At 68.5% G+C, this 52173-nt stretch carries 80 protein-coding genes and 4 pseudogenes (1 of these 84 only partly in view); 79 read left to right on the top strand and 5 right to left on the bottom strand.

All coding sequences use genetic code 11. From position 1 onward, the window contains the following. The 6 genes from IEY55_RS25945 to IEY55_RS25920 form a co-directional block, all read left to right on the top strand. A protein-coding gene (locus IEY55_RS25945; RefSeq protein ID WP_189061176.1) for a hypothetical protein crosses the window boundary here: on the top strand, positions 1 to 192 show its 3' portion. Its footprint begins 51 nt before the window's first position; only the last 192 of its 243 coding nucleotides appear in the window; its start codon lies off the left edge, out of view; it ends in the stop codon at positions 190 to 192. Beyond that, positions 185 to 364: a hypothetical protein gene (locus IEY55_RS25940; RefSeq protein ID WP_189061184.1), complete on the top strand. Its 180-nt coding sequence runs from the start codon at positions 185 to 187 to the stop codon at positions 362 to 364. The genes IEY55_RS25945 and IEY55_RS25940 overlap by 8 nt, the downstream gene beginning before the upstream one ends. 105 nt (positions 365 to 469) lie before the next feature. Further along, positions 470 to 841 carry a DUF2493 domain-containing protein gene (locus IEY55_RS25935; protein ID WP_189061175.1) on the top strand — a complete coding sequence of 124 codons (372 nt, stop codon included), beginning with the start codon at positions 470 to 472 and terminating at the stop codon, positions 839 to 841. Next, positions 838 to 1320 carry a hypothetical protein gene (locus IEY55_RS25930; protein ID WP_189061174.1) on the top strand — a complete coding sequence of 161 codons (483 nt, stop codon included), beginning with the start codon at positions 838 to 840 and terminating at the stop codon, positions 1318 to 1320. The genes IEY55_RS25935 and IEY55_RS25930 overlap by 4 nt, the downstream gene beginning before the upstream one ends. Next, positions 1317 to 1535: a hypothetical protein gene (locus IEY55_RS25925; protein ID WP_189061173.1), complete on the top strand. Its 219-nt coding sequence runs from the start codon at positions 1317 to 1319 to the stop codon at positions 1533 to 1535. Before IEY55_RS25930 ends, IEY55_RS25925 begins: the two co-directional genes overlap by 4 nt. 1 nt (position 1536) lies before the next feature. Continuing rightward, positions 1537 to 1725 (top strand): hypothetical protein, encoded by a 189-nt coding sequence (locus IEY55_RS25920; protein WP_189061172.1) that lies wholly within the window; start codon positions 1537 to 1539, stop codon positions 1723 to 1725. Positions 1726 to 2468: 743 nt separating this feature from the next. Here IEY55_RS25920 and IEY55_RS25915 read toward each other — a convergent pair. The 3 genes from IEY55_RS25915 to IEY55_RS25905 form a co-directional block, all read right to left on the bottom strand. Further along, the gene (locus IEY55_RS25915) at positions 2469 to 2789 is read right to left on the bottom strand and encodes an Imm1 family immunity protein (protein WP_189061171.1); all 321 of its coding nucleotides are present in this window, start codon (positions 2787 to 2789) and stop codon (positions 2469 to 2471) included. Positions 2790 to 3079: 290 nt separating this feature from the next. Then, on the bottom strand, positions 3080 to 3463 hold the full coding sequence (locus IEY55_RS25910; RefSeq protein ID WP_268239361.1) for a type II toxin-antitoxin system death-on-curing family toxin: 384 nt from the start codon (positions 3461 to 3463) through the stop codon (positions 3080 to 3082). Further along, entirely contained in the window at positions 3460 to 3669 is a 210-nt protein-coding gene (locus IEY55_RS25905) for a plasmid mobilization protein (RefSeq protein ID WP_189061170.1), read from the bottom strand. Before IEY55_RS25905 ends, IEY55_RS25910 begins: the two co-directional genes overlap by 4 nt. Before the next feature lie 149 nt (positions 3670 to 3818). On the opposite strand from IEY55_RS25905, the gene IEY55_RS25900 reads away from it, so the two are divergent. The 60 genes from IEY55_RS25900 (at position 3819) to IEY55_RS25605 (ending at position 41427) form a co-directional block, all read left to right on the top strand. Beyond that, the gene (locus IEY55_RS25900) at positions 3819 to 4352 is read left to right on the top strand and encodes a GntR family transcriptional regulator (RefSeq protein ID WP_189061169.1); all 534 of its coding nucleotides are present in this window, start codon (positions 3819 to 3821) and stop codon (positions 4350 to 4352) included. A 26-nt stretch (positions 4353 to 4378) separates the two neighbouring features. Further along, positions 4379 to 5095: a GntR family transcriptional regulator gene (locus tag IEY55_RS25895; RefSeq protein WP_189061168.1), complete on the top strand. Its 717-nt coding sequence runs from the start codon at positions 4379 to 4381 to the stop codon at positions 5093 to 5095. A gap of 133 nt (positions 5096 to 5228) precedes the next feature. Beyond that, positions 5229 to 5516, top strand: coding sequence for a helix-turn-helix domain-containing protein (locus IEY55_RS25890; RefSeq protein ID WP_189061167.1), 288 nt, complete (start codon positions 5229 to 5231; stop codon positions 5514 to 5516). A gap of 86 nt (positions 5517 to 5602) precedes the next feature. Next, positions 5603 to 5941 carry a hypothetical protein gene (locus IEY55_RS25885; RefSeq protein ID WP_189061166.1) on the top strand — a complete coding sequence of 113 codons (339 nt, stop codon included), beginning with the start codon at positions 5603 to 5605 and terminating at the stop codon, positions 5939 to 5941. Beyond that, positions 5938 to 6123, top strand: a complete 186-nt coding sequence (locus IEY55_RS25880) for a hypothetical protein (RefSeq protein ID WP_189061165.1) — start codon at positions 5938 to 5940, stop codon at positions 6121 to 6123. The genes IEY55_RS25885 and IEY55_RS25880 overlap by 4 nt, the downstream gene beginning before the upstream one ends. After that, positions 6116 to 6313: a hypothetical protein gene (locus IEY55_RS25875; RefSeq protein WP_189061164.1), complete on the top strand. Its 198-nt coding sequence runs from the start codon at positions 6116 to 6118 to the stop codon at positions 6311 to 6313. The genes IEY55_RS25880 and IEY55_RS25875 overlap by 8 nt, the downstream gene beginning before the upstream one ends. After that, positions 6306 to 6542, top strand: a complete 237-nt coding sequence (locus IEY55_RS25870; RefSeq protein ID WP_189061163.1) for a hypothetical protein — start codon at positions 6306 to 6308, stop codon at positions 6540 to 6542. The genes IEY55_RS25875 and IEY55_RS25870 overlap by 8 nt, the downstream gene beginning before the upstream one ends. A 15-nt stretch (positions 6543 to 6557) precedes the next feature. Further along, positions 6558 to 6788, top strand: coding sequence for a hypothetical protein (locus tag IEY55_RS25865; RefSeq protein WP_189061162.1), 231 nt, complete (start codon positions 6558 to 6560; stop codon positions 6786 to 6788). Beyond that, on the top strand, positions 6782 to 6994 hold the full coding sequence (locus tag IEY55_RS25860; RefSeq protein WP_189061161.1) for a hypothetical protein: 213 nt from the start codon (positions 6782 to 6784) through the stop codon (positions 6992 to 6994). The genes IEY55_RS25865 and IEY55_RS25860 overlap by 7 nt, the downstream gene beginning before the upstream one ends. 71 nt (positions 6995 to 7065) lie before the next feature. Next, positions 7066 to 7338: a hypothetical protein gene (locus IEY55_RS25855; RefSeq protein WP_189061160.1), complete on the top strand. Its 273-nt coding sequence runs from the start codon at positions 7066 to 7068 to the stop codon at positions 7336 to 7338. A gap of 355 nt (positions 7339 to 7693) precedes the next feature. Further along, the gene (locus IEY55_RS25850) at positions 7694 to 7897 is read left to right on the top strand and encodes a hypothetical protein (RefSeq protein ID WP_189061159.1); all 204 of its coding nucleotides are present in this window, start codon (positions 7694 to 7696) and stop codon (positions 7895 to 7897) included. Continuing rightward, entirely contained in the window at positions 7894 to 8061 is a 168-nt protein-coding gene (locus IEY55_RS25845; RefSeq protein WP_189061158.1) for a hypothetical protein, read from the top strand. The genes IEY55_RS25850 and IEY55_RS25845 overlap by 4 nt, the downstream gene beginning before the upstream one ends. A gap of 27 nt (positions 8062 to 8088) precedes the next feature. Beyond that, positions 8089 to 8262 carry a hypothetical protein gene (locus IEY55_RS25840; protein ID WP_189061157.1) on the top strand — a complete coding sequence of 58 codons (174 nt, stop codon included), beginning with the start codon at positions 8089 to 8091 and terminating at the stop codon, positions 8260 to 8262. A 253-nt stretch (positions 8263 to 8515) separates the two neighbouring features. Beyond that, positions 8516 to 8764 (top strand): hypothetical protein, encoded by a 249-nt coding sequence (locus IEY55_RS25835; protein WP_189061156.1) that lies wholly within the window; start codon positions 8516 to 8518, stop codon positions 8762 to 8764. 85 nt (positions 8765 to 8849) lie between these two features. Then, positions 8850 to 9029 carry a hypothetical protein gene (locus tag IEY55_RS25830; protein WP_189061155.1) on the top strand — a complete coding sequence of 60 codons (180 nt, stop codon included), beginning with the start codon at positions 8850 to 8852 and terminating at the stop codon, positions 9027 to 9029. A 2-nt stretch (positions 9030 to 9031) separates the two neighbouring features. Continuing rightward, positions 9032 to 9274, top strand: a complete 243-nt coding sequence (locus tag IEY55_RS25825) for a hypothetical protein (protein WP_189061154.1) — start codon at positions 9032 to 9034, stop codon at positions 9272 to 9274. After that, entirely contained in the window at positions 9271 to 9582 is a 312-nt protein-coding gene (locus IEY55_RS25820; protein WP_189061153.1) for a hypothetical protein, read from the top strand. The genes IEY55_RS25825 and IEY55_RS25820 overlap by 4 nt, the downstream gene beginning before the upstream one ends. Then, positions 9579 to 10049, top strand: coding sequence for a WhiB family transcriptional regulator (locus IEY55_RS25815; protein WP_308424787.1), 471 nt, complete (start codon positions 9579 to 9581; stop codon positions 10047 to 10049). The genes IEY55_RS25820 and IEY55_RS25815 overlap by 4 nt, the downstream gene beginning before the upstream one ends. After that, positions 10046 to 10588: a hypothetical protein gene (locus IEY55_RS25810; RefSeq protein WP_189061152.1), complete on the top strand. Its 543-nt coding sequence runs from the start codon at positions 10046 to 10048 to the stop codon at positions 10586 to 10588. Before IEY55_RS25815 ends, IEY55_RS25810 begins: the two co-directional genes overlap by 4 nt. Then, positions 10585 to 11061 (top strand): hypothetical protein, encoded by a 477-nt coding sequence (locus tag IEY55_RS25805; protein ID WP_189061151.1) that lies wholly within the window; start codon positions 10585 to 10587, stop codon positions 11059 to 11061. Before IEY55_RS25810 ends, IEY55_RS25805 begins: the two co-directional genes overlap by 4 nt. Continuing rightward, positions 11058 to 11312, top strand: a complete 255-nt coding sequence (locus tag IEY55_RS25800) for a hypothetical protein (RefSeq protein ID WP_189061150.1) — start codon at positions 11058 to 11060, stop codon at positions 11310 to 11312. The genes IEY55_RS25805 and IEY55_RS25800 overlap by 4 nt, the downstream gene beginning before the upstream one ends. Then, positions 11309 to 12514: a hypothetical protein gene (locus tag IEY55_RS25795; RefSeq protein ID WP_189061149.1), complete on the top strand. Its 1206-nt coding sequence runs from the start codon at positions 11309 to 11311 to the stop codon at positions 12512 to 12514. Before IEY55_RS25800 ends, IEY55_RS25795 begins: the two co-directional genes overlap by 4 nt. Beyond that, positions 12511 to 14655 (top strand): FtsK/SpoIIIE domain-containing protein, encoded by a 2145-nt coding sequence (locus tag IEY55_RS25790; protein WP_189061148.1) that lies wholly within the window; start codon positions 12511 to 12513, stop codon positions 14653 to 14655. The genes IEY55_RS25795 and IEY55_RS25790 overlap by 4 nt, the downstream gene beginning before the upstream one ends. Positions 14656 to 14823: 168 nt before the next feature. Further along, the gene (locus IEY55_RS25785) at positions 14824 to 15570 is read left to right on the top strand and encodes a metal-dependent hydrolase (RefSeq protein ID WP_189061147.1); all 747 of its coding nucleotides are present in this window, start codon (positions 14824 to 14826) and stop codon (positions 15568 to 15570) included. Positions 15571 to 15701: 131 nt separating this feature from the next. Then, entirely contained in the window at positions 15702 to 15896 is a 195-nt protein-coding gene (locus IEY55_RS25780) for a hypothetical protein (protein WP_189061146.1), read from the top strand. Then, the gene (locus IEY55_RS25775) at positions 15893 to 16075 is read left to right on the top strand and encodes a hypothetical protein (protein ID WP_189061145.1); all 183 of its coding nucleotides are present in this window, start codon (positions 15893 to 15895) and stop codon (positions 16073 to 16075) included. Before IEY55_RS25780 ends, IEY55_RS25775 begins: the two co-directional genes overlap by 4 nt. Positions 16076 to 16205: 130 nt before the next feature. Next, entirely contained in the window at positions 16206 to 16859 is a 654-nt protein-coding gene (locus IEY55_RS25770; RefSeq protein WP_189061144.1) for a hypothetical protein, read from the top strand. 331 nt (positions 16860 to 17190) lie between these two features. Then, positions 17191 to 17916 carry a DNA-methyltransferase gene (locus tag IEY55_RS25765; protein ID WP_189061143.1) on the top strand — a complete coding sequence of 242 codons (726 nt, stop codon included), beginning with the start codon at positions 17191 to 17193 and terminating at the stop codon, positions 17914 to 17916. A gap of 334 nt (positions 17917 to 18250) precedes the next feature. Continuing rightward, positions 18251 to 18589 (top strand): hypothetical protein, encoded by a 339-nt coding sequence (locus IEY55_RS25760; protein WP_189061142.1) that lies wholly within the window; start codon positions 18251 to 18253, stop codon positions 18587 to 18589. Positions 18590 to 18598: 9 nt separating this feature from the next. Continuing rightward, on the top strand, positions 18599 to 18814 hold the full coding sequence (locus IEY55_RS25755) for a hypothetical protein (protein WP_189061141.1): 216 nt from the start codon (positions 18599 to 18601) through the stop codon (positions 18812 to 18814). Between the two features lie 6 nt (positions 18815 to 18820). Continuing rightward, the gene (locus IEY55_RS25750; protein WP_189061140.1) at positions 18821 to 19126 is read left to right on the top strand and encodes an HNH endonuclease; all 306 of its coding nucleotides are present in this window, start codon (positions 18821 to 18823) and stop codon (positions 19124 to 19126) included. A gap of 14 nt (positions 19127 to 19140) precedes the next feature. Beyond that, complete coding sequence (locus tag IEY55_RS25745) at positions 19141 to 19443, top strand: hypothetical protein (protein WP_189061139.1); 303 nt, start codon at positions 19141 to 19143, stop codon at positions 19441 to 19443. A 95-nt stretch (positions 19444 to 19538) separates the two neighbouring features. Beyond that, the gene (locus IEY55_RS25740) at positions 19539 to 19838 is read left to right on the top strand and encodes a hypothetical protein (RefSeq protein WP_189061138.1); all 300 of its coding nucleotides are present in this window, start codon (positions 19539 to 19541) and stop codon (positions 19836 to 19838) included. 369 nt (positions 19839 to 20207) lie between these two features. Next, a complete protein-coding gene (locus tag IEY55_RS25735; RefSeq protein ID WP_189061137.1) occupies positions 20208 to 20573 on the top strand; it encodes a PE domain-containing protein in 366 nt (121 codons plus the stop codon). Positions 20574 to 20581: 8 nt separating this feature from the next. Further along, a complete protein-coding gene (locus tag IEY55_RS25730; RefSeq protein WP_189061136.1) occupies positions 20582 to 21187 on the top strand; it encodes a DUF3558 domain-containing protein in 606 nt (201 codons plus the stop codon). Positions 21188 to 21607: 420 nt separating this feature from the next. Further along, entirely contained in the window at positions 21608 to 22036 is a 429-nt protein-coding gene (locus tag IEY55_RS25725) for a bifunctional DNA primase/polymerase (RefSeq protein WP_229686755.1), read from the top strand. Between the two features lie 46 nt (positions 22037 to 22082). Next, entirely contained in the window at positions 22083 to 22643 is a 561-nt protein-coding gene (locus IEY55_RS25720) for a hypothetical protein (protein ID WP_189061134.1), read from the top strand. Between the two features lie 3 nt (positions 22644 to 22646). Further along, a complete protein-coding gene (locus IEY55_RS25715; RefSeq protein WP_189061133.1) occupies positions 22647 to 24302 on the top strand; it encodes a terminase TerL endonuclease subunit in 1656 nt (551 codons plus the stop codon). A 20-nt stretch (positions 24303 to 24322) separates the two neighbouring features. Beyond that, on the top strand, positions 24323 to 25702 hold the full coding sequence (locus IEY55_RS25710; protein ID WP_189061132.1) for a phage portal protein: 1380 nt from the start codon (positions 24323 to 24325) through the stop codon (positions 25700 to 25702). After that, the gene (locus IEY55_RS25705; RefSeq protein WP_189061131.1) at positions 25699 to 26508 is read left to right on the top strand and encodes a hypothetical protein; all 810 of its coding nucleotides are present in this window, start codon (positions 25699 to 25701) and stop codon (positions 26506 to 26508) included. The genes IEY55_RS25710 and IEY55_RS25705 overlap by 4 nt, the downstream gene beginning before the upstream one ends. Positions 26509 to 26560: 52 nt before the next feature. Next, positions 26561 to 27142, top strand: a complete 582-nt coding sequence (locus tag IEY55_RS25700) for a hypothetical protein (protein WP_189061130.1) — start codon at positions 26561 to 26563, stop codon at positions 27140 to 27142. 46 nt (positions 27143 to 27188) lie between these two features. Beyond that, complete coding sequence (locus IEY55_RS25695; RefSeq protein WP_189061129.1) at positions 27189 to 28145, top strand: phage major capsid protein; 957 nt, start codon at positions 27189 to 27191, stop codon at positions 28143 to 28145. A gap of 19 nt (positions 28146 to 28164) precedes the next feature. Continuing rightward, on the top strand, positions 28165 to 28566 hold the full coding sequence (locus IEY55_RS25690; protein WP_189061128.1) for a hypothetical protein: 402 nt from the start codon (positions 28165 to 28167) through the stop codon (positions 28564 to 28566). 14 nt (positions 28567 to 28580) lie between these two features. Further along, complete coding sequence (locus tag IEY55_RS25685) at positions 28581 to 28748, top strand: hypothetical protein (protein WP_189061127.1); 168 nt, start codon at positions 28581 to 28583, stop codon at positions 28746 to 28748. A 30-nt stretch (positions 28749 to 28778) separates the two neighbouring features. After that, positions 28779 to 29225, top strand: a complete 447-nt coding sequence (locus IEY55_RS25680) for a Gp19/Gp15/Gp42 family protein (RefSeq protein WP_189061126.1) — start codon at positions 28779 to 28781, stop codon at positions 29223 to 29225. Then, the gene (locus IEY55_RS25675; RefSeq protein ID WP_189061125.1) at positions 29189 to 29554 is read left to right on the top strand and encodes a hypothetical protein; all 366 of its coding nucleotides are present in this window, start codon (positions 29189 to 29191) and stop codon (positions 29552 to 29554) included. The genes IEY55_RS25680 and IEY55_RS25675 overlap by 37 nt, the downstream gene beginning before the upstream one ends. After that, positions 29551 to 29853, top strand: coding sequence for an HK97 gp10 family phage protein (locus tag IEY55_RS25670; RefSeq protein WP_189061124.1), 303 nt, complete (start codon positions 29551 to 29553; stop codon positions 29851 to 29853). Before IEY55_RS25675 ends, IEY55_RS25670 begins: the two co-directional genes overlap by 4 nt. After that, positions 29850 to 30221, top strand: coding sequence for a tail completion protein gp17 (gp17, locus tag IEY55_RS25665; RefSeq protein ID WP_189061123.1), 372 nt, complete (start codon positions 29850 to 29852; stop codon positions 30219 to 30221). The genes IEY55_RS25670 and gp17 overlap by 4 nt, the downstream gene beginning before the upstream one ends. 63 nt (positions 30222 to 30284) lie before the next feature. Beyond that, the gene (locus IEY55_RS25660) at positions 30285 to 30959 is read left to right on the top strand and encodes a phage tail tube protein (RefSeq protein ID WP_189061122.1); all 675 of its coding nucleotides are present in this window, start codon (positions 30285 to 30287) and stop codon (positions 30957 to 30959) included. Between the two features lie 75 nt (positions 30960 to 31034). Continuing rightward, entirely contained in the window at positions 31035 to 31226 is a 192-nt protein-coding gene (locus IEY55_RS25655) for a hypothetical protein (RefSeq protein WP_189061121.1), read from the top strand. Positions 31227 to 31250: 24 nt separating this feature from the next. Beyond that, entirely contained in the window at positions 31251 to 31562 is a 312-nt protein-coding gene (locus IEY55_RS25650; RefSeq protein ID WP_189061120.1) for a hypothetical protein, read from the top strand. Positions 31563 to 31768: 206 nt separating this feature from the next. Continuing rightward, entirely contained in the window at positions 31769 to 31993 is a 225-nt protein-coding gene (locus tag IEY55_RS25645; protein ID WP_189061119.1) for a hypothetical protein, read from the top strand. A gap of 2 nt (positions 31994 to 31995) precedes the next feature. Then, the gene (locus IEY55_RS25640; RefSeq protein WP_189061118.1) at positions 31996 to 35568 is read left to right on the top strand and encodes a transglycosylase SLT domain-containing protein; all 3573 of its coding nucleotides are present in this window, start codon (positions 31996 to 31998) and stop codon (positions 35566 to 35568) included. 14 nt (positions 35569 to 35582) lie between these two features. Then, positions 35583 to 36320 carry a hypothetical protein gene (locus tag IEY55_RS25635; RefSeq protein WP_189061117.1) on the top strand — a complete coding sequence of 246 codons (738 nt, stop codon included), beginning with the start codon at positions 35583 to 35585 and terminating at the stop codon, positions 36318 to 36320. Between the two features lie 6 nt (positions 36321 to 36326). Next, on the top strand, positions 36327 to 38348 hold the full coding sequence (locus IEY55_RS25630) for a carbohydrate binding domain-containing protein (RefSeq protein WP_189061116.1): 2022 nt from the start codon (positions 36327 to 36329) through the stop codon (positions 38346 to 38348). 8 nt (positions 38349 to 38356) lie between these two features. Continuing rightward, a complete protein-coding gene (locus IEY55_RS25625; protein WP_189061115.1) occupies positions 38357 to 39463 on the top strand; it encodes a DUF5047 domain-containing protein in 1107 nt (368 codons plus the stop codon). A gap of 12 nt (positions 39464 to 39475) precedes the next feature. Then, on the top strand, positions 39476 to 39700 hold the full coding sequence (locus IEY55_RS25620; RefSeq protein ID WP_189061114.1) for a hypothetical protein: 225 nt from the start codon (positions 39476 to 39478) through the stop codon (positions 39698 to 39700). A 37-nt stretch (positions 39701 to 39737) separates the two neighbouring features. Then, a complete protein-coding gene (locus IEY55_RS25615; RefSeq protein WP_189061113.1) occupies positions 39738 to 40034 on the top strand; it encodes a hypothetical protein in 297 nt (98 codons plus the stop codon). Between the two features lie 61 nt (positions 40035 to 40095). After that, complete coding sequence (locus tag IEY55_RS25610; protein ID WP_189061112.1) at positions 40096 to 40497, top strand: hypothetical protein; 402 nt, start codon at positions 40096 to 40098, stop codon at positions 40495 to 40497. 3 nt (positions 40498 to 40500) lie between these two features. Beyond that, a complete protein-coding gene (locus tag IEY55_RS25605; protein WP_189061111.1) occupies positions 40501 to 41427 on the top strand; it encodes a glycoside hydrolase family 25 protein in 927 nt (308 codons plus the stop codon). 67 nt (positions 41428 to 41494) lie between these two features. On the opposite strand, the gene IEY55_RS25600 is transcribed toward IEY55_RS25605, so the two are convergent. Next, a complete protein-coding gene (locus IEY55_RS25600) occupies positions 41495 to 42868 on the bottom strand; it encodes a pentapeptide repeat-containing protein (protein ID WP_189061110.1) in 1374 nt (457 codons plus the stop codon). Positions 42869 to 43007: 139 nt separating this feature from the next. Between IEY55_RS25600 and IEY55_RS25595 the strand changes: the two genes are divergently transcribed. Both IEY55_RS25595 and IEY55_RS25590 read left to right on the top strand, forming a co-directional pair. Then, the gene (locus IEY55_RS25595) at positions 43008 to 43226 is read left to right on the top strand and encodes a hypothetical protein (RefSeq protein WP_189061109.1); all 219 of its coding nucleotides are present in this window, start codon (positions 43008 to 43010) and stop codon (positions 43224 to 43226) included. Positions 43227 to 43390: 164 nt separating this feature from the next. Then, on the top strand, positions 43391 to 43654 hold the full coding sequence (locus IEY55_RS25590) for a hypothetical protein (protein WP_189061108.1): 264 nt from the start codon (positions 43391 to 43393) through the stop codon (positions 43652 to 43654). Between the two features lie 24 nt (positions 43655 to 43678). Here the strand turns inward: IEY55_RS25590 and IEY55_RS25585 are convergent, their stop codons facing one another. Beyond that, entirely contained in the window at positions 43679 to 44170 is a 492-nt protein-coding gene (locus tag IEY55_RS25585) for a hypothetical protein (protein ID WP_189061107.1), read from the bottom strand. Positions 44171 to 44447: 277 nt separating this feature from the next. Here IEY55_RS25585 and IEY55_RS25580 point away from each other — a divergent pair, with 277 nt between their 5' ends. From IEY55_RS25580 to IEY55_RS25540, 11 genes and pseudogenes are all read left to right on the top strand, one after another. Then, complete coding sequence (locus IEY55_RS25580; RefSeq protein ID WP_189061106.1) at positions 44448 to 44807, top strand: histidine triad nucleotide-binding protein; 360 nt, start codon at positions 44448 to 44450, stop codon at positions 44805 to 44807. Between the two features lie 118 nt (positions 44808 to 44925). Further along, a pseudogene (locus IEY55_RS32280) lies at positions 44926 to 45684 on the top strand (PhoH family protein); the annotation flags it as partial. Beyond that, a pseudogene (locus IEY55_RS32830) lies at positions 45673 to 46506 on the top strand (LAGLIDADG family homing endonuclease); the annotation flags it as partial. The pseudogenes IEY55_RS32280 and IEY55_RS32830, both read left to right, overlap by 12 nt. Positions 46507 to 46764: 258 nt before the next feature. Then, positions 46765 to 47103: pseudogene (locus tag IEY55_RS32270) on the top strand (PhoH family protein); the annotation flags it as partial. Between the two features lie 87 nt (positions 47104 to 47190). Further along, a pseudogene (ybeY, locus tag IEY55_RS25570) lies at positions 47191 to 47745 on the top strand (rRNA maturation RNase YbeY); the annotation flags it as partial. Between the two features lie 117 nt (positions 47746 to 47862). Then, on the top strand, positions 47863 to 49170 hold the full coding sequence (locus IEY55_RS25565) for a hemolysin family protein (RefSeq protein ID WP_189061103.1): 1308 nt from the start codon (positions 47863 to 47865) through the stop codon (positions 49168 to 49170). A gap of 16 nt (positions 49171 to 49186) precedes the next feature. Next, complete coding sequence (locus IEY55_RS25560) at positions 49187 to 49531, top strand: cytidine deaminase-like protein (RefSeq protein ID WP_189061102.1); 345 nt, start codon at positions 49187 to 49189, stop codon at positions 49529 to 49531. A 67-nt stretch (positions 49532 to 49598) separates the two neighbouring features. Beyond that, complete coding sequence (locus IEY55_RS25555; RefSeq protein ID WP_189061101.1) at positions 49599 to 49946, top strand: (2Fe-2S) ferredoxin domain-containing protein; 348 nt, start codon at positions 49599 to 49601, stop codon at positions 49944 to 49946. Positions 49947 to 49971: 25 nt separating this feature from the next. Next, positions 49972 to 50880, top strand: a complete 909-nt coding sequence (gene era / locus IEY55_RS25550) for a GTPase Era (protein WP_189061100.1) — start codon at positions 49972 to 49974, stop codon at positions 50878 to 50880. A gap of 102 nt (positions 50881 to 50982) precedes the next feature. Beyond that, positions 50983 to 51576, top strand: a complete 594-nt coding sequence (locus tag IEY55_RS25545; protein WP_189061099.1) for an RDD family protein — start codon at positions 50983 to 50985, stop codon at positions 51574 to 51576. 252 nt (positions 51577 to 51828) lie between these two features. Next, positions 51829 to 52122 carry a hypothetical protein gene (locus IEY55_RS25540; protein WP_189061098.1) on the top strand — a complete coding sequence of 98 codons (294 nt, stop codon included), beginning with the start codon at positions 51829 to 51831 and terminating at the stop codon, positions 52120 to 52122. Positions 52123 to 52173 lie beyond the last annotated feature (51 nt).

Raw genomic sequence — 52173 nt, 5'->3', positions numbered from 1 at the left:
ACGATGGATGGTCGTCGACTCCACGGGGACTGCCAGCTCCAGCCGGGAAGCCCGATCGCACGTGCGATCGACGTTGCATCCCAGTACTACGGCCAGCAACCCACCGCGGACGAGCGCGACGAGATCGTTTCGGGTCTTGCTGCGCTCGTCGAAGCCGGGATTATCACCATCAAGGAGGCTGGTTGTGGCTGATTCGGCAATCGAGCCGAACGCGTGCCGCTGGTGCCACGCGCCCCAGCGGGAGCACTACCAGCGATGGAAGCGACCCGTGGGCTGGCACCGATTCGCCCACCCCACCGATGCGCAGCGATTGACGCGGATGCGCGCACGACGAACGAAGAAGGAGGAGGCCAAGCGTGGCTGACCTCGTGGAGTCGATGACCCTCCTGTCATGGACGCTTCTCACCGTCGTCGCGCTCTGCACCGCAGCCGTGGTGTGGCTGACCGTCGACACCTACCGGAGGAACCGATGACCCGCTCCCGCATCCTCGTCACCGGTTCTCGGGACTGGATGGACCAACCTTTCATCGAATACATACTTGCCACCTGGCGTCGGCACTATCCCGACGCAGTGCTGGTGCACGGTGACTGCCGAGGCGCCGACCGCATGGCCGGCGAGATCTGGTCGCACTGGGGACTGCCGGTGGAGGCACACCCCGCTGACTGGGGCACGCACGGGCACGCCGCCGGGCCACGACGCAACCAGCGCATGGTCACGCTCGGCGCGGACATCTGCCTCGCATTCCTTACTCCATCCAGCCGGGGAACCCGCCACTGCGCCCAACTGGCGGAGGCCGCCGGCATCCCCGTCTATCGATACGTCCCCGAGGAGTCACCATGACCGCCGCGACCGCATCGGCCCGCGGTCGATCCAACCGGCGCCGCGGCCACGACGCCGAACGCGCTGTTGCCCGCTGGCTCCGCACCAACGGCTGGCCACACGCCGAGCGGGCCGTGCGCAACGGATTCCGAACTGCGCACCGTTCCGGAGCCGATCCCCTCGACCTCACCGGCACCCCCCATCTCGTCTGGTCTGTCAAGGACGACAAGTCCGAGCGAATCTGCGCGTGGATGGTCGAGCTTGCCGAGAAGCGCCGAGCGGCCGGCGCGGACGTCGGCGTCCTGGTGCAGCGTCGCCGTGGCGCGCCCGATCCAGGCTTCTGGTGGGCGTGGATCTTCATCTCAGAACTTGTGGAACTGCTACGTGGCAGCGGCCATCCCGAGTGGCCGGGTGGTGTCGTTCGGATGGAGCTGCAGGACTTGGTGCCGATGTTGCACGCCGCCGGCTACGGCACCCCGGCCGGGCAGGAGTCAACATGAGGCGCACCCGCGCCGCTCGGCGCCTCCCGTTCCTTCTCACCGGCGTGGCCGTGCTCGCCGGGCTCGTCCTGGCCAAGAACGCGGCCGGGACCCCCGATATGGGCAGCGGACTCGACGCCCGAATGCTGGGTGCTGCGGCGCTTCCGCTCCTGCTGGCTACGGCCCTGCTCCTGCTCATCTGGCTTGTCCGCCTCGTCCGTCGAGGACGTGACTGACATGCGCGACGGCCAGTGCCACTGGTGCACCGGACCACTCGGCGACAGCCCCAGCAGCGACTACTGCTCCCAGGACTGCCAGCGTGACTGGCAGCGGGCCCAGCTCCGCATCGACAGCCCCGAGCAAATCCAGCGGGCCGGGGTGCGGGCCCGGAAACGGGCACGGCAACAGGTCCGTTCGGCAAGTTGACCTTTCCTCCCACGAATCCGGACCGCGACCCCCACCACCCGATGTTCACAAACGCACACGAAGGAGCAGACATGGACGACCCCTACCAGCACACCGTCGACTACTGGCCCAACCTGTGGGCCACTCTTCGCAACCGGGCACCCCGTGCCCGCTGCGGCGCCAACCTGGCCACCGACGAACCACCGGACGGACCACCGTGCCCGCGGTGCGCCGCCGGATCACACTCAGGCGGAAGGACACAATGACGAACCAGCTGTGCGCCAAGTGCCACCACGAGCCGGTGTGGCGCCCCGGCGATCCGGGCGTGCCCGGCCGGTTCTGTGGGACTTGCATCGACCGCTGCCACGAGGACACGGCGCTCGGCCACTGGTGCGCGGTCGACCGGTACCACAGTTCGTACAACGACCAGGACGAGGACGTGAGCCCCTGCAGCCCCGAAGTGGGTCACGGATAATGCAGCTCCCAGATGTACACCGACGTTGGCGAGCGAGGAGGATTGACGTTATGACCAGCGAGCCACCTTCGACCGCCAGTGACGCGACCGAATTCGGACGCGCCTGGGCTCGCCAGCTGATCGCGTCCGCCCAGGCACGCGCGGACGCCGCCCCGAGGAACTTCGCTCCCCTCCACCGCCTCATTGACCAGACCGCATCGAGGCTCGGCCGGGAGCAGTCAGTCAGCAGGTGACGTAGCCCGCGAACGAACACCAGGACCCCGCAGCCGGCCGGCTGCGGGGTCCTTCATCATGCGTGGAGCCGTGCCCACTCCGCGGGGCTGTGCCGGTTGTCGTAGGGCGGGGCGTAGATGTCCGCCTCGTAGTCGAGTTCCGCCCAGGCCACGCCGGGGTCTGGTTCGCCGGTGAGCGCGTAGTAGACCAACGCTTGGCGGAACACCGGGAGGGGAAGCAGCGCGTCGCGGCGGAACAAGGTGCCGCTCTCGCAGTCGAACCGCAGCGTCGAGGGCTCACGGTTCCCATCGGTGCCACGCGTGATCAACGCCGTGGTGGCGCGGTACAGCACACCTGCTCCCGCATCCCGGCCGAAGGCGGTGTAGAACGGGCCCACGCTGGCAGGATCCCCCGCCGTGCGGCTGAAGCGGCACCGCGCCGAGCAACAGGTCCAGGATGAACGGGCCGCACCGAGGCGCGGCGAGATGATGGTCGATTGCGGCGATGCGTTCTGCCTCGGCCACCGCCTCGTCCGCGTAACCGACGAGCAGGATTCCCCGGACCACTGGGACAGTGGTGGTCACAGTTCACGCTCCTCGGAACGTCTCGGTCTGGCTGCGTCCTGGCGACCAGAGTACGAGGGTCGCCCCCGCGACTATGGGTACACATCCCGGAGACTCGGTGGGACTACCCGCAACCGAACTTGACCAGCTCCGACGCCACCCGCTTCACGTCCAACCTGCCCTGCGCAACAGCCAGCACCAGATCCTCCGCCGCGTCCTGGTCGAACCAGTCCGCCAACGGGTGCCCATTGACCTCAAGAAATGCCCACGTCGCGACCCAGGCAGTGCGCTTGTTGCCATCCACGAACCCATGGTTCCGGGCCAGCGACTCAAGCAAGGCCGCAGCCTTCTCCCACACCGTCGGGTAGGCATCGTCCCCGAACACGGTGGCGGACGGGCGGTCAACTGCCGACTGCAGCAGTCCAAGATCCCGCACCGCATCGTGCTCGGTCCCGGTCACTACACGGTGGGCGACGAGAACGTCCTCTAGTTTCAGATAGACGATCACTGCTCGGCAAGCCGCTTGAGCAAGGGCTGGCTGATCGCGGCGACACGCTCGATGGCCTGAGCAACACGGTCGCCGTGGTCAGCACGGCGGGCGGCGTCGAGGGCGGCGTCGTGGATGAGTGACTGCAGGGAGCGGCCCTCGACCTTGGCGCGCTGGCGGAGACGGTCGAGTTCGTCGTCGGTGAAGCGAACGTTGATGCCGCGCATACCAGGATGGTACCGCGAGTGGTACCACATGGTCATGAGACTCCCGGCACAGCGGCAGCTACTGCCTCGATCCTTGATCGACTGCGTATCAGTTTATAAGAACAAGTCGTAGACTCGTACACGGCACCGTCGCCGACGAAAGGTGCAGCATGCCGCCCACCTGGACCAGCACATCGGCGCACTACGTCACGCCCCGGACCGGCCAACGCGACGCCTGGACCGAGGACACCGCCCAACGGGGACACGCCGGCACCAACCGGCTGCTCGAAGTTGCCGAGACCACGCCCCCTACCGGCGTGGCCGATGCCCTACAGGTCCCGGCCGGCGAACCGGTAGTGGTCCGCCGGCGGCTCGTCGAACTCGACGGCCGACCCATCGAGTTGGCCGACTCTTACTACCCGGTCTCGATCGCCCGCGGAACCGGTCTCGCGGAGCACCGCAAGATCCGCGGCGGGGCACCGACCCTGCTCGCCGAGCTCGGCCACGCTCCCCATCAGGTCGAGGAAGAGGTCACTGCCCGCCCGTCGACCGGCCAAGAGCGGGAACTGCTCGATCTGGAAGACGGTGAGCCGGTGCTCGTACTTGAGCGGCTTGTCCGCGACGCCGACGGGCAGCCGGTCGAGGTGAGCGTCATGACCATGGCGGCTGAGGGGCGTCGCCTCCGCTACGAGCTGTCCGCGTGAGCACCACCCCAGAAGGGAGGCCGACCATGGCCCGGAAGACCGATGGCCGACCTCGCTACCAGCAGATCGCCGCAGACTTGCGGAAGCAGATCATGTCCGGTGACCTTCCCATCGGTAGCAGGCTTCCCAGCATTGCCGAGCTGGTGACTCAGTTCAGCGTGAGCACTAGGACGATTCAGGACGCGATCCAGACGCTCAAGGATGAAGGTGTCATTGAGGCGCAGCATGGGCGTGGCCTGTTCGTGCGCTCTCAGCGGCCCCATGTGGTTGAGGTCGACGCGTACTTCGAGCCAGCGCCCGGGGGCTACACATACGACCTCCTCGACGTTGTGGAGGTCATCCCCCCGGTGGACGTCGCTCAAGCTCTCAGGCTCGATCCTGGTCAGGCGGCCGTCCTGCGTCACCGCATGACTAGGTATGCCGGCGATCCTGTGGAACTGCACTGGTCGTACTACCCAGTCGACATCGCGCGTGGCACGCCGCTCACGCGTCGAACCAAGATCCGGGGGGGAGCCCCGCAGGTGCTGGCCGAGGCTGGCTACCCGGAACGGAAGTTCGTTGATCGGGTGTCCGTGCGGCCGCCAACGAGCGAGGAGTTCCTCGCCTTGGACCTACCCGAAACGGTGCAGGTGATCTGCCAGTTTCGGGTCATCTACTCCGATGACCAACGTCCTGTAGAGGTGACAGTCATGGCCAAGGCTGGCCATCTCTACGAGCTGCAGTACGAACAACACATCTCCTGACCTGCTGATCCGCTCCAGCCCAGTGCGCCCCCGGCTCCGGCCGGGGGCGCTTTCTCGTCTATCACCCGTTTGTACGTCTACAGCTCTACGACTCAATGTCATAGACTCGTATACATTGCTAGGGTTGCAAGACATGCGAGGCTCCAACGCCCTCGAGGAGTGGAGGAAGGACAACCTGAACCGGAGACCAGACGTGAACCAACCGCAGGCACCACCAGAGCACCTCCTCGACGTGAAGGCCGTTGCCCTCATGACCGGGATGTCCGTTCATGTCGTCCGCCGGGCCATCCGCGCCAGCCACCTGGAGGCACACCGCACCAAGCCGCTCAGCGGCCACTATCGGATCCACCCAGCCCACGCCAAGGCTTGGTTGGACAGCCTGCGGGTCACGCCTTGCACGGTCGACACCCCGGCCGCGTAGAAGGCGGCCCCGGCGGTGTTGCAGCACCAACCGGGGCCAAAGACCCCAACCCATAGCCGTGCGATCAGCCACTTGGAGAGAGATCCATGTCCATTGTTGCAGCACCCGCAAGTCCGGTGCCGTGCTTACCCGGCTGCACCGAGCGGCACGCCCCGCTCACGACCCCCGTCGACACCCAGATCTGCAGCGCCACCTTCGGCGAGGTCGGTGACCCCGGCTCCATCGGCCACGTCCAGGTCGTCGTGCACCAGTTCGCTGACCTCGGCGGCGTCGGCCACGAGGTGCAGGTCGCGTTCGACCACCTTGAGCTGGACAGCGGATGTATCCGGCCGGAGCGGGCCCGGAAGCTGGGTGAGTTGCTACTGCGCGCGGCCGCACTGTGCGAGTCGCAGACCCACCTGACCCTGGCGGCGGTGGCGTCGTGAACGCCTTCTTCGACGCCATGCGGGCGCAGATCGAAAAGGCGGTCGCCGACGGCAACCTGCAGGCCATCAAGCAGATCGGTCTCCGGCTGCGCTCTGAGTCTCTCAGCCACCGCTACCGGGCTGCTGCGGCGCAGTTGGTTTCCGAGGCGTCGCGTCGGGTGCAGGGGGCGCGTCGTGGCTGACCTGTTGCAGCGCGCCCGAACCTTGATTTCCAGGGCCAGTGCCATCGGTGGCGCCACTCAATGGGAGGCGAGCCTGCTTAACGCCTACCTGGTGGCCGTGGAGAACAACGACCGGGACAAGGCCGACCGGCTGTTCAGGCAACTCGAAGAACTGTTGGAGCAGCGGGCGGAGGCGAAGCGTCGTGGGTGACTTTCTGAAGAACTGCCGGAAGTGGCATCAGGAGTTGAAGGACGGGTTTGCCCGCGGCGCCACCCGTCAGGAGCGGCGCCTGTTCGACGCCTTCGAGCAGGCGGTCACCGCTGGCCGTCGGGCATTGAAGGACGGCGATGCCGAGGCGTTCGCCGCACACAAGAGGAAGGTCGCCGAGTTGGTCGAACAGCTTGAGGACCTGCAGGACCAACGCCAGAAGCGGCGCTGACACAAGGAGAAGCGCATGGACACCATTCACGGTTTCCGTGACGGCGATCGGGTGCGAGACCGGCGTGACGGGTTCACCGGCACCGTCCGGTTCAACAACCTCTCGGCAGAGGAGCGGGCATCAGGCGAGTACGCCGAGGCCGAGGTCCGATGGGACGGACGTTTCGGCGACGACGAGTTGGAGTTGGTTTTGCCGCATCTTAAGCGCATCTGTAGCACCGGGAGCGAAGAGGAGAACGCATGTTAACCATCTCCGTGATTGTGGCGGCAGCCATCATCGCGATCGGTGTGTGGAAGGGCGGTTGGTCTATCGGGGCCATCATGGGTGGTGCCTTTCTTGCGTTGGTCTTGGTGGGCACCCCGGTGGGTGCTCCGCTGGCCAGTGCGGTGCAGACCGCGGCCACTGCCGTGGGGGATGCGGTTCGGTCGGCGTTCATGAGTATTGGGACGTGACGAGCAGAATGCCGCGCCGGCCGGTGTCGGTGCGGTGTCCGGTCCGCCAGGACTGAGGAGAGGAGCGACAAATGGGACTTTTCAGCGGCAGCAAGAAGCAGCACCAGGCGGATGCGGCGCGGTACGCAGCAGCGGCCAAGCGGGAAGCGGCAGAGGCACGAAAGCTCAAGGCCGAGGCGGAGGAGGTCCAGAAGCGGAACTGGTCTGACCTATACCCAGACTTCGCCGCCACCGACGCCATCACTCGCCACCTCACCACAAACCGTCGGGTTTGCGAGGACAACGCAAACGACTTCCGGCGCATGGCTGCTGAGTCTGAGCGGCTGTCGAGGAAGTGGTTCTAGCTGTTCAGGCCCCGGCGGATGTCCCGCCGAACAACTGTAGAGAGAACCTGAGGGAGTAGTGATGGCTGAGTCAATTCGCGAAGACCAGGTCGAGCTTTTGATCGATCTCATGATCGATGTGGATCGTCTTATGCCTAGCCTAATGCCCGAGCCGGGCCATGAGGAGGCGTACCACAAGGCGGCAGCCCGATTGGATCGGACGAAAAACAATAGTACCGATGCTGAGTATTTTACTGCTCTTTGCCGGTTCGCATCGTAGTTCCGCCCCGGCCCGGCGGACGTTCTTGGCGGAAGGACCGCCGGGCCGGGTTTCCCACTCCGCAACGGACGGACCCGAGAACGGAGGGAAGTTCCCATGTTCGACAAGACCCGCAGGCGGGTCAACCAGGCGTTCGAGACTGCGGCGGAGACGGCACGGCCGAACGTCTGTGCCTACTCGAAGTGCGGCCGGCGTGTCGTCCGGTTGCTCACCACCGTCGGGACCCAGGTCGGCGGCGGCGTGTACTGCTCGCCCCGCTGCGCCCGCGACGCCGCCGAGGCCACGGAGGCGACGCGATGACCGAGAACACCGGCTGCCGCATCTGTTCGTGCCGCACCGCTGAGTCGCTGTGTGCGGGCTGCCGCGCCGACCGGGACGCCGCCCTCACCACGGCGCAGCAGGACGCGGCCCGCGAATGCCAGCGCCGCACCGGAAAGCCGTGCACCCACACCCACATGTGGTGACCCCGCATCACCGAGAAGAGCAGCCCCATGGACAACACCGAGTGCACGCACCACGACTTGGTGGCCTACGGCAACCCGACGGTGCCGCAGTTCGCCGTGGCCTGCATGAACTGCGGCGACGTCTGGGACTACGACAGCCCGGACCTGCCGCTGGGCGTCAAGCTCGCTGCGCTACCGATCTGGACGCAGCACGGCCTGTGAGGGGGACGCCAGACATGCCATCCGCTGATGTTGCCGACGACCTGGCGCCCCTGTGGGCGCATGTGGCGCACCACGAAGCCGGGCACGCCGTGGCCGCGGTGCATCTGGGTCTCACCGTTGATCACGCCACGATCCGCTCCCGCGGTCGTGGTGGGACGGCACGTGGCGGGTCGATGGGTTCACCGGGTGCCCCGGCGGCAGTGCGCCAGAGGTCGGGGCCGTCGTCGCGCTGGCTGGACCGACGGCTGAGGCGGTGTACCGGCACCGCGCCGAATGCGTGGACCTGGCCGCGGCCCGCCGTGTGCTGGAGAAGGCCAACCGCCGGGACGCCGAGGCACTACGGCGCTACCTGCGCACGGCCACGGTGAGCCGGGACCACGCCAGGGCACAGGCCCTCGACCTGGTCCACCGGCACTGGTCACGGCTGGAGCGCATCGCCGAGGAGTTGATGGACCGGCACCGCCTGTCCGGTTCCCGACTCCGCCGCCTGGCTGGCGGCTAGCAATGCCTCGGCCCGGCGGTCCTTCCGCCAAGACGTTCCGCCGGGCCGGGCTACCACCCCATCCACTCAACGAGAGGACAGAGCCATGGGATGGCTTACCACATCGAAGGACAACCCCACACTCCGGAAGAAGGCGCGGAACGCCGTCACCAACAAGTGGCGTGAGAAGGGCGGTGCCGTCTGCCTCGGCTGCGACAAGCCGCTGGGGGCCCGCGACGGTAAGGCGAACTACCACCCGAAGTGTGCCGCCCGGGCGGTGAGCTGACGATGGACATCGTTCAGCGTCTCCCCGAGGACTTGCAGGCACTGGTCGCCGTGTTAGGTGAGCAGCCCGAGGAGCGGACGCCAGTTGCCGATCGGGTGGCCTGGCTGCTGGCGGTGGCTCAGGTGCTGGACCGGGCCGCTCACAGGGGTCGGTATGCCGAGTTCGAGACGACTCGGGACCTGGCCGGTCAGGCCCGAACCCGCGTCTACCAGCTCGTCAGCGAGCAGGTCGGGGGTGTGCGATGAGCGTCCGCACGGCTGCGGACAGGATGACCAGCGACCGCACCCGCCACATCGCCCACCGTACTGGCGCCCGCACGTGGCGGCTGTCGTGGCTACCGGACCGTGAGGTGCCCGCAGGCCATGCGATCACTGGGCTGTTGCTGGCCGAGAAGGTCGCCCGCGACAAGTTGACGCCACAGGGCCGCCACTCTGCGCTGATCATGGACTGGGCCGCCGATCTGGGGCTCACCGCCGAGGAGGCGATCACCCGAATCTGGACGATGCCCCACGTGATCCAGGCCGCGCCCGAGCAGGCTGGGGGTGCGGGATGAGCGCCCGATCCCTGGCTCGCCACGACGCGATGTGGCTGCTGCTGCCCCGCCTGGCCGGTGCCCGCCGAGCGTGCGCCGAGGTCGACCCGGATGTGTTTTTCGCCGAGCCGGACGACCCGAAGGCCGAGGAGAGGACTGCAGAGGCGAGGGCGGTCTGCACGGGCTGCCCCGTCCGGGCACGGTGCCTCGACTTTGCGCTGGCCACCGGCCAGTACGGCGTGTGGGGTGGCACCACAGAGGAGGAGCGGCGAGAGCTGTGTCGCCAGCGCGCGGCCTCCCGGCCGATGTCGGCGTTGGTGGCCGAGGCCATCCGGTTGGAGCGGGCGGCCCGGGCCGCCGGCGGCCAGTTGAGCGTCATCCGTGCGAAGACGGTACTGCGCATCAGTCACGCCCGTGCCCGGGAGGCGGTGCTGGCGGCGCGGCGCGCTGTCGACACCGAGGCCGCCGACTTGGGGGGTGCGGCGTGATCACCGGGCCTGTCACCGTCGAGCTGCCTCACCCGACGTTCCGTCGCGGACGTACTCAGCTCACGCTCACCCCCGGCGTGGTCGACGACGACGCGCGGGAGATGTTCCGGTTGGGTTACTGCCATCTGCTGGCGTGCGCGCTGCACGAGGCCGCCGGATGGTCGTTCGTGGTGATCGACCAGAGGCAGCTCGATGGCTCCTGGGAGTGGTGTCACGTCGGAGTGACGTTGAACGGGTTGTTCCTAGACATCACCGGCGTTGCCTCGGCCTCACATCCTGCCGAGAAGCTGATCGCTCCGGAGATGGTCGAGACGGGCGGCCCGTTCCGGTTGCGCGTCATCGAAACCGTTGCCGAGCTGTGCACCCGCGTCTTCGGGCTGCCTGTCGGTACGCCGGATGACTGGTGGCGAGGCGAGCTGTCTGCTGCGGGTACCGAGGTGGTTTGCCGGTTCGCGGAGCACCTGCTCTCCAGCCCTGACGTTCGTCTCCGGATGGGTGGGCCGCGGTGCGTCTCCCCGGTAAGGGGTGAGGCGGCGTGATTATCCATCCTGTCACCGTCATCCTGGCCCGCCCGACGACCCGTCTGGGGCGGACTCGGATCACGCTCACGCCTGGCGTGATCGACGAGTGGGCGGAGGAGATGTTTGGGCACGGCATGTGCCATGCGCTCGCCTCCGCGATCCATGCGATCACGGACTGGCCGTTCGCGATCATCGAGCAGCGCGAGTGGTACGAGTGGCGTGCCAAGCATGTCGGCGTCGTCACTCCCAAGGGCTACTTCCTCGACATTCGCGGCACTCATCTGATGCAGATCCGGGACGAGGGGCGAATCCGTAGGCCAGCGATGTTGCGGGACGTGATGGCCGCGTTCGGCCTGACGATTGTCTACGGGCTGAGCTGGTCGGAGAGCCAGCGTTCCGACTGGTGGACCAAGCTCTTCCCTGCCGAGGCCAACGAGATCATCTGGCAGTTCGCCACCCAGCTGATCTTCCGGGCGAGGTGTGCCCGATGAGCGTCTACCACACCTTGGCCCGTTACCGCGGTGGGCGGCTCGCGCTGGCGGCGTTGCTGTTGTTCACCTCGGCGTTGCTGGTCGTGGTGACGACGCCACTGATGACGGCAGCGATCTGCTGCGACCGGCTGGTGATGGGTCTGGCTGAGCGTGCCCGTCGTGTCCCGGCTGGCCCGGAGCCGACCTGTCTGCGCCGTGACCCCCTGTTCACCGAGACCACCGCTACCGCTGCGGGAGGTGGAACGTCATGACTGACCGTGTTGATCCGTGGCTGGCGGGGAAGGCCGCGTTGCGTCGGCAGGCCGGCCGGAGCGCGGCGGCGAAAATCCGGGCGAAGGCCGCCGCGAAGGCTCAGGTCATCGCTGCGGAGTCGGAGGCTCGGAGTAGGGCGTGGAAGAACCGGTCGGATGATCGGGTGAAGCGTCGCCGCGAGCGAAGGGCCACTTTGGCGCGGTGGCGGCGGGCGCTGACGGCTCGGGTGGGTGAGCTGCCCTGGCTGGTGATCATGGGTGCGCCGATGGTGCTGGCGTGGACGGCTATGGCCGTGTACGGCATGGACCTCTACGGCCCGGTCGGCGTGCTCCTGCCGCTGTTCTCCGAGGCGGCCCTGCTGGTGTTCGCGCTAGCGGTGGCTCGCGCGGCGGGCACCGGCAAGCCGATGGCGCTGCTGCGGCTGGGCGTGCTGGTGTTCGGTGCGGTCACCGCTGGGTTGAACTTCCTGCACGGCCTCGACGCGCACGGCAGTGTGATCCGTGCCGTGGTGATGGCGACGGTCGCTGTAGGTGGGGTCGCCGTCCACCAGGTCATCCATGGTCGGCCGCCGAAGGCCCGGAAGTCGCCCCTGTCGTGGGAGCAGCGGCAGCAGGCTCGGGTGGCGCGTGAGGCGCAGCGGCGGGTGTATCGGCTGCGGCGGGCCGCAGTGCGGGCAGCGCTGCCGGTGCTTGCTGCGGACGGCAGCGTTCGGCTGGTCTTCGAGCCCGGCAAGCTCACCGAGCGTCGGCCGCGCTGGCGGCTGTGGGGGCGGACCGAGGTTGTTCCCGCGGGGCCGTACACGGCGGAGGACCAGCTCGTGGATGAGATTGACAGCTGGCGTGCGAGCCTGGCCGGGAACGGTGACCTGATCCATGGTGGTCCAGCCGGCAACCAAGATCGTTCCGGTGGAGGTCGGGTACGGAAGGGAACTGGGAAAACTTCCACCGGGTACAACCCTCCGAGGGCAGGTTTTCGCACCCCTCCCGGCGTCGAGATCGGGCCCGTGCCCGAGCCGGCCGACGAGGTCGAGGAACAGCTCGTCCAGGACGTCGTCAACGCGGTCCGCAACGGCCACCTGGAGCTGTCGCACGACAACGTGCAGAAGTTCTTGCGGATCCGCACCCGGGAGGCCCGCGGCATCACCCGCATGGCCCGCGCCCGCCTCGACAGGGGTGACGGCGATGCCCCCGTCCCCGCATGACCTTCCCTTCGCGAACCCCGGATGGGCGGCTGCTGGCTGGAACCCCGGCCGCCCACCCGGACACCACCCCCACCGCACTAGGTACGGACAGGAGTAACCAGATCATGGCGGAGCGACCGCAGGACACCAACCCGGTGGCCGCCCTGCTCGCGGTCCCCGGGCAGGCGCTGGGCCGCCGTCCCAAGCCGGCCCGGCCGGTCCGCGTCGTGCGGTCCGAGCAGCAGCCCACCCGGATCCGCCGAGGCGTCTCGCGTGACGGCCTCAAGCCCGCCGCTGCAGTGGCCGGCTGGGGTCTTGCCGTGGCAGCCGGCCCCCTGCTCGGAGCCGTCGCCGCCTACGAGCAGTTGCAGAACTGGCGCCAGGTCGCCGAGCTCCGCCAAGGCGGCACGCACCGCGGTGATCCGGTCCCCGAGTACCGGGACGAGCTGCGTCGGGAGCAGGCTCGGCGGGAGGCCCAGCTCGGGCGGATCACCGCGGCGGCCACGAGCAAGCCCGCGTTGTGGACCTACGGGGGAGTGGGCCTGGTCGAGTTGTACGCCTGGTCCGCCCACACCCCGGTGGCTGAGGCAATCGCCACCGGCACCGTGTGCGCCGGAGTGCTCGCGGGTGCGGTGCTGTGGGTGAACGGAGCGGCCTACGTGCAGCGACTGCTCCACCGCCACGCCCGCCACGACAGCGCGGCCATCGCGGCGCCTGTCGTCGCACTGGAGTCCGAGGCGGAGAAGCCGCTGGTCGAGCCCGACGTGATCAGCAAGGCGTTGGTGTCCGCCGGAATCATCAAGTCCGATCAGACGGCGACACTGGACGGCCCGGTGCAGCAGGTGCCCGGCGGGTGGCGAGCCAGCATCGTGCTGCCCGAGGGCTGCACCGTCGGCATGGTGCGCGCCAAGATCGACCGCTTGGCGTCGGCGCTCACCACCACCCCGGCCCACCTCGGGATTCTCGACGGGGACAGCTACAACCGGTGTGCCTTGACCCGCTATGAGGTGCTGCCGTTCACCGGCCCTCCGGTGCCGCACCCGCTGCTCGGCGGAGGTCAGGTGGATGTGCTGCACGACGGCCACCCGGCTGGGCTGGACATCGACAGCCAGGTGGCGCGCATCGACTTGGCCCGCGGTCGGCACGGGCTGATCGTGGCCAGCAGCGGCAACGGCAAGACTCAGCACATCCTGGGGCTGATCCTCACCTGCGCCATGGATCCCACCGCGGAGATCGTGCTGTGCGACGGCAAGCCGGACGGCACCCTCGATCCCGTCGTGCCCCTGATGGCCGACTACGTGGATACCTCGATGGACAAGTGGTCCGTGAAGGCTTCGGACCTGCTGGAGGCCGAGGTGGCGAACGCCGAAGCTCGACGGCAGCGGATTCGCGCTGGTCAGAACGTGGGGTGGCGGCAGATCATCTTGGATGAGTTCCAGATGTTCACTGGTAACGCCTCGTCTGGCGGGATGACCCAGGGCTCATCGCGTCGCAGGGTCCGGGACGCGCTGGCCGAGTTGTCCCGACTGGGGCGTTCCGCTCATGTGGGCTTGGTGTTGGCGACCCAGTCCTACGACGGGAACACGATCGAAGAGCATGTGCTGAACAACATCGGCTGGCGAATCATCGGCTACGCGCCGTCCAAGGTGAGCCGTGAGGCGCTGGGGGAGCACGCCGACCGCTACGGGCTGGACACCTCGACGATGCTGGTCGACGCCGAGCAGACCGGCACCGCCGTGATCATCTCCCCGGGGATTGCGCGCTACGCGGTCGCGCGCGGCTGGTACCAGGACAAGCAGGCCGTCCAGGCCGCGGTGCAGCGCGCGCTCCAGGGCCGCCGCGAGCAGGAACCTACGTCCGAGTCGGCGCTGTCGGAGGAGGCTCGTGCGCTGCTGGCCGCATGCCTCAAGGTCTACGGCAACACCGACGTCCAGTGGATCGGCACACAGGAGCTCCGCACCGAGGTCTGCACAAGGGAGTTGCACTGGCCGAGAGGCGAGGAGCGCGTCCGCGCCCAGCAGATGCGGCTGGCCAACCTGCTCCGAGAGTGCCGCCTGGAGACCGAGCGGTCCACGCGCACCGGCGGCGTCACGGCCGTGTCGCGCACAGCCCTACTCGCGGCGGCCCGTCGTGCCACCCACACCACCGACTCAGCCGCCTGATCGAGGTCCGGAGCAGGTCCGGAGAGGGTCTGCACAAGGTCTGTGGGAGGTCTGTCCGAGGTCTGAGGGGACAGACCTCCCACAGACCTTCTCCGGACCTGCCGACAGACCTGCGACCTGCGGAAACCAGACCTCGGACAGACCTCAAACCCCGGAGATGATCACACGATGCTCGGCCGTACCCACGCGCTGACCGGCTGGTGCGCTGGCCTCGCCCTCGCTCCGGCACTCGGCCTGGACACGCTGTCGGAGGTGGTGCCGTTCGCGGCAGTGACGGCCGGGTATGCCCTCGTTCCGGATCTGGATCATCCCGGGTCGCGGGCGTCCCGGCTGCTGGGTGTGGTCACCGGGGCGGTGTCGCGGCTGCTGCGCACCGCCTCCACCCTCGTCTACCGGCTTACCAAGGGGCCGCGGGACGAGCGAGGACGGGGTATGCACCGGCACCTGTCCCACACCGTCGTCTTCGCGGTCGCCCTCGGGTTCGGTGCCGACGCGGCCACCACGACGTGGGGCCGGTGGGCACTGCTGGTGATCCTCGCCCTCGGCCTTCTGCTGTCGGCCGATGCGTTGGGGAACTGGCTGGTGCTGGCTACCGGCGGTGCGGTGGTCATGGTGCTGGTGGCCGACGGGGATGCGGCCACCGCGCTGAATGCCACCGCCGAGTGGGCCGGCGTGGCCGTCGCGGTCGGCTGCATCGTGCACTGCCTCGGTGACGCGCTCACCCGCAGCGGGTGTCCGTTCCTGTGGCCGATCCCCATCGCGGGCGAGACGTTCTACGAGATCCGGCCGCCGCGGTGGCTGCGGTTCCGCACTGGCGGACCGGTCGAGCAGGCCGTGATCTTCCCGGCCTGCGCCGTGGCCGGGGTGCTGCTGGTGCCGGGTGTGTGGAAGGTAGTGGTGGATATCGTCGCGTAGCTCCCGGATGGGACGAGACCCCTGCGGCAACACGCGGGGGTCTCGTCGCCTCCACCCAGATACAGCCGATGGACGTATCATCCGACCATCACATGACTGTACGCTGCCCGGCCCGCAGCCGAGGAGGGCAGATGCCCGTGTACATGGAGATCACCGTCCGCACAGACGATGGCCGCACAGTCACCATCACCGAGACCCAGTCGGACCTCCTGCCCACACAGCACCAAGCTGACGTGCTCGCCGACGCTTACGCCACCGCCCGCGCCGCGCTCAGCGCACACGAGCCCGTCAACCAGGTTGACGAGCAGCCGAGGCGGAGCCCATGACCGACAAGTCCAAGCCCACCCTGCATCCCGTCGGTGCGGTCGGACTCGTCCTGCTCGTCGGTGGCCTGGCTGCCTGGCTCTGGGTAGGGGAGTGGCGGTGGACGCTCACCGGACTGTTGGCGTTCCTTTCCGCAGCCATCGTCGGGGCCGCGCTCGACGCCCGCAGGCGGCAGCCATGAGCAAGACCGCGACCTGCAACCTCTGCGGCCACGCAATCGTCCGCTGCGACGACCCGTGGCACCACGCATGGCGCTGCGAGCACGGACGCCGGTGCCTGATCTACAGTGAGGGGGTTCGGGGGTGCTCTGCTTGATCTGCACCGACCGGGACGTCGGCTACACCTACGCTTGCGACCGCTGCGTCGACGACACCCGCCGCCGGCTCCGCGAACTCGAGCAGTACGCCCTCGTCCTCACGTTGACGGCCGGGCCGCTGCGCGCTGGTACCAGCCGACGCGCACCCGGCTACACCTCCAGGTCACCCGCCCGCGATGACGTCGTCGTCATGCTCGATGTCCGCTCCGCCGGTGGTGCCAGCGTGCACCGGCTGCACGACCCCCGCGACGCAGACGAGCAACCGTACCGGTCCATCCTCGGCTCGCTCGCCGGCATCGCTGACTGGATCCGTGAGGAGCAGCAGGTCACCAGGCCAAGCGGCCCGCCACAGTTAGTGCGTGAGGTCGGCTATCTCCTCGGCCAGCTCGCCTGGTGTGCCCAACAGCAGTGGATCGATGAACTCGCCGACGACATCCGGGAACTCCACGCGCAAGCTCGGCAGCTGGCCGGTGACGCACCACCACGACCGCTCGGCACCTGCATCGTGGTCGGCTGCACCGGCACCGTGTACCCGGTGCAGCTCCGAACAGTCGAGGGCATCCACGACGGCGCCCGCTGCAGCATCTGCCACCGCACCTACGACGGGCTCGACCTTGTCCGGCTCCGCGTCGCCCAGGAAGCGTCATGACATCCACGCCCAACATGCAGCCCGTACCTGCCGAGCTTGCGCTCCTCGCGCTCCGGCGTTCCGGTTGGAACATTCGACCAGCGACCTTGCGATCGTGGGCTCACCGCGGCTACATCCGCCGCACCGCGACGGGTTACGACCTTCGGTCCATCCTGGAGTACGTGACACGCCGTACCGAGCGTTGGCGGTTGCGCTTGACCCCAGGTCAGGACGCATGCAACGCTGTTGGTGGGCGAAGCTCTGTCCGCATCCAGCCGCGGGACACCTTGTCAGCAGGGGCATGAGCGCCCGAACAATCTCTTTCCTTTTCCCGGGGGCAGACGGGAGAGCCGTGCCCACCGCCACCCTGCACCATGGTGACGCACTCGCAGTGCTGCCCACCCTTCCCACCGATTCCGTCGACACGGTCATCACTGACCCGCCCTACAACAGCGGTGGGCGAACAATCGTCCAGCGCAGTAGCAAGACAGCCCGCGGCAAGTACGTCTCCGGCGATGCCAAGCACGACCTCGCCGACTTCGTCGGCGACTGCCGCGATCAGCGCTCCTACGTGGTGTGGCTCTCCTTCATCCTGTCCAGCGCGCTCCGCATCACGCGGCCCGGCGGGAGCCTGCTGGTGTTCTGCGACTGGCGACAGCTTCCCGCGACCAGCGATGCGCTGCAGGTTGCGGGTTGGACGTGGCAGGGCTTGGTGGTGTGGCACAAGCCGATCAGCCGCCCGCTCCGAGGCGGCTTCAAGTCCGCCTGCGAGTACGTCCTCTGGGGTAGCAACGGACCCTTCGACGCTGCCCGCGAGATCTACCTCCCCGGGATGTTTTCGGCCAGCCAGCCGAGAGGCGTGCACCGCCAGCACATCACGCAGAAGCCGGTCGAGGGGCTCCTACGGGAACTGGTGCAGATCTGCCCCGAGGGCGGCACCGTGCTCGACCCGTTTGCCGGCTCCGGAAGCACCGGTGAGGCCGCGCTGCTGGAAGGACGGTACTTCATCGGCGTGGAGTTGTCCGACCATTACTGCGCCGTGGCCTCGCGCCGGCTCGGCGACTACCTCACCGCCTAACGGACGGGATTTGGCGAGAGATGCTCGACCGCGACGCAGCGGAACACTCAGGTGGCACCCACCACCATCCGCCACTTCACGAAGCTCAGGAGAGGCTGGACTCTTGAGACATGGCCCGAAGCTCGCACACCACACTGCCCCCGGGGTGCTGCAGCTTCGGGCCGCCTCTATTCCTCCGCAGCACGACAGCGGCTTCGCGAACGACTCAAATGCTGCAGACGTCCCCCAGAAAATGGCCGGCCCCACCCTACTGGAGCTCCAGGCCCACCAGGTCTGCGGCTAGTGGTGGGGCCGGCCAACCACCTCGTTGTCGTGTTGCGGGGAGGAGCTGAGGATGCCGCTGCCCACGAGCCTGAAAACCGTGCCTGTACACGGCAAGTACGTCGTCCCCGACGGCACCGCACCGACCGGGACCGTAACGTTCATTGTCCCCGGCCCGCTCCGCGCCGACGACGACGACACCATCGTCATCCCCGGCAAGTACACCGCCACCCTCGACAGTGCGGGCGAGTTCACCGTGACGTTGCCGGCGACCGATGACCCGGACATCGCGCCGAACTCGTGGCAGTACGTCGTGCACGAGAAGTTGTCTATCCACGAACGCAGCTACAAGCTCTCGGTGCCGGCCGCGACCGTGGGCACGCTAGAGCTGTCCGACGTCGCACCCGTGTAGGAGGACGCCATGGCCGACGCCAAGCCTGGCGACGACCACAACCTCGAACGGTTCTGGAAGTTCGGTCGAGGTGCTGCACGCATCCGATGGGGGACTGAAGGCGACTTTGCCCGCTGCGTGCGACAACTCGACGAGCACGTCGGTTCCGAGCGGGCGAAGCGCATCTGCGCACAGTGGCACAAGGACATGAATGGGTTCTGGCCCGGCGACAAGCGAAACCGGTGAGTCGTCATGCCTGGTGGCTGGGTTGGCAGCAACCGCAGCGCCGAGCTGCCACTGAATTGGAGTACCGAGATCCGGCCCGCCGTACTCGAACGCGACGACTACCAGTGCCGATGGTTTACCGACGGGGTGCGCTGTACCGAGCCGGCCACCGACGTCGACCACGTCGACGACCCCCACGGCCACCGGCCGGAGAACCTGCAGTCGCTGTGCCGCTGGCACCACAACCGCAAGAGTTCGGCGCAGGGCAACGCCGCCCGCAGACACTGGAGCACCAAACGCCCGAGTGAACCCCACCCCGGGCTGATTGGCTGACTGAGGGGAGCGAGATGCCCACCGTCAACATCGCCGCCGGCAAAGTCGGCGCCCACGGCATCACCCTGTCCGCCAACGTCGAAACCGACGTGCAGTTCGCCGACGACCTTGTGGCCGTCGAGGTGCTCAGCCACGACGGGGCCGCGGCGGTCTACCTCACGGTTGACGGCAGCGCACCCGCCGTCGAGGGCGACAACTGCCACGTCCTTCCCGCCGTGGTCGGAGCGATCCAGCTCGAACCCCCGACGTACACCGGCACCCGGGTTCGGATGATCTCGGCAGGGACGCCGACCCTGAGCGTGATGAGGATGGCGTGATGCGACGCGTCGTCTACGGCAGCCGTATGGCACGGATCCGCAACCGTGTCACGCCCACCCTCGTACCGGGCGCGACGGCCAACACGCCTGGTCCGGTGGAGGTGCTGGTTGCCACCCAAGGCTGGGTGATCCTGCACCAGGTCTCCGCGACGTTCGGCGGGACGTTTGGCAGCGAGACCGCGACCGTCACGGTCACGGCGACGTTTTCCGACGGTCAGACCACGGTGTGGACGATCGCAGCCGCTGCGTCCGGAACCTCGGGCAACTCGTCGAACGACCTCGCTAGCCTGATGCGAGACAACACGCACATCGCTCAGTTGTCGTTCACCTTGCAGTCCAGCATCGCTGGCAGCCAGGTCACCGCAACGGCGCGCGTCGTCGCCACCGAGGTCTGAGCAGAGCTCTACCGGCCCTCGTGGTCGCCGGAAACGAGCCGAGCAAGCGCTCGGAGCATGACCTGGGCACGGCAGAGTTCGTGCTTCTCGCATCCGATATCGATGGCGGTCTCAGTCGCGTCAGGCTTCCTGACCCCAAGCGCTGACGCGACTGTGTAGTAGAGCTGCGCTTCCTCCGACATCGGAGCCATGACGCGCAGCCTAGAACCGCGAGTCGCACGAGCCGAGCCATTCACCGGAACGGCTCAACTTCGAGATACGTCGACCTGAGTGACCGCCATCACGCTGGGCCGTCGCGAGACGCCTCCTCGGCTGAGGGTGCCCTTGCTACGGTGACCCACCGGGTACGCGTGACGAGGGGGTCAATTCATGCCGTTCGTGGCGGCCGGACCGGGCGCAGCGGGAGCGTTACCGGACGGCGGTGGAGGCACAGCCAAGCTGAAGGTGCAGCCGGACAGGGTCCTCGACCTCAAACGCGAACTCGAAGACGTTCGCGATGAGGTCCGGACCTTCCTGCGCAACGAGGCTGAGGGACTCTGGGTCCGGCCACAGGGGGCGGATCCAGTCAGCCTTGACGCGGCCAAGACCATCAACGAGAACGCCCAGACTGCTGTAGAAGTCGCCTGGGCCTACGTCGAAAGACTCACCAACGTAATCGACGCTCTGGATCACGCAGCAAAGACCTACGGTCTGGTCGAGGACACCAATACGACCAACCTCCAGCAACGGAGCTGAACAGCGTCATGCGCCGAACGATCTGGCTGGCCGCGAGCGCCATTACCTTGTCCCTTGCTGCGGGGTGCGGCAGCTCATCGAACGGAACAGCAACCCCGCAGACCACTGCCTCGACGGCCACCGTGCCGCAAATCACTACGAGTGCGACCAAGGCCACCCCGGCGCGCCCCCGCGAGATCAAGCTTGATGGCAAGAATCCGTGTGATCTCATCACCGCCCATCAACGCGCCAAGTTCGGCTTCGAACGTGAACCACGCTCTGGCACGAACGAGACATTCAAGTCGCCTGACTGTCGGTTCAGCAATAACCTGGCCGGCTATTGGCTAACAACTGTCACAACCGAGGGCGTTGAGGTGTGGCACAACGGCGGACGTAACGCCAGGGTGGAGGAACAACAGCCCATCCTGGGGTACCCGACGATCGCGACCACCTTGCCGGACCACCCCGTCTACAAGGAGTCCAACTGCGGCATCGTCGTGGATGTTGCCGACGGCCAGTACTTGTTGGCGACCATTCAGATAGATAGGGGAAGCGTGTCAAAGCTACCGCCGAAGTGTGAGGCGGCGCGGGCGTTCGCCGAGGCGGCGATGAAGACGCTGACCGCGTCGTCCTGACACCTGGCAACGACAGTGCCCCGGGGGAGGGCTCCCTCCCCCGGCCGTGCCGTCATCGGGAAGGTGCTGGCCGGCGCGGTCCGTACGGGTCTGGGCGCCCGTTTTTCCGGAACTTTTCGTGGTGTCTGAGCTGCCCCAAGGGGCTCGTTGAAGGTCCTCAGACGGTGCTGGCGACCCGGAAAGTGGCTGTAAGGCACTGAGACCGTCACCCAACCGTGACTTCTATTTCTGCTGGTAGAGTCGCTGTTCGCGTTACATGGCCGGTAGACTGTGATCGTGAAGTCGAGGCCGTGTGAGGCAGGGTGCGGGGCAGGTTTGCCGGTGCGGGCGAGGAAGGGCACCCGGTTCTGCTCGGGTCGTTGCCGTGTCCGGGCGCACCGTTCCGGTATCCCGACTGAGCTGCGTCGACGTGACCGGTGGGTGACGCACAGCCCAGTGAAGGTGCCGTTGACGCCTCGCGGTAGGCCGGCGTCGGCCACGGATCCGACGACGTGGTCGCCGTACGAGGCGGTCAAGGACATGCCGCGTAAGGGTTTCGTGCTCAACGGCGACGGGGTCGTGTGCCTGGACCTGGACCACTGTGTTCGCCCGGGCGGGACGCTCACCCCGGCCGCCGCCACGCTGCTGCGACGGTGCCCGCCGACCTACGTCGAGGTGTCGCTGTCTGGGGACGGGGTGCACATCTGGGGTCGTGGCCACCTGCCTCACGGCCGGCGGCTGACCGTGGAGGGCGGGTCGGTGGAGATGTACGGCACGGGCCGCTACATCGCCGTGACGGGACGTCGATACGGCTGTTGTCCGTCGACGCTGGCCGACCTGTCCGAGGTGCTGGCCTCGCTGTCCTCGTAGGCGCTTCCCGCAACGGGGTGCGCCGCATCCCGGAACGGGAGTGAACATGGCTGGAATGGGGCCGCCGCCGAAGCCGGCGGATCAGCGGCGTCGGCGTAACGCCACGGTCGCCATGACTTCCTTGCCCGCGTCTGGGCGTGTGGGGCCGCCGCCGGAGTGGCCGCTGGGGTCGGACATCGTCACGCAGGCGCGGCTGCAGGTGGCGCGCGAGCAGCTCGTCGAGGCCGAGGATCAGGCCCAGGTGGGCAAGGCGACTCGGCTGCGGGAGCGGGTTGCTGTGCTCGAGCACGTGGTGGCGATCCAGGCCGAGGCCGAATGCGCGCTGTGGGTGGAGTTGTGGGGGACGCCGCAGGCGGTGGCGTGGGAGTGGCTGCGTTGGATCCGCGAGGTGGCGCAGTACGTGCGGCACAAGGTGCTCGCCGAGAACGGGGATCTCGACCATGCCCGTGAGGCGCGGCAGCAGGCCGATCGGCTCGGGCTGACGCCGCTGGCGTTGCTGCGGTTGCGGTGGGAGATCGTCGAGGACGCCGTGTCACCGACGTCGGGACGGGCTGGTGGTGGCTCGGTGACGCCGATCGACTCGCGTCGCGCGCGGTTGTTGGGGTAGGTCATGCCCCGCACGTTGGTGCGGGCGCCTGACCACGATCGGGCCCGGTCGCTGGGGTGGCTGGCCCTGGAGTGGATGGAGTTCTTCACCGTCCACGGCCCAGGCGATGTGCAGGGCGAGCCCGTTCAGCACGGCGACGAGTTCGCCGGGTTCGTGGTGGACTGCTACGCGCTAAGCGCGACGGGGAGGCGTGCCTACGACTCGGCGTTCCTGTCCCGCCCGAAGGGGTGCGACAAGTCCGGCCTAGGTTCTCGGTTCGGGCTGTTCGAGGCGCTTGGTCCCTGCCGCTTTGCCGGCTGGGCGGAGGGCGGGGAGGTCTACGCCGACCCGTGGGGGTTGGGGTTCGAGTACGTCTATGAGCCGGGCGAGCCGATGGGTCGTCCGGTCACGGTGCCCTACATCCGGTGCATGGCCACCGAGGAAGACCAGACCGGCAACGTCTTCGACTCGATCTACTACAACCTGATACACGGGCCACTGGCCCAGGTGCCGGGTGTGGACGTCGGGTTGACCCGAATCCTGTTGCCGGGCGGTGGGGAGATCACCCCGTCCACGGCGTCGTCGGCGTCGAAGGATGGCGGCAAGGAGACGTTCGTCGTCTTCGATGAGACGCACCTGTACGTCACGCCGGAGCTACGGCGGATGTACGCGACGGTGACCCGTAACCTGCGCAAGCGCAAGCGGATCGCAGGCACCTGGTATCTCGAGACGACGACGATGTTCGCCCCCGGCGAGGAGTCAGTCGCGGAGGCCACCTACGAGTTGGCCGAGGCGATCGTGCAGGGCCGTGCCCGGCGGCATCGACTGCTGTATGACCACCGCTGGGGCGAGTGCGAGGACCTGTCGGCCGAGGATCAGCTACGAGCGGCGATCCTCGAGGCGTTCGGCGAGGCGATCGCGTGGATCGACCTGGACGGCATCGTGGACGAGTTCTACGACCCGCGCACCGATCCCGCCGATTCGCGGCGGTACTTCCTCAACGCCCGCACCTCTGCCTCGGATGCGTGGGTGGCCGCCGAGCAGTGGTCGGCCTGCGCTGATCCCACGAAGATCGTGGCCGACGGCGATCGCATCACGCTCGGGTTCGACGGGTCGGTGCGGGATGACTCCACTGCGCTGGTCGGTTGTCGCGTCTCAGATGGGCACCTGTTCCTCATCGGCTGCTGGGAGAAGCCCGCAGGGCCGCAGGGCGAGGGCTGGCAGGTCGACCGGCAGGCCGTCGATGCTGCGGTCGATGTGGCGATGGAGCGCTGGCAGGTCGTGGGGTTCTACGCGGATCCGGCGCACTGGCAGGACTATGTGGATCGGTGGCAGGAACGCTACGGCGCTCGGATGCGTGTGCGGGCTACGCAAGCCCGGCCATTGGAGTGGTGGACGAACCGGCCGACGGCGATGGTGCGAGCCCTGGAGCGGTTGCACGACGCGGTCGCTGGCACGCAAGCCACCCACGACGGTGACTCGGTGCTGACGCGGCATGTGCTCAACGCTCGACGCAGGTTGGCCGGCAAGGTGGGCGTGACGATCGGCAAGGAACACCCGAAGTCGACACGCAAGATCGACGCCGCGATGGCCGCCACCTTGGCCTACGAGTGCCGCGCCGACGCCGTCGCGATCGGGCTGGCCCGTCCCCGTAGGCGCCGCCGGGCGACCGGTTTCTGACCTTGAGGGAGGGGGTGCCCGTGGCCGAGGCCAGCGACTTGACGCCCCCCGAGTGGCTGGCTCGGCTCGGGCCTCAGCTGGTGGAGCGCCAGGACCGGGTGCGGTACTGGCGCCGCTACTACGACGGTGACCACGATCTGCCGTCGGGGCCATCGCAGCACAAGGAGGCGTATCGCCGGTTCCAAGCGCTCGCCAGGACAAACCTGTGCCTGTTGTGTGCGGAGTCGATGGTGCACCGGATGCAGGTGATCGGGTTCCGGGACACCAGCCAGCAGGAGCCGGATAACGCGGTGTGGCGGCTGTGGCAGCAGGCCAAACTGGATGCTCGGCAGTTCACGATCTTCCGCAAGGCGTTCATGGTCGGGTCGGCCTACGTCATCGTCGGCGTGGATCCGCGGCGGGCGAACACGCCCCGGGTGACGATCGAGGGCCCGGAGAACGTGATCGCCGAGTGCGATCCGGCGGACCCCTCGGAGCGGTTGGCGGCGCTGCGGCTGTGGCACGACCCGATCCGTCGGCGGTGGATGGCCACCCTGTATCTGCCCGGCTGGCGCTACCACTGGCAGAGCCAGCGTAAGCACAAGGACCGCAGTGGCCGGTTGTCGTGGAAACCCGAGGCGTGGGAGGCGCGGGGAGATCCTGCGCGCTCCACGCCGGTGGTGCCGGTGATCCCGTTCGTCAACGGGGACGAAGGCGAGGACGGGCGCGCGGAGTTCGCCGTCGGTATCGATGTGCAGAACCGGTTGAACCTGACGCTGCTCAACCGGTTGACCGCTGAGCGGTACGCCTCGTTCCGGCAGCGCTACCTGCTCAACTACGAGCCGGAGGAGGATTCCGCGACCGGGTTGCCGATCGCGCCGTTCGACCCCGGCGCCGACCAGATTTTCACGATCCCCCCGAACGAGCCGGGGCTCCCGGCTCCGCAGATCGGGGACCTGCAGCAGACCGACACCAGTCAGATGCTGCGCGGGGTCGAAGCCGACATGCGGGCATTCGCTGCGGTCACGTTGACACCGGTGTACTACCTGCCCGGAGATCTCATCAACATCTCGGCGGACTCGGTCGCCGCGCTGGATGCCGGGCACGTCTCCAAGGTCAGGCAGCGGATGGCCGCCTGGTCCGAGCCCCTAGAAGAAGCCCTACAGCTGATGGCGGATATTGCCGGGCTGGAGCGGGACTTGTCCACCGCTGAGGTGGTGTGGGCGCGGCCGGAGAATCTCAACCTGGCGGCGGTCGCCGACTACGCGTCCAAGCTGCGGGCCGCAGGCTATCCGCTGCCGATCGTCGCGGAGCGGATCGGGGACACCCCGCAGGAAATTGATCAGCTGCGCAGTGAGCTCGCGGCCGACGCGTTCCGTGCCGGGCTGAGCGCGCTGGCGGTGCCACTGGAGCAGCGGTGACACCGGCGCAGTTCGCTCGGCTCCGGCGTCTGCTGTCGCTGCGACTCCTGGAGACGCTGGCCAAGCTGTTTCTGGGGTTGGGTTCGTGGCGGGACGCCGACGCGGACCGGTTCGTTCGGCAGGCCGTGCCGCTGGTGTTCGGGGCACAGCGCTCGCTGGCCGCCCTGGCAGCGACCTTCGTCGCCGCGCAGGCCAGCGACGCCCTCGGTCGCCCGATAGCCCCACCCGGCATCCCGGATGAGAAGGCGATCGATCTGCGTCACAGTGTCGACGCGGCGGAGGTGTACCGGCGGCCGTTCGTCGAAGCCCGCCGCGGCTTGGCCGGCGGCAAGACCCTGGATGAGGCGGTGCAGCTCGGCGCGGTCCGACTGCGGGAGATCGCCGAGGCGGATCTGCAGCAGACCTACGCGCACGCCTCCCAAGTGGCGATGGAGCGCCTACCAGCCGGGTTTCGGCCACGGTACTGGCGTCGGGTGCTGCAGGGGGAGGAGAACTGCGCGTTGTGCGTGGTGGCCTCCACCCAGCGGTACCACGTCAAGGATCTGAACCCAATCCATCCGGCGTGTGACTGCCAGGTGCGGCCGATCCTGACCCGTGAGGACCCGGGCCAGGTGATCGAGCCAGAGCTGCTGGAGCAGGTGCATTCTGCGGTGGAGGCGCTGACCGGTAAGGCGGACCGTGGCGCACGCGCCCCGGACTACCGGCAGCTTCTGGTGCAGATGACGCCGGAGCACGGCGAGCTGGGGCGGATGCTGGTGCGCCCCCGCGACCGGTTCACCGGACCGGACGATCTGCGCGCCTCGTAACGACTTCCGTGCCCGCAACGGGCACGGTCGTATCCCGGAACGGGAGAACCCGATGAGTGACAGCGACGCAGGGACTGGTGTGCCCGAAACGGGCCAGGAACCCCAGCAGGATGCCCCACCCGCATCGAACAACGGCGGCTCACCGGCGTCGAGCACGGACAACGGGTGGAACGCGGCACCGTGGCGCGCCCTGGCTGAGGAGGTCGGACTCACCCCCGAGGAGATCCGCACCAAGCTCGGCCACGCCCGCAAGTGGGAGACGCGGGCCAAGGAGAACCGGCAGGCTGCCGAGCAGCTGCCCACCGTGCAGCAGCAACTGGATGACCTGCGCAACGCCCTCTCCGAGCGGGACCTGCGGGACGTCGAACGCAGCCAACGGCTGGCGTTGGCCGCCCTGCACACCCAGCTCGCCGAGGCCGGGCTCCGCAAGGACGACGTTGCCCCGCTGCTGGAGCACGTCGACGCGCTGCGACTGCTGAAGGGCGGCGACCCCGACGAGCAGGCCATCGCCGCCCTGGCGACCTCGTTGACCAAGGTCGCAGGTCGTCCCACGCCGGATCCCGACCAGGGCGCCAAGGGCGAAACCCCGACCGACATGAACGCGCTGATCCGGCGAGCCGCCGGACGGCAGTGACGCCAGCGGCACGGCCGGACCGCTGCGCGGACGAAGGAGGTAGACCGTGCCGTACAACAACCTGACCAGCCGGACCGACACATCAGCGCTGGTGCCCGAGGAAGTGTCTCGGGTGATGCTGGAGAAGGCCACTGAGGAGTCGGCCGTCCTACGAACGTTTCGCCGGGTTCCGGTGGGGCGCAACCAGGTCCGGTTCCCGGTCCTCACCGCGCTGCCGGTGGCGTACTGGGTCACCGGGGACACCGGGCTGAAACAAACCACGGAGATGGCGTGGGACAACAAGTTTCTCAACATTGAGGAGCTGGCCGCGATCATGCCGGTGCCGGAGAACGTGGTCGACGACCTGGAGCAGGACATCTGGGATGAGGCCGAGCCCTACCTGACCGAGGCGTTCGGCAGGACCGTGGACGACACCGTTTACTTCGGAACCAACGCGCCCACTTCGTTCCCGCAGGACATCAACGCTGCGGTAGCCGCCGCCGCTAACACGGTCACCGAGGGCACGGCTACCGCCGCCCAGGGCGGGTGGATGGGCGATCTGGACAACGTGATCGCCGCGGTCGAGGAGGACGGGTTCGACGTCACCGGCTACGTGGCAGCCAGGAGCGCTCGACGGAAGATGCGGGCCGCCCGCGACACCCAGGGCCGCAGGCTCGACACCGGACGCATCACCGGTGACCTGTCGAGTATCGACGGCGTGCCGGTGTCGTACCCAATGCGCGGTTTGTGGCCAACGGGTGGGGCCGCTGGCACCAACGTCAGGTTGTTTGCGGGCGACTTCAGTGGGCAGTTCGTGGTGGGTGTCCGCCAGGACATCACCCTGAAGATCCTGGACCAGGCGGTGATCCAGGACAACACTGGCGCGATCGTCTACAACCTCGCCCAGCAGGACATGATCGCGCTGCGGGTGACGTTCCGCGTCGGGTGGCAGGTCGCGAACCTGATCAACCACGACAACCCGACGGAGGCGACCCGCTACCCGGCCGCCGCACTCGTCTACTGATCCCGGGAAGGACGAACTGATGACTGCACCCTTGGTACGGGTGATCGAACAGGACGTGCCCGCCGTGGCTACGGCCGGCAACAACGAGGACACCGTGATCGGCCAGGCGCCGTTCGACTGCACCGTCACGGCGGTGCAGTACGTGCCCGAGGCCGCAATCACGGGAGCGGCGACCAACCATCGCAGTGTGGAGCTGGTCAACAAGGGCGCGGATGGCACCGGCACCACCAGCGTGGCCTCGCTCGCCTTCGACGACGGCGTGAACGCCTCCGCCTATGACGAGCGGGCGATCACGTTGTCTGGTACGGCGGCGAACCTCGATTTGACGGCCGGGGACACGCTGCAGTGGCGGTCGCTTGCGGTGGGCACCGGCATCACGGATCCCGGTGGCGTGGTGCGCGTGACGGTGTCCCGTCGCTGAGAGGAGACACAGGAATGGCTGAGCAGAAGGTGGTGGCCCCACGCGAGGGTCATAAGCACGGCTATGTCGGATCGGTGCCGGACGAGACACCGAACGAAACGAACACGGTGGCCGGTCAGGCTGGTGGTACGGCGAAGGTAACGGACACGCCGAAGTCGACGCAGTCCAAGTCAAAGTCCTGACCGGGTTCACAGCGCGACGGGAGGCCAGCCATGGCTGTCTATGCCACCGTCGACGATGTCCGGAAGCGGTATGAGGGCACGATCACCGCTGACCAAGAGGCGTTCGTCGACCAGAAGCTGGACGATGCCGAGGAGCACATCGCCTCCCACATCGGGGACATCGGCGCCCGTATCGCTGCAGGCAGGACCACGGCGACGCGGGTGGCGATCGTGCTGTCCAACATGGTTGCCCGAGTGCTGCGTAACACCAGCGGCGCCCGATCGCAGACGGTGGGCCCGTACTCGCACACTCTCGACCAGGCCGTCTCTGCGGGCAAGCTGTTCCTCACCCGTGAGGACCGGAAACTGTTGGGCCTGCGCCGCGGTGCCACGACGCTGACGCTGAACGATGACGCCCTCGAACATCCGCTGAAGCGTTCACCGTGGGTGAAGGATGACCCGTGCAGTTCCCGCACATCCCGCACAGCATCACCGTGACGGTGAAGCGCCCGGCCGGCACGGACGCCTACGGGGACCCGCTGCCCGGTGGCACCGAGCACACCGTGTCGGGCTGTGCGATCGCGCCGCGCACGTCGGAGGAGCAGCAGGACCGGCGCCAGACCGTCATCGTCGGGTTGGCGTTGTACGGGCCGTACGACGCGGACATCGAGCCCACCGACACCGTGGTGCTGCCGGACGACCCACTCGTGCCGGTGGCGCTGCAGGGTACAGAATGGCACGTGGAAGGCGAACCAGGCCAGTGGCGCTCCCCGTGGACCGGCTGGAAGGCCGGCGTGGAGATCGCGTTGAGGCGGGTGACCGGATGAGGTACGAGAAGGATATGCGCGGCATGGCCGAGTTTCTGCGGTCACAGCAGCTGCAGGATCTGCTGCGCAAGCGGGCCACGCTGGGTGCGGCGTGGGCACGCGCGCACACCCGGGAGGACACCGGCGAGCACAAGAAGTCGATCCGGGTCGTCGACGCCGGGTTGACCGGCGGCCGTGTCACGGTGCGCGTCATCGCCGACGCCCCACACTCCGTCGTCGTCGAGTTCGGCACCCGAAAGCGCCCGGGCGACCACGCGCTGCGTGACTCGGTGCCCATCATCGAAGAGGGCGGGCCGTGATCGAGCTGGCCTCGTGGCCCGACGTCGAGGCCGCGCTGATCGCACTGCTGGATCCGATCGCGACCACGTACGAGACCACCCCGGCGCAGCTCACCCTGCCACTCATCCACGTCCAGGCTGCGGCCGGCATCGACGACTACATCACCGACCAGCCGCGCGTGGAGGTCACCGTGTACGCCTCCACCCGGGCGCAGGCACGCACACTGGCCGAGCAGGCGCGGCAGACGATTCTGGCCGCGCCGGGAACAGCGCCCGGCGGAGTGCTGATCGACTCGGCGGTCACCGAGGTCTCGCCAACTCGGATCCCCTACGACGACCCGGATGTGCGCCGGTTCCGTGCCGTGTACCGACTGGGCGTGCGCCGCTGACCTGACCCCGTTTCTTGGCCCCTGTCGGGGCCGATCCATGCCTCGACAAGGAGGGGCAGCATCATGCCCAACACCGCACTGTCCGAGCTACAAACTCTGCAGAACGAACTCATCCGCAAGGCGCTGCAAGGCTCGGTGTTCACCGCGGCGGAGAGCGCCACGTTGCCGAGCACGTTGACGACGTGGAACGCGACCGACCTGCAGGTCGAGCTGACCCCGCTGCCCAGCGGCTACACCGACACCGGTCACATCACCAAGGACGACGGTTTGACCTGGGCGCGGGCTACCGACATCGCGGATGTGACCAGCTGGGGCGAGATCACCCCCACCCGCCGCGACATCACGTCCGACGTGACCACATTGCAGTTCACCGCCCAGGAAACCAAACTGCGAACCCTAGAGCTGTACAACAACGTCGACCTCTCGGCGGTGACCCCGACGGCGAACACCGGCGAGGTCGCGTTCTCCCAGGCGTCGCGCCCGTCGACCAGGTATTTCCGGGTGTTCGCGATCAACCAGGACGGATCAGGCACCGACGCGATCTGGGTCGGTCGGCTGCTGCCCCGGGCGATGGTGTCCGAGATCGCCGACCAGCAGTGGGTCGACGGCAACGAGATGTCCTACCAGATCACCCTCACCGCCGAGGTGGACTCCACCGCAGGCTATAGCGTGAGGCATTTCTTCGGCGGACCCAAGTGGAAGACGCTGCTGACGGACATGGGCTTCCCGGCGGTCTGATGACGTGGGTGGCGGCCTGGAGCTCTGGGTGGCGGGCCGTCACCCACACCCCACCACCCGGACCGGGAGGCAGCTATGGCGAACACGGTCACGCTCGTCCACCCCGACGGACGCGAGTACACCACCAGCGCCACCAACACCGTAGAGATCAACGACCTGATGTACGGGCAGGGCTACCGCATCCGAGAAGAACCGGTACCGGAAGCGCGTGCGGTGGAGGCAAAGCCCGGCCGGCAGTCCAAGTCGGGCACGACACCCAGCGCGTAACGCATCCACCACCCGGAGGCAGATGTGGGGAAAACCTACAAGTTTGACCGCTACGTCCAGGAAGCGAAGGCCGAGCCGTTCGTGCTTGACGCCGGTGACGTCGAGATCGTCATCCAGCCTCCCGACGGTGAGACGGTTCTGGAAATCGAGCAGTGTGGCAGCACCCGAGTCATGCTGGAGCTGATGTGCGGAGACCAGTTCGACGCCGTCTATGAACTCGTACGGTCCCAGCCAGCCAGTGTGCTCAGGGACTTGAGCCTGGACATGGCTCGGCACTTCAGTATCGCTCCTGACCAGGCACCGCCGGGGGGTTTGCGGGCCTCGTCGCGACGATAGAACGCTTCGGCGAGGCCATCGAGTACGACCTCCACGCCCACCTCGGCCTGGACCTCCTCGACTTCTTCCGAGGAGTCCACCCGTGGGCCAAGCTTTACCGGCTGCTCGGCCAGCTGCCCCGGCACAGCCGCTACTGGGCGGCGGTCTACGACGACGAGGAGACGGTCGCCCAGCTCCGCGACCGCATCAAGACCACCCCAGCCCGGATGGGCTTGGACCAGTGGTCACGTACCGAGGAACTCCTCACCTACGTTGTGGAGGAGATCCGCAACCTCCGGGCCGTCACCATCGCCGCGCACTCCGAACGCGGCAGAGTCCCCCGGGTGCAGCCGCTGCCACGACCGAAAACCGCACTTGAGCGCCTGGAAGAGCGCGAGGCCATGGAAATCCACCGCTCGATCGTGCGGCAGGTGCTGCCCAATAGGGGGTGACCGTGGCTGAGGAGTTCAGGTCCGGCACCGCCTACGTCCAGGTCCTGCCCAGCATCAAGGGCTGGCACCGGACGCTGCAACGTGAGCTGGCCCAGCAGAACGTGCATGCCACTGTCGACATGCGCCCCACGCTCAACAAGCAGGCAGCGCGGGCTGTGCAGCAGGACGTCGAATCCCTCGCCGACAAAGTGGCTGCGGCTCGGGCCAAGGAGGCCGACGCCACTGGCAAGGTGCGGGTAGCCGAGGAACGTCTCGCCCAGGTGCGGAAATCGGGCAAGGCGACCGCGGCGCAGGTGGCGGCCGCCGAGGAACGTCTGGGGTCGGCACGGCGGGGGTTGGAGGCCGCGCAGCGGGCCACGACTCGTGCCACGAAGGCTCAGGAGGAGGCGCAGCGGAAGAACGCTGAGGCGCAGCGCGAGATGGAGTCCGCGAGTCGGCGGAGCGTCACGGCGCTGGCGCAGCTGAAGCGCTTTCTTGACCTCGATCTGAAGGTCGAGCTGGACACGAAGTCTGCTCTCACAAAGATCGCCCAGCTGTCGGTGGCGACCGGACAGTTGGGTGCCCGCTCACTGGGTATTGCGGGCCTGGCCCAGTCGATGGTGTCTCTCGGGGCGGCTGTTGCTCCTGCGGCGGGGGCGCTGGGGCTGCTGCCTGCGGTGGGGCTTGCGGCCGGGGCTGCCATGGGCACGCTCACCCTCGGCCTGCAGGGGTTTGGGGACGCGCTCAGCAACCTCGACGACCCGGAGAAGTTTGCTGAGGCTGTCGGCAAGCTTGCCCCCGCTGCCCGGGAAGCGGCTGTTGCGATCCGCGCCGTCGCCCCTGCGTGGCGAGACCTGCAGAAGCAGGTCCAGCAGGCGCTGTTCGAGGGTGTCGCGATGGACATCCGCGACCTGTCTGGTGCGTATCTGCCCGTGCTGAGAACACAGCTGGTCGGGATGGCCAGCGATATGCGTGCTGCGGCGGCGAGCACCACACAGGTTCTGCTGTCCCCACAGTCTCTCGACGACACCAACACCGGCCTGGCGAACACCCGGGAAGCGTTCGCCAACCTCCTGGGTGCCGTCGCTCCCCTCGTTGCGGCATTCCGGGACGTCGCCGTTGTGGGCAGCGATTTCCTCCCTGGCCTCACTTTCGGCGCTGGGGAGGCGGCCCAGTCCGTCGCCGACATGGTCGCCCGGATGCGGGAAAGCGGCGAGCTACACAACATCATGTCGCAGGGCCTGTCCGTGCTCGGACAGCTGGGCAGCATCGCCGGGAACGTCGGATCGATCCTGTTTTCGGTGTTCTCCGCCGCCTCCGAATCCGGCGTGAACCTCCTCACCGTCCTGGAGCAGGGAACCGGTTCGCTCGCAGGGTTTTTCCGTTCTGCGGAGGGTGCCCAGCTGCTCCTCACCGTGTTCGGTGCGATCCGTGAGGCGCTTCAGGCCGCCTCTCCACTCGTCGGGGCACTGGCACAGACGCTGGCCACCACGGTGCTGCCCGCTGCCGCGCAGATGCTTCCCCTGGTGGGGCAGGCGCTGGGCGCGCTGGCTCCAGCAGTTGAGCCCTTGGGTCAGGCACTGGCTTCGCTGGCCCCGGTGGTCGGGATCGTGGCCCAGGCCCTCGCGGCGGTGCTGGTGCCCGCGGTGGAGGCCCTCGTCCCGGTGGTGACCACGCTGGCCGGCCCGCTCGGCGAAATCGTGGGTCTCCTCGGCGGCGCCCTCGGCGCTGCGATCGTGGTGGTCGCGCCAGCGCTGTCCTCTTTCGCCACCATGGTGGCGCAGATTCTCGTGGCGGCGCTGACGGCTCTCCAGCCGGTGCTCGGGGTGGCCGTTGACGCGCTGGAGATGTTCACGCCGGTGCTGTCTCAGGTTGGTATGGCTATCGGCCGGATGCTCATCACGGCAATTCAGACGCTCGCTCCCCTGGTTCCGCCGCTGGCGTCGGCGTTCCTGCAGGTGCTCGCATCGCTACTGCCGCTCATCCCGGTCGCCCTCAAACTGATCACCGCGATCGTGACCCCGCTGCTTGGCTTGCTGCCCACCCTCGCCCCGCTGATCATCACGATCGCCACCGCTTTCGGTCAGGTCCTGCCGCCCCTGGTTGAGGTCGTCGCGACTTTGGCCGACGCGCTGCTACCGGTGATCACCGAGCTGATGCCCGTGGTGACCACTGTGTTCGGCGTGGTGGCCAGCGTGGTCAGCAGCGTGCTGAACGGCGTGGTCGTGCCGCTGCTGGTCGGCCTCGTGATCCCTGCGGTACAGAAGTTCGCCGACATCGTCCGCTGGGCCGTCCACAACGTGATCCTGCCGGTCTGGCGGGCGCTGTCCGCAGGCCTGTCCTGGGTGTGGGAGACCGTGATCGTGCCGGTGTTCGACGCGATCAAGTTTGGGGTCGGTGCCGTAGGCGACGCGTTCAACAAGGCGGTGGACTTCATCCGACAGGTCTGGGGCAAGATCAAGGAGATCGCTGCGAAGCCGGTGAACTTCGTGATCGAGTGGGTGTACAACAAGGGCATCCGCGTGCTGTGGAACGAGATCGCAGACTTCCTCGGCTTGGGCAAGCTTCCCGAGGTGCAGCCGGTCAAGTTCGCACGCGGTGGCGTCGTGCCCGGCTACGCGCCCCGCCGTGACGTGGTCCCTGCCCTGCTCAGTCCCGGGGAAGGGGTGCTCGTCCCGGAGGCGACTCGGGCGCTCGGCCCCGGGTTTGTTGACTGGGCGAACTCCTACTTCCGCAGCGGTAGCAGCAGCGGGTCGGCGTTCGCTCAGGGTGGGATCGTGCATCGGTTCGCCGACGGCGGCATCGTCGACACGATCTTGTCTGTCGTCGGCGACATCGGCCAGGAGGTCATCGACCTGGTGCGCAACCCTGTCGGCTGGGTCAAGTCCCGCATCGGGATGGGTGACTCGCGCTGGATCGACATGCTGGCCAACGTCCCCAAGGTGCTACTGGACAAGACGATCAGCTTCTTCAAGAGCAAGATCGGTAGCCTGTTCGGTGGCGGGAATGGCGGCCCGGCACCGAGCGGCCAGCTTGCGACCTGGATCCGTGCCGCGATCGCGGTCTCCGGGGTTCCTGCCTCGTGGTTCGGCCCGCTGCACACGCTGATCATGCGGGAGTCCGGGGGCAATCCCAGAGCCCAGAACAACTGGGACATCAACGCCAGGCGCGGCGACCCGTCACGGGGTTTGATGCAGACCATCGGCGCCACGTTCCGCGCCTACCGCGACCCGCGGCTGCCGGACGACATCTTCAACCCGCTGAGCAACATCGTCGCCGGCATCCGCTACATCCTCGCCCGCTACGGCAGCATCTTCAACGTCCAGCAGGCCGTCGGCGCCACACCTCAGGGCTACGACTCCGGTGGCTGGCTCCCACCCGGCGTCACCCTGGCCTACAACGGCACCCGCCGTCCCGAGCCGGTGCTCACGCCGGAGCAGTGGCGGGCCCTGGCGAACCGGGACAACCTCGTCGGCCTGGAAATCGCCGGCCGTCTCGAACTGGGCGACGACGGGTTCGCCCGACTCGTCGACGGCCGCATCGTTGCCGCACACGAGCGCCTCGGGACCGCGATCGCGTCCCGGTCCCGCATCTGAGCCTGGAGGCACCTGTGGTCTACGAGTACCGCCAGCCGCGCGACTACACGTACGGGACGCTGTCGACCGCGGCGGCGGTGTCGGACACCTCGTTGTCCGCCAACATGTTCGCTGGCCTCGGCACTGGATACAGCAGCGCCCTGTACTTGCCGTTGGTGCTGCACGATCCGTCCCTGGAACAGTACGAGATTGTGTGGGTCACCGCCCACAGCTCGGGATCGCAGACGGTGACGGTGGTGCGGGGCCGGGAGGGCACCACGGCCCGGTCGTGGCCAGCCGGCACGCAGATTCTGAGCGCACCGACGGTTCGGGACACGCTGCTCGCAACGACCCGTACCGCGCTCCCGAGCGATGGCGCCGTCGGGACGCGGGCTGCCCTGTCAGATGAGGGTGTGACGGTCGAGCGGCTGGTGAGCGGCGCGTGGGGGCCCAGCGTCGGCGTTGCCATGCCGTCCGAGGTCGGACCGAACATGTTCGGCACGAATCCGGGCGCCAACCGGACGATCGTCATGCGGGCGGGCCAGTTCAGCGGCACCACCGATGCGGACGGCAATGTGTTGGTGGTGTACCGGCAGCCGTTTCCCACTGCCACCCTCGCGATTGTCTGCACCTCTACCGCCTACGCGGGGATCGGCCCGTACGTGTGTTGGGGCACCACGGCCACCGATGCCGGGATCACGGTGTACAACGGGTCGACGACGCGATTGGCCAATACCGCTGTCACGTTCCTGTACCTCGCGCTCGGCTGGTGAGCTGCGGTGGGCTACACCCGTGACGCTTGGGCCCGCGGCGTCTACGCCGCAACCAGCGACCCCACCAGTACGACACCCGGTCAGCTGCCGCCCCCGATCCCCGGCTCCACCGGATTTTCCTTCTCCGTCCAATCCGGAACCGGGCCGTGGGCGTATCGCGGCTGGACCGCCGGGGGCGTCCCGCTGGCGTACCTGGGCGGCGGCGTGCTGCTGACGCCCCTGGCCGGGGCGGGCGTGATGCGGGTGGCCGCGTGGTGGCCGGACGCGCAGGCGGTGCAGGTCGTCCGACTGACACCGGACGGATCACGGAGGGGAGTACGTGGCGCCTACCCCCTGGCCGTGACCGAGCCGACCCGCCGCAACGCCGTCACCAACCCCGGGGTGGAGGCGGGACTCAACGGTTACGTGCCCGGCACTGGAAACCCGACCCTCACCCGACCCACGACGATCACCACCCTCGCCCCGGCGGGCACTGACCGGCGCAACCTCGCCACGAACCCGTCGCTGGAGGTCTCGGCGTCCGGCTGGTCCGAGTACAACACCAACGGCACCGTCGCCCGGGCGGCGATGACGACCCCGAGCGTCGGTGTCGCCAGCGCCGGCTCCTACGGGCTGCGGGTGACCTGCACGACGACCGGCGACGCGGGCGCCTCGCACACCGTCACCTCCGGAATCGTGCCCGGCGAGTCCTACACCGCCTCCGCCTACGTGCAGCCCTCGACCACCCGCGATGTGCGCCTCGAGCTGCAGTGGCGGCAGGGTGGACCGACCGGGACGGTGCTGGCCACGGACACCGACACCACCCCGGCGGTCCCTGCCGGGGAGTGGACGCGGGTGGAGACCACCCGGATCGCCCCGACTGGGGCGGACACGCTGATCGTGTCGGTGGTGCTGCTCGCCGCCGCGGTCAACGACCTGCTCGACGTGGACGCGGTGCTGGCGGAACAGGCCGCAAGTGGTGCTGCCGCCGAGCCCTACTTCGACGGGGACGCCCCCGGCGGGACGTGGTCGGGCACAGTCGGCGAGTCCAGCAGCACCCTGACCGTCGTCGCGAGTGTGCCGGGCGGAAGCTACACGCTGCGCGCCACGATCGCGGCGGCCGGCACCTGTGAACTGACCATCCCGACCGACGCGATCACCGGTACGGAACCCGTCACGGTGGCGCTGGACCTGCAGGTGCCGGACCTACCCACCGCGGTGACCGTGACGCTCGGCTGGACGGATTCGGCCGGCGCACCGCTGACCTCCTCGACCGCCAGCCTCGATGCGGACGCCCGAGCCGCGGTCGTGGACCAGTACAGTCGCCACGCCGTGGTACTAACGCCGCCAGCAGGCGCAGCGTCGACCGGAAGCCTCAAGCTCACCGTGGACGGCTTGCCCGCGGGCGGCACCGTCGAACTCGACCAAGTCACCATGGAGTCGGGCGTCACCGACGGCTCCGTCATCGACGGCGCCATGGTGGGCGGCACGTGGACCGGCACACCGCACCTGTCGGCCTCACTACTCGCACCTGTACTGCAGGTCGACGACGGCGAATGCCCCCTCGACGTGCCGATGCGGTACGAGGTTTACCACCCGGCACTGACCGGAGGCCGGGTGCGATCCGATCCAGCGACGCTGGACTCGCGAGGCCAGACGTGGCTCACGCACCCCGCCACACCGGACGCGCCGCGGGCGTGCGTACCGACCACACCGCCGCAGCTGACCCGAGCTGTGGAGCAGGGCGTGTTCCGAACGCTGGGCCGGAAAGCGCCTGTTGTCATCTCCGGCACCCGCTCCACGCCGTCCGGGACGTTGGAGCTGGGCGCCTTGTCGTGGGCGGAGCGGGACGTCCTGTTGGCGATGCTCGAGGACGGCTCCCCGCTGTTGATGCGGGCCCCCGCGGAGTACGGCTATGGGCCGGGCTGGTGGATCGCGGTCGGCGACGTCGGCGAGGATCCCCAGGGCCGCACGGTATGGCAGCAGACCCGGATCCTCAGCGTGCCGTTCCAGGTGGTTGACGGCCCCGACCCCGCCGTGGCGGCGTAGGGGGCGCGATGTGGCCGCTGCCTACCAGGGCGCAGCAGGTGCTGGTGCAGTCTCACGCGGTCACCGCTCGTGCCACCGCGTACGGTCCCTACGGCACCATGGAGCTTCCGGTGGCCGGCGGCCAGGTCACAGCGGATGCCCGTTCCCAGGTGCGGCGCACCGCCATCCTGGAAACTGATCCGCGGCTGTGGCCCCGCGACCCCCGGGGAGTGCTCGCCCCCTACGGCACCGAAATCCAGGTCGACTACGGCATCGTCCTGCTCGGCGGGACTGTTGAGTGGGTGCCGTTGATCCGCGGCCGGCTGGCCGAATCCAGTCGGCAACGCCCCGTTCCCCGTTCGGGAACCTTGTCGCTGGAGTTGGAGGATCGCTCCGCCACGGTCGCGGAAGACCGGTTGACCGCGCCAACACAGACCCTCTCCGGCGCGCTGGTCACCGACGAAATCCGTCGACTGATCCAGGACTCGCTCGGAGCGAGCGTCGCCGTGGTCGACCAGACCGGATCCACTCGGGTGGCCTCGGTGATGGAGATCGAACGGGAGCGCTGGGCTGACGGCGTTGAGAAGCTCGCCGACGCGATCGGCGCCGAGGTGTTCTTCGACCCGCAGGGAGTCGGCGTGATCCGGCCGCAGCCGACCCTGAACGACCCCGTCGTGTGGGTCATCTCCACCGGGGAGACCGGCATCCTCGTCTCCAGCACCGAGACGATGACCCGGGAGGGCGTCTACAACGGCGTCACCGCATCGGGCCAGCGCTCCGACGGCACCCCACCCGTGTCGGCGACCGTGTGGGACGACGACCCGGGCAGCCCCACCTACTACCAGGGGCCGTTCGGGCGGAAGGTCCGCTTCTACTCCTCACCACAACTGACCACGACGGCCCACTGCCAGACCACCGCCGCAGCCCTGTTGGCCAGAGTTCGCGGCGGCAACGCCCAGGTCACCCTGTCTGAGATCACCAACCCAGCGTTGGAGCCCGGCGACGTGATCCTGCTGCGCGACCTGCAGGCCGCGACGGTGCAGGCCCACATCCTCGACCGGGTCGTCACCCCCTTGTCCCCGCGGGAAGCCCAGACGCTGGAAAACCGCTCCCTCGACCTACCCCCGGAGCAGTAGCAGGGAGGCCAGGTGCGTCCCGAGCACGCGATCGAGCAGAGGCTGACCGAGATCCGTGACGGACTGGTCCGCGTCGGCACCGTCTCCGGAACCAGCGGCACCCACGTCATCGTCGCCGTCGACGGCGCAAACCTCACCCTGCCCCGCCTTGCCAGCTACACCCCCAGCACCGGAGACGTCGTGCAGATCCTCGCGGTTCGACCCGGCGCGTGGTTCGTCCTCGGCAAGATCGCCTAAAGAAGGAAGTACATCCATGCCAGCCAGCCTGTCCGAAATGGACTACCTCGCCGGGCGTCCGGAGTTCGTTGCCCGTGTCCGTGCTGCCACCGTCAAGGCTGCGGTCGCCGTGGGCGCGGAGGCCGACGACGGTACCGAGCATCGCCGTCTGCGCCGGGCGCTGTCGGTCAACGTGCTACAGGAGCCCGAGAGCTGGTCATCACGCTTCGCACGCGCGGTCGCCACCAGCGCGGCGATTGAGATCGACAGCCTCGACAGCGAGATCGAGTTCAGCGTGAACTCGGTATGGAACTCCGTCGCGGGCGCCGGAGCCGAGCCAGCACCCGCCGCGTAAACGGCACAACGCTGGCGACCTCCGGCAGCACGACGGCCGCCATCAACCACGGGGAGAAGCGATGGCCGACCACCTGTGGACACTCGCCGGCATGCTGGCCTCGGCCCTGTTCAGCGCCGGCGGGCTCGCAGCCCTGCTGACCGTACGCGGCCAGCAACGCCGCCACATCTCAGAAGCACGCAAAGCGCAGGAGGACGCCGATCGCGCCGACGCTGAGTCTCGCCGGATCCTCAGCGAGGCCAGTCTGGCGCTTCTGGAGCCGCTGCACGCTCGCGCTGCCGAGCTGGAAGCCAAGCTGCGCGCCGCACAGGAACGGGCTACCGATCTGGAACTTCGGCTGCAACAGGCCCAGGCCGAAGCGTGGGAACTCCGCACACAGGTGGACCGCATGTCCAAGGACCTCGACATCCTCCGTGCCGAGAACGAACGACTCCGTGCCTCACGCGACCGGAATCGGGGGTGACACGTGCTGTTCGGCGTCGACGTATCCAACCATCAGCGACATTTCGACTTTCACCGAGCGCGGGCGGAGGGCTACGACTTCGCCATCCTCAAGTGCTCGGAAGGCAGCACCTTCCGGGACGGCATGTTCCACACCCACCTTCGCAACGCCCGCGCAGCCGGGATAATGGTGGCCGCCTACCACTACCAACGCAGCGCCCCCGCCTCCGCCCAAGCTGACCTCATCGTCTCCATGGTGCCGCGCGAGGTGTCCGTCGCCGTGGACGTCGAGGAGGGCTCCGGCGGGGTCAACATCACCCGAGCCCTCATCACCGAACTCCAGCACCGCGGCTACCGCGTGCCCCTGCTGTACCTACCCCGCTGGTACTGGGACCGCCTCGGCCGACCCAGCCTCGCCGGTCTCCCACCGCTGTGGGCGTCCTGGTACCCGGACAACACGGTCCGCCACGGCGAGACCGGACTGGCGCTGATCCCCGAACACGTATGGAACGGCTACGGCGGGCTCGACGTCGTGCTACTCCAGTTCACCTCCTCCGGCGCGGTCGCGGACCACCCGCAGGGCCGGATCGACCTCAACGCCTACCGCGGCAGCCACGAGCAGTGCGCCGTACTCCTGGGAGGAACCGACGACATGTTCACCGACGACGACCGTCGCCGCCTGGTCGAGCTGTACGAGTGGTGGCAACACGGCATCGAGGGCATCCGCCACGCCGGCGACCACTACCTCCACCTGGTACGAACCTCAGAGAGGGCGGCCGCCCTCCAGGCCGCAGTCGCCGGCCTCACCCCGACCGACCCGGCCGCCGTGGCTCAGGCCCTCCGACCCGAACTCAGCGAGGTCATTCGCGAGGTCCTCGGCGAGGACAACACCGCCACCGCCGACCGGATCGTCGACAAGCTCGCCGAACGACTGGGCCGGGTCCCACAATAGCCACGCCGGACACACTCCATTCCAGAACCACAGTCGCAGGAACACGATGGCATACCAAGGCAACAGCTCAGCCATCGGTTGCCGGGGCACTCTCTCCAGAAACTTCTTCTCGCTCCGACACCTTGACAAGATAGCCCCAGACCCCCTTCACGCTGTCATGTCTGCCTGCGTCCGGGGAACCGGGCTCCTGCACTGACCAGCCTTCCGGCCACACACGAGCCACGGCTTCGTCAACGTCTATCCACGCCATAGCGCCTTCCAGATCGACAGGCGCCTGCACGTTACTGAAATCGACGATCCCGCTGAACTGGGCACCACCGAACCAGGCGTTTCCGCTGAACTGGGCACCACCGAACCAGGCGTTTCCGCTGAACTGGGCACCACCGAACGAGGCTTCTCCGCTGAACTGGGCACCACCGAACGAGGCTTCTCCGCTGAACTGGACACCACCGAGGTCGAGGCGTTGTGTTCGGCAGTGGTTCAGATTCATGTTGACGAGTGTGGCTTTGGTGAGGTTGAGCGAAATCCCGTCCCAAAACGTCGCCACGGGTCGTTGGTGGGGGCCGGGGCGGAGGTGTCGGGTGAGGATGTCCTGGGCCGCCAGCCTCACCTGCAGCTCCTCCACCCGTGCACCCCTCTGGTCACTTCCGCTGAGATCATCTCGCCCAGAGGTAGGACGCAGACAGGGGACGCGTGTCTTGCCCGGACGAACCGGAAAGGGAAGCCCGAAGCGGCGTGTCGTGCCTTCGTGGGGTGGGGTGTAGGGCATGCGCAGGTAGGCGCAGATCACGTCGACGATCGTCTGCCGGTGGCTCGGGTTGTTCTGCGCCAACCGCTCCAACGCATACAACCCACCAAGCCGCACCGGGGCCTTGTCCGAGCCGAGTTGCTCAACCGCCTTGGTGTACAGCTCGGTGATGCGCCGCTCGGTGGCGTCGTCCTCGTTGTGGGCCTGGGTGCGTTCGCTCAGCCATTGCTTGCGGGCCGCCAGCAGCAGCGCGACCCCACCCCCAGTACCGGCGCCCACCGTGAGAGCGGTCCGCATGGCCTCGATGCGCGCCCGGCTCGGATCAGCCGCACCAGCTGCTTCAGTGAGCAGCCAGTGGGCAGCCCACCAGGTGGTGCCCATGACCAGAGCGACCCCGAACAAGACCATCCACCAGCGCATCACCCGAATCGGCGGGCGCTCGTCGACCAGTTCTGGCTCGTCCTGCCGCTTCCTGTGGAGGCGGGTCCGCACCACGACGGCGACCACCCCGACCACGCTGAGCACGAGCAGATGTGCGGACAACGGCCGTCCCCACACCCAGCGGGCCAGCGCTGGCCAGTCCACGAACTGCCACCAGCGCTCCACCGCCACCAGCAGCACGGCCACGCTTACTGCTGCGAGCACCGCATCAGGTCGGCGTAGCCGCAGCAGACCGCGCAGTCGATCTCTCATACGTCCTCTGTCGCGCTCCGCTGTTCCGGCGCTACACCCCGCGACAACTGTGTGCGGAACTGCGGAAGCGCCACGCCGACCACATCGACAGTTCAGTTCCGAAAGCAACCGGTCGCTGGAAGTCCCTTGAGGAGGACCCGTGCCCACTACGAGCGACGTGAAATCCCGCGCGCTGCGCACCCTCGCCCAGAACCTGCTGTTCGACGTCCTGCTGGCCGTCGTGGTCGTCGTCCTCCCACTCGTGCAGGATGAGAAGGTCGACTACCACCTCATCCTCGGATCCGCAGCCAAGACGGCGTTCGTCACAGCGCTGGCCTTCCTCCAACGGACCCTCGAGGCACGCCGCACGACCACCTGACCTGCCCGCCGTTCCCTTCGGCGAGCCGCGTCCACACCTGGTGGCGGGCGTGGACCACACGGCGCCCCTCGCGCTCCCGCCCCTTCCCCGGGTGTTGAGCGCGAGGGGCCGTCTTTACATTCTGCCGACGTGCGTCCCCGGAGTGCTCGGTTCACGATGGACTCGTGACGATGCGAGAGCACCGCAACCGGCGCGACGCCGAACGACTCCACGCTGCCGCGGCGAAGCTCCGTGACACGACTACCCAAGACGGGTATGCGGGCCTTTCCCGACCCGAGGTCCGCTACGCGGTTGCCGAGTTGCTCGACGCCGTCGCCCGCTCCATCGACACGGTCGGGCACGATGTCCGCCTCGCGGCGACGGGTATCGCCGACTACGCCCTGGCACCGTCGACCGGAGTCGAAAACATCTGGACACGTCGAGACTGAGCAGACGCTCCGACTAACCGAACGTCAGCCCGAGATCGGCCCCTTGAAGTGCAGCCGGTTCGTGGTCGGCTCCTGCCCCACGTTCGCGTACACCTCCAGCACCAGCTCAGTCGCGTCTGCTGGCACCCGGAACTTCTGCTTGATCGTCACACTCTCCCCAGGCAGCACCGGCGGAACCGGACTTCCCTCGGCGATCGGCGGCGCCTCGACCGCGCCGACCCGCCCGGAGAAGCTGACTCTGGCTGGACCGGTCGCCTTGTTGCCCGCGAGGACCTCGGCCACCACGTACCGCGACCCCTCGGGCGCGGGCTCTTCGACCGGCTTCGGCTGCGAGACCTGAAGGTAGACGCCGGAGCTGTTGCCGCCCTCACCCCAGGACAGGACGCTGGCTGCCACAGCAGCAGAGGGGGAGGGGCTCGGTGGCGCGGCTGTAGTCGGGGAGGTCGCAGTCGGTGGTTCCTGGCCTCCGCAGGCGGCGAGCAGGAGGGCGAGGATGGGGAGGGCGAGACGTCGCACAGGGGCCTCCTGAAAGCAGTCGTTGCTCTCACCGTGTCTCTGCTGTGTCGCTCTGTGTTACAGGTCACGACGAGTCGTCGCCCGAGTGGGGCTCTAGGACAGAACGTATCGATGTTGACGACGCAGCAATCCGCAAGATCAAACCCAGGTTTTGCCCAGCCAATATGATCGAACACCCCTGCCGCCCAGCGACGCCCAACGTCACACCGGGGCAGCCTGACCTGCGCATAGCGTCGCCCCTGACGCTCACGTTGATCGAACTGAGTAGCCTGCGAGCATGAGCGCGCGCGCCGACTGCCTGTTCTGCCGCATCGTGGCCGGCGAGATCCCCGCCACGATCGTGCACTCCAACGACGTCACGGTCGCCTTCCGCGACATCAACCCGCAGGCCCCGACCCACGTCCTGGTCGTGCCCCGCGAGCACCACGCCAACGCCGCCGCCCTGGCCGAGGAGTCCCCCGAGCTGCTGGTCGAGGTGATGCGCGCCGGTGCCGCCGTCGCCGAGCGGGAAGGCATCGCCGACTCCGGCTACCGCCTGCTGTTCAACACCGGCCCCGACGCCGGCCAGACCGTCTTCCACGCCCACCTGCACGTGATCGGCGGCGAGCCGCTGGGCGGGATGGCACAGGTCGGCTGAGCGTCCGCCGCGCCGCGGCCCGGGTATCCGGCTGTGTCGAGCCGGTCGGGACGGTTAGCATCGAAGCAGGACATGGAGGACGACCGCGCGCACGCGCAGAAAGCAGGCCCGAGAGCAGGTGGCCGCTACGGCACCGGGTGGAGCCGCCCGATCTGGACCAGGCCAGCACGGAACGCAGAACGGATCGGCCGACGAGGCGGCGGCCCCACACGGGCCGGCGCAGTCGAGGATCGCGGTACCCGGGGCCGCCGTGCTGTCGCTGCTCGGCTCCCGTGACGAGAACCTGCGCGTCGCCGAGGACCTCCTGGTCGCCGACGTGCACGTGCGCGGCAACGAGATCACCCTCTCCGGCGAGCCCGCCGACGTGGCCTTTGCCGAGCGGGTCTTCGCCGAGCTGGTCACCCTGGCCGGGCGTGGCCAGGAGATCGGTCCGGACACCGTCCGCCGCACCGTCTCCATGCTCTCCGCCGGCACGAACGAGTCTCCGGCCGAGGTGCTCAGCCTGGACATCCTGTCCCGGCGCGGCCGCACCATCCGACCCAAGACGCTCAACCAGAAGCGCTACGTCGACGCGATCGACCGGCACACCGTCGTCTTCGGGATCGGTCCGGCCGGCACCGGCAAGACCTACCTGGCGATGGCCAAGGCCGTGCAGGCGTTGCAGGCCAAGCAGGTCAACCGGATCATCCTCACCCGCCCCGCGGTGGAGGCCGGCGAGCGGCTGGGCTACCTGCCGGGCACGCTCTACGAGAAGATCGACCCCTACCTGCGGCCGCTCTACGACGCGCTGCACGACATGGTGGACCCGGAGTCGATCCCCCGCCTCACCCAGGCCGGCACCATCGAGATCGCGCCGCTGGCCTACATGCGGGGTCGGGCCCAACCGGTCTTCACCAAGGTCCTCACCCCGGAGGGCTTCCGGCCCATCGGCGAGCTGCGGGTCGGCGACCTGGTCATCGGTTCGAACGGCGAGCCGACCGTGGTCCTCGGGGTGTATCCCCAGGGAGGGAAGGACATCTACCGCGTCACTGCCCAGGACGGTGCGTCGACGCTGTGCTGCGGTGATCACCTCTGGACCGTCAGAACGGCCGCGGACAAGCGTCGCGATCGGCCGTGGCGAGTCCTCGAGACCAAGGAGATGATCGGCAACCTCCGTGCTGCGCACGCCCGGCGGTACGAGCTGCCGTTGCTGACCGCACCGGTCTGCCACCCCGAGCGTGCGGTCCCCATGGATCCCTACGCCTTGGGCCTGCTGCTCGGCGACGGCTGTCTGACGGGTTCGACGACCCCCTCCTTCGCCACCAGGGACTGGGAGCTCGCGCTCGCCCTCGAGACGGTGCTGCCGGGGATGGAGGTGCGCCGGAAGGACCGGGTGAACTACACCCTGAACCGGGTGCGTGAGCCGGGTGAGGTCGTCACGCTGGAGAATCCGGTCACCGGGGCACTTCGCGGTCTGGGCCTGCTGGGCGCACGATCGCATTCGAAGTTCGTCCCGGAGGTCTATCTCCGCAACTCCGCCGAGGTTCGCCTCGGGGTCCTGCAGGGGCTGCTGGACTCCGACGGTGGGCCGGTCACCCAACGCGACCGCACCTGCCGCGTCCAGTACACGACAACGTCACCCCGGCTGAAGGACGACGTGATCCGTCTCGTCCGATCGCTGGGCGGCGTCGCGTACGTGCGTCGCCGCGGGGCCGACGGTCGGAAACCCGGGTGGGCAAACGGCCGTGCGGTCAGTTATCGCCATGACGCGTACATCATCGACATCCGACTTCCGGCGGGCGTCGAGCCCTTCCGGCTGGACCGCAAGCGGCGGAAGTACCACGCGGCGGGTGGCGGGGGACGACCGATGCGGTTCATCGACAGCATCGAGCCCGCCGGCCGGACGGAGGCGGTGTGTATCCAGGTGGCGGCAGCGGACTCGCTCTATGTCACCGAGGACTACCTGCTGACCCACAACACCCTCAATGACGCGTTCATCATCCTGGACGAGGCACAGAACACCACGCCGGAACAGATGAAGATGTTTCTGACCCGGCTGGGCTTCGGCTCCAAGATCGTGGTTACCGGCGACATCACCCAGATCGACCTGCCCAACGGGCAGGCGTCCGGGCTGCGCGTGGTGCAGGAGATCCTCTCCACAGTGGACGATGTGCACTTCGCCGAGCTGACCAGCACCGACGTCGTGCGACACCGGCTGGTGGGGGACATCGTGGACGCCTACGCGCGATGGGACGCCGGCCGGGAGGACGGGCGGACCCCCCGGGGCCGCAAGGCTCGCCCCAACGCCCGTCGCTAGCGGCGGGCCGTGCGGATTTTCCCGACAGGGCAAGTGATTCCGGCCCGCCGAGGCCGGTGAGGATCGCAGCGGAACGAACGGGACGACGTGAGCATCGAGATCGCCAACGAGTCCGGGGTGTCGGTCGACGAGGCGTCGATCGTCGCCGTGGCCCGCTACGCACTGGACCGGATGGGCGTGAGCCCGCTGGCCGAGCTGAGCGTGCTGCTGGTGGACCTGGACGTGATGGCCGACCTGCACGAGCGGTGGATGGACCTGCCCGGCCCCACCGACGTGATGGCCTTCCCCATGGACGAGCTGGACTCGGCGCGCCGGCCGGACGCGGCCGGCCTGGGCCCGGCCCTGCTCGGCGACATCGTGCTGTGCCCGGCGTTCGCCCGCGAGCAGGCGCGCAAGGCCGGCCACCCGCTGTTGGACGAGCTGCACCTGCTCACCGTGCACGGGGTGCTGCACCTGCTCGGCTACGACCATGCCGAGCCCGCCGAGGAACGCGAGATGTTCTCGCTGCAGAACCGGGTCCTGGCCGACTACCGCACGGCCCGTACCGAGGCGGAGCGGCTGGCCGTGCAGCGCAGTGTCGACGACCGCGTGCTCGGCGCCGTCGGCCTGACCGGGCCCGAGACGCAGACCGACGCCGGGACCGAGGCAGGTCCGGACGGTGCGCCGGGCCGCGCCGAGGCAACCGACCAAGGGGCACCGCCGGAACCGGGCCGGGAGGACACCCCGCGCGACGGAAACTCCGGCTGAGGCGGGCCGGAAGTGGTCGGTTCGGCGGCGTTGCTGGTGTTCGCGGTGGTGCTGGTGCTCGCCGCGGGCGCCTTCGCCGCCGCGGACGCCGCACTCGGCGCGATCTCCCGCGCCCGGGTGGAGGAGCTGGTGCGGCAGTACCGGGCCGGCGCCCGGCAGCTCGCCCAGGTGGTCGCCGACCGCCCCCGGCACGTCAACCTGCTCCTCCTGCTGCGGCTGGGCTGTGAGCTGGCCGCCACCGTGCTGGTCACCGTCGTCGCGCTGAGCTGGATCGACCCGGACTGGCTGGCGTTGCTGTCGGCCGGGCTGATCATGCTGGTCGTCTCCTACGTGCTGGTCGGTGTCGGGCCGCGCACGGTCGGCCGGCAGCACCCCTACGGTGTCGGCCTGGTGGCCGCCGGGCCGGTGCGGATCCTGGCCGGGTTGCTCGGGCCGCTGACCCGGCTGCTGATCCTGGTCGGTAACGCCATCACCCCCGGCCGCGGCTTCCGCGAGGGCCCGTTCTCCTCCGAGGTGGAGCTGCGCGAGCTGGTCGACATGGCCCAGGAACGCGGCGTTGTCGCGGCCGGCGAGCGGGAGATGATCCACTCGGTGTTCGAGCTGGGCGACACCATCGCCCGCGAGGTGATGGTGCCGCGCACCGAACTGGTGTGGATCGAGCAGCACAAGTCGGTCCGGCAGGCGCTGGCGCTGTGCCTGCGCTCCGGATTCTCCCGCATCCCGGTGATCGGCGAGAGCGTCGACGACATCGTCGGTGTGGTGAACCTCAAGGACCTGGTGCGGGTGGCGGTCGAGATCGGCGACTTCGAGGCCCTGCGCGAGCGCGGGCCCACGGTCGGCGAGGTGATGCGCCCCGCCAGCTTCGTGCCCGACACCAAGCGGTTGGACGAGCTCCTGCGCGAGATGCAGCTCTCCCGCAGCCACATGGCGATCCTGGTCGACGAGTACGGCGGCACCGCGGGCCTGCTCACCATCGAGGACATTGTGGAGGAGATCGTCGGTGAGATCACCGACGAGTACGACCGGGAGGAGCGGCCGCCCGTGGAGCGGCTGGCCGAGGGGTCGGTGCGGGTGAGCGCCCGACTGCCCGTGGCCGACCTGGACACGGTGTTCCACACCGAGCTCGCCAACGACGACGTGGACACCGTGGGCGGGCTGCTCGCCCAACGGCTCGGCCGGGTGCCGCTGCCCGGCGCCGAGGCCGAGATCGCCGGACTGCGGATGCGCGCCGAGGGCGGCAAGGACGCCCGTGGCCGGATGCGGATCACGACGGTTCTCATCCGCCGGGCCGGCGGGCCGGAAGAGGATCGCGGTACGTAGGAGAGGAGCTTCCCGCGTGGCTGAGCCAGCAACCCTGGATCCGGAGGACGCCAAGATCGTGACCCTGGCGCGGTCGGCACGCGCCCGGACCGGCGCCGACGAGGGTGCGGCCGTACGCGACACCGACGGCCGCACCTACGCGGCCTGCACGGTGGCGTTGCCGTCGCTGCGCCTGACCGCCCTGCAGGCCGCGGTGGCGGCCGCGGTCGCCAGCGGCGCCGAGGGCCTGGAGGCCGCCGCCGTGGTGACCGACGCCGGCCAGATCGACGGCGCTTCCCTGGACGCCGTGCGCGACCTGGCCACCGACGCCCCGGTCTACCGGGCCGACGCGGCCGGGCAGATCCTCGACACCGTGCGCTGATCCCACGCCGTGTCCGTGATCACCGGTACGGCCGGTTCGATGACCACGACGACTAGGCTGGCCCGTCGTGGCTGGTGACGTCGTCCGGGTGACCGTGTGCCGGGGATGTTGTTGTGGCACCAGACGAAAGCACCCGGATGTCGACCATGACTGGCAGTTGGAACGGCTGCGTGCGATCACCGGGTCCGTCGGACGTCGGGTGGAGGTACGCACCTCGGACTGCCTGGATGCCTGCGAGCAGTCGAACGTGGTGGTCGTGCACTGCAGCGGCGGCAAGCCGCACTGGTTCGGCTTCGTCCTGTCCGACGCCGCGCTCGACGACCTGGAGGGCTGGCTCGCCGCGGGCGGACCCGGGGCGGCACCGGTACCGGACACCCTGGACCTGCACCGGCTGACCCCGCCCCGCCAGCGCTGACCGGGTCACCAGGGACAATGGGGCCATGACCAGCACGCCTGACGGGTTCCGGTCCGGGTTCTCCTGCTTCGTGGGCCGCCCCAACGCCGGCAAGTCGACGCTGACCAACGCCCTCGTCGGGTCGAAGGTCGCGATCACCTCCAGCAAGCCGCAGACGACCCGGCACACCATCCGGGGCATCGTGCACCGGCCGGACGCACAACTGGTCATCGTGGACACCCCCGGGCTGCACCGGCCCCGCACCCTGCTCGGGCAGCGCCTCAACGACCTGGTCCGGGAGACCTGGTCGGAGGTGGACGTGGTCGGCTTCTGCGTGCCCGCGGACCAGACGGTCGGCCCCGGCGACCGGTTCATCGCCGCCGAGCTGGCCAAGGTCGCCAAGCGCACGCCGGTGGTCGGCATCATCACCAAGACCGACCTGGTTCCGCGTGACCGGGTGGCCGAGCAGCTCCTGGCGCTGCAGGACGTGATGGACTTCGCCGAGCTGGTCCCGGTGTCGGCGGTGGACGGCTTCCAGGTGGGGCTGCTGAGCGACCTGCTGGTCCAGCGCCTGCCCGAGGGCATGCCGTTGTATCCCGAGGGCGAGCTGACCGACGAGCCGGAGGCCACCCTGGTCGCCGAGCTGATCCGGGAGGCGGCGCTGGAGGGCGTGGAGGCCGAGCTACCGCACTCCATCGCGGTCGTCGTCGAGGAGATGAGACCGCGCGAGGACCGCGACGACCTCATCGACGTGCACGCCAACATCTTCATCGAGCGCCCGAGCCAGAAGCCGATCGTCATCGGCCGCGGCGGGGAACGGTTGCGCCAGGTGGGCACCAAGGCACGTGGGCACATCGAACGCCTGCTGGGCAGCCGCATCTATCTGGACCTCCACGTGAAGGTGGCAAAGGAGTGGCAGCGCGATCCCAAGCAGCTACGCCGCCTCGGTTTCTGAGATCCTGGCGACGGTGATCACGCAGCGACTCCCACCCGGCGCACGCCGTGATCCACCGGCAATCCCCAGTACCCCGTCGACGTACTCACCGCAGGAGTTTCGTTGAACACGCCCCACGGCCGACCGCCGCAACCGCCGCGGGGCTGGCGTGGACCCGCCGCCGGCCCCTCCGGCACCCTGCCCAACTTCCCGATGGACCAGCTCGGCCCGGCGCCGGGCGGGTACCCCCCACCGCCCGAGCCCCGGTACGGGCCACCACCGACCGCCCGACCGGCCACCGTTGGCCAGCGCGTGGTCGCCAGGCTGGTCGACGGCGTGGTCGTCGCCGCGCCGTCGACGCTGCTGTTGTTCCTGCTGAACTCGTGGACACCCACACTGGGCCAGGCGTTGTTCCTACTGCCGTTCTTCATGCTCGTGATCGGCGGCGCCTACGAGGTGACGATGCTGACCGAGGCGGGCGGCGCCACGCTCGGCAAGCGGATGACCGGGATCGCGGTCGTCCGCGCGGACGCCGAGCCCCTCGACACCCGTACCGCCGTGGTGCGGTGGGGCTCGGTCTACGGCGGGCTGCTGATCCCGTTCATCGGGACCCTGTTCACCGTCCTGATGGTGCTGTCGCCGTTCTTCGACAAGAGCGGGCGCTACCGCGGTTGGTACGACCGGGCGGCGCACACGCTCGTCGTGGCCACGAGATGAGTGAGGAGGCGGCGCGGTCGGGCCGCGCCGCCCACCTGCCGCCGCTGAGAGCACGTTGGGAAACCCTGCCCCCGAATCTCTACGACTTGGTCTCCGTATGTCCGGATAGGGCGCGGCGAGCGAATCTTGTCGGGTCGGCTCCCACCGGATCCCGGAATGGGTTACCTTCTCCGCCGCGTGACCGGACACCGGCGACACGGTGCCGGTCGCGTCCCGTGTCGGCGCAGGTTTCCATGATGCTGGGGGTCCCCCGTGAGCACGCCCTACGGCCCGCCTTCCTACCCGCCGCCCGGTGACCGGCAGCCCGAACCCGGCGGGCCCGGGTTCGCACCGCAGCCCGGTCACCCCGGCCAGCCCGGGGCCACCCCCTACGGCACCCCGCCCCCCGGCTTCCCGGCGCCGCCACCGGGCCAGCCCGCCACCGGGCCGCAGCCCGCGCGGCCGGCCCCAGGCCAGTACCCGGCCGGGCAGCCGGGTGTGGCGCCCCAACCCGGATACGGTCAGCCGGCGCAGCCCGGTTACGGCCAGCCCGTCGGGACTGTCTGATTAGCGGTGGATCGCCTGGAGATGGCAGGTTGGCTCGACTGACCTGCCAGG

Origin of the sequence: Longimycelium tulufanense (assembly GCF_014645795.1) — a bacterium.
Classification (GTDB): Bacteria; Actinomycetota; Actinomycetes; order Mycobacteriales; family Pseudonocardiaceae; genus Longimycelium; species Longimycelium tulufanense.
The sequence above is the reverse complement of the archived record's forward strand: the minus strand, read 5'-3'. Positions and strand labels throughout refer to the sequence as shown.

Excerpts from the sequence above, each read along its gene's own strand:
- IEY55_RS25865 (WP_189061162.1), top strand. The coding sequence starts at position 6,558 with ATGGACACCATTCACGGTTTCCGTGACGGCGATCGGGTGCGAGACCGG.
- IEY55_RS25900 (WP_189061169.1), top strand. The coding sequence starts at position 3,819 with ATGCCGCCCACCTGGACCAGCACATCGGCGCACTACGTCACGCCCCGG.
- IEY55_RS25715 (WP_189061133.1), top strand. The coding sequence starts at position 22,647 with ATGCCCCGCACGTTGGTGCGGGCGCCTGACCACGATCGGGCCCGGTCG.
- IEY55_RS25775 (WP_189061145.1), top strand. The coding sequence starts at position 15,893 with ATGACCGACAAGTCCAAGCCCACCCTGCATCCCGTCGGTGCGGTCGGA.
- IEY55_RS25660 (WP_189061122.1), top strand. The coding sequence starts at position 30,285 with ATGCCCAACACCGCACTGTCCGAGCTACAAACTCTGCAGAACGAACTC.
- IEY55_RS25795 (WP_189061149.1), top strand. The coding sequence starts at position 11,309 with ATGACTGACCGTGTTGATCCGTGGCTGGCGGGGAAGGCCGCGTTGCGT.
- IEY55_RS25790 (WP_189061148.1), top strand. The coding sequence starts at position 12,511 with ATGACCTTCCCTTCGCGAACCCCGGATGGGCGGCTGCTGGCTGGAACC.
- IEY55_RS25625 (WP_189061115.1), top strand. The coding sequence starts at position 38,357 with ATGTGGCCGCTGCCTACCAGGGCGCAGCAGGTGCTGGTGCAGTCTCAC.
- IEY55_RS25785 (WP_189061147.1), top strand. The coding sequence starts at position 14,824 with ATGCTCGGCCGTACCCACGCGCTGACCGGCTGGTGCGCTGGCCTCGCC.
- IEY55_RS25755 (WP_189061141.1), top strand. The coding sequence starts at position 18,599 with ATGGCCGACGCCAAGCCTGGCGACGACCACAACCTCGAACGGTTCTGG.
- IEY55_RS25815 (WP_308424787.1), top strand. The coding sequence starts at position 9,579 with ATGAGCGCCCGATCCCTGGCTCGCCACGACGCGATGTGGCTGCTGCTG.
- IEY55_RS25745 (WP_189061139.1), top strand. The coding sequence starts at position 19,141 with ATGCCCACCGTCAACATCGCCGCCGGCAAAGTCGGCGCCCACGGCATC.
- IEY55_RS25860 (WP_189061161.1), top strand. The coding sequence starts at position 6,782 with ATGTTAACCATCTCCGTGATTGTGGCGGCAGCCATCATCGCGATCGGT.
- IEY55_RS25730 (WP_189061136.1), top strand. The coding sequence starts at position 20,582 with ATGCGCCGAACGATCTGGCTGGCCGCGAGCGCCATTACCTTGTCCCTT.
- IEY55_RS25685 (WP_189061127.1), top strand. The coding sequence starts at position 28,581 with ATGGCTGAGCAGAAGGTGGTGGCCCCACGCGAGGGTCATAAGCACGGC.
- IEY55_RS25680 (WP_189061126.1), top strand. The coding sequence starts at position 28,779 with ATGGCTGTCTATGCCACCGTCGACGATGTCCGGAAGCGGTATGAGGGC.
- IEY55_RS25885 (WP_189061166.1), top strand. The coding sequence starts at position 5,603 with ATGTCCATTGTTGCAGCACCCGCAAGTCCGGTGCCGTGCTTACCCGGC.
- era (WP_189061100.1), top strand. The coding sequence starts at position 49,972 with ATGACCAGCACGCCTGACGGGTTCCGGTCCGGGTTCTCCTGCTTCGTG.
- IEY55_RS25890 (WP_189061167.1), top strand. The coding sequence starts at position 5,229 with ATGCGAGGCTCCAACGCCCTCGAGGAGTGGAGGAAGGACAACCTGAAC.
- IEY55_RS25925 (WP_189061173.1), top strand. The coding sequence starts at position 1,317 with ATGAGGCGCACCCGCGCCGCTCGGCGCCTCCCGTTCCTTCTCACCGGC.
- IEY55_RS25895 (WP_189061168.1), top strand. The coding sequence starts at position 4,379 with ATGGCCCGGAAGACCGATGGCCGACCTCGCTACCAGCAGATCGCCGCA.
- IEY55_RS25830 (WP_189061155.1), top strand. The coding sequence starts at position 8,850 with ATGGGATGGCTTACCACATCGAAGGACAACCCCACACTCCGGAAGAAG.
- IEY55_RS25780 (WP_189061146.1), top strand. The coding sequence starts at position 15,702 with ATGCCCGTGTACATGGAGATCACCGTCCGCACAGACGATGGCCGCACA.
- IEY55_RS25800 (WP_189061150.1), top strand. The coding sequence starts at position 11,058 with ATGAGCGTCTACCACACCTTGGCCCGTTACCGCGGTGGGCGGCTCGCG.
- IEY55_RS25920 (WP_189061172.1), top strand. The coding sequence starts at position 1,537 with ATGCGCGACGGCCAGTGCCACTGGTGCACCGGACCACTCGGCGACAGC.
- IEY55_RS25825 (WP_189061154.1), top strand. The coding sequence starts at position 9,032 with ATGGACATCGTTCAGCGTCTCCCCGAGGACTTGCAGGCACTGGTCGCC.
- IEY55_RS25700 (WP_189061130.1), top strand. The coding sequence starts at position 26,561 with ATGAGTGACAGCGACGCAGGGACTGGTGTGCCCGAAACGGGCCAGGAA.
- IEY55_RS25760 (WP_189061142.1), top strand. The coding sequence starts at position 18,251 with ATGCCGCTGCCCACGAGCCTGAAAACCGTGCCTGTACACGGCAAGTAC.
- IEY55_RS25850 (WP_189061159.1), top strand. The coding sequence starts at position 7,694 with ATGTTCGACAAGACCCGCAGGCGGGTCAACCAGGCGTTCGAGACTGCG.
- IEY55_RS25615 (WP_189061113.1), top strand. The coding sequence starts at position 39,738 with ATGGACTACCTCGCCGGGCGTCCGGAGTTCGTTGCCCGTGTCCGTGCT.
- IEY55_RS25720 (WP_189061134.1), top strand. The coding sequence starts at position 22,083 with ATGGCTGGAATGGGGCCGCCGCCGAAGCCGGCGGATCAGCGGCGTCGG.
- IEY55_RS25735 (WP_189061137.1), top strand. The coding sequence starts at position 20,208 with ATGCCGTTCGTGGCGGCCGGACCGGGCGCAGCGGGAGCGTTACCGGAC.
- IEY55_RS25855 (WP_189061160.1), top strand. The coding sequence starts at position 7,066 with ATGGGACTTTTCAGCGGCAGCAAGAAGCAGCACCAGGCGGATGCGGCG.
- IEY55_RS25600 (WP_189061110.1), bottom strand. The coding sequence starts at position 42,868 with ATGAGAGATCGACTGCGCGGTCTGCTGCGGCTACGCCGACCTGATGCG.
- IEY55_RS25580 (WP_189061106.1), top strand. The coding sequence starts at position 44,448 with ATGAGCGCGCGCGCCGACTGCCTGTTCTGCCGCATCGTGGCCGGCGAG.
- IEY55_RS25935 (WP_189061175.1), top strand. The coding sequence starts at position 470 with ATGACCCGCTCCCGCATCCTCGTCACCGGTTCTCGGGACTGGATGGAC.
- IEY55_RS25750 (WP_189061140.1), top strand. The coding sequence starts at position 18,821 with ATGCCTGGTGGCTGGGTTGGCAGCAACCGCAGCGCCGAGCTGCCACTG.
- IEY55_RS25670 (WP_189061124.1), top strand. The coding sequence starts at position 29,551 with ATGAGGTACGAGAAGGATATGCGCGGCATGGCCGAGTTTCTGCGGTCA.
- IEY55_RS25610 (WP_189061112.1), top strand. The coding sequence starts at position 40,096 with ATGGCCGACCACCTGTGGACACTCGCCGGCATGCTGGCCTCGGCCCTG.
- IEY55_RS25820 (WP_189061153.1), top strand. The coding sequence starts at position 9,271 with ATGAGCGTCCGCACGGCTGCGGACAGGATGACCAGCGACCGCACCCGC.
- IEY55_RS25905 (WP_189061170.1), bottom strand. The coding sequence starts at position 3,669 with ATGCGCGGCATCAACGTTCGCTTCACCGACGACGAACTCGACCGTCTC.
- IEY55_RS25690 (WP_189061128.1), top strand. The coding sequence starts at position 28,165 with ATGACTGCACCCTTGGTACGGGTGATCGAACAGGACGTGCCCGCCGTG.
- IEY55_RS25655 (WP_189061121.1), top strand. The coding sequence starts at position 31,035 with ATGGCGAACACGGTCACGCTCGTCCACCCCGACGGACGCGAGTACACC.
- IEY55_RS25840 (WP_189061157.1), top strand. The coding sequence starts at position 8,089 with ATGGACAACACCGAGTGCACGCACCACGACTTGGTGGCCTACGGCAAC.
- IEY55_RS25845 (WP_189061158.1), top strand. The coding sequence starts at position 7,894 with ATGACCGAGAACACCGGCTGCCGCATCTGTTCGTGCCGCACCGCTGAG.
- IEY55_RS25645 (WP_189061119.1), top strand. The coding sequence starts at position 31,769 with ATGGGCTTGGACCAGTGGTCACGTACCGAGGAACTCCTCACCTACGTT.
- IEY55_RS25930 (WP_189061174.1), top strand. The coding sequence starts at position 838 with ATGACCGCCGCGACCGCATCGGCCCGCGGTCGATCCAACCGGCGCCGC.